Consider the following 57,671-nt stretch of genomic DNA (forward strand, 5'->3'; position numbering starts at 1 on the left):
GTCGCTCGGTATGAAAACCCCTGCTGAGGCATTCGCATTAGCAGCGTAAGTTGAGCAGGTTCTGCTGGGTCAATACAGATGAGCTATCCATCGAGAAGATCGATGAGTTGGCCAAGCGCCAAGAGTCGTTCACCGTGGTTGCTGTTTCGAACATCACGGCGGTCGTACAAAAAGTTGAAGGACGCCTGGAAAAGCTCGGCTACAAATGTCGAGTGGTCACCGAATATCGTGCCACCAGCATGGCCGCAGCCCTGATTCCGAGTCCGGCAATGATCTTGGGCGTGGGTGCGGCAGTCGGCATCGGCGTACACAACTTGGCTACCTTCAACCCTGACTATGAAATTGGCAAAAACAAATTTGCAGGGACTGTGACCGTCAAATACGTGAAATAGCCCCCGGTATCGGGCGTCGGTATTTTAAAGATATGCGTTTCCTCTCCCCCTGTCACTTAAAGAGTGACAGGGGGAGCTTTTGCTTTAGTTATTTTTTTAGGGTGAGAGCAAAGACGCTCGCTCAGCGCCCCCGACTTCATTGTCAAGTAGCCAAGCTTCAGGTAGCGACATCATTGCTCAACCGCTTCACTCAGCACTGACCTCCGTTATGCTCGGCAGAATCGCTAGGCGCTATGCTGAACTAGATGCCCGCTTCGAAGCATTCATTTCAACCGCTCCCGTACAATTTTGACTAGCCTGGTTTTCCTCATAGCCCAGGCAAAGGGTAGTTCTAAGCAGGCATGCTGACGGTAACTTTGACGGTAACAAATTTTTTGAAAAATTGAAGACCATTGCGGCACAACGATCTTAGACAACTGTTCGATGAACGTCCCGGCACCATCCAGCAAACCTGCCCCCCCCCCCCCCGCTCACGCCAGTGCCCCCCCTGCGCTTGCTCGTCATGCTCACGGCGAAGCAGACTGCCCCTGGATAACCTGTGGACGAAAAAAAAGGGACCCGTAGGTCCCTTGTAAAAGAGGGAGAGCCGGTCTAGCGGCATCTCACCCGCAGGGTTGGTTGTTCCAACTTAGAACAATTCTTCGCCGTCCAAACCGGCAATCGCGGCATCACCCGCCTTGACGGTTTCAGCAAAAGCAGCCGCTTGCGGCAGCATCTGGTCGGCATAGAAGCGTGCTGATGCAACCTTGGCGCGGTAGAAAGGCAGATCGCCCTCGCCCTTGTCGAGATAGGCGGCCGCTGCCAGCGCAGCCTTGCCCATCATCCAGCCGCCGCAGACGGTCACGGCCAGATGCAGATACGGGACGGCGGCGGTCAACACACCACCGAGGCCGGTTTTCACATTGCCAGCCAGCCATTCGGTTGCCTCGGTCCAGGCCTTCAGGGCAGCACCCAGCTTCTGGCCGATGGCCATCAGCTCCGGCTTGCCGGAAGCGCCCAGGGCCTTGGCCGTGGCATAGACTTCGCCGAACACGATCTTGGCCGTTTCGCCCTGGTCACGCATCAGCTTGCGGAACAGGAGGTCATTGGCTTGGATGCCGGTCGTGCCTTCGTAGATGGTGGCAATCCGGGAATCGCGCCAATGCTGGGCGGCGCCGGTTTCCTCGATGAAGCCCATGCCGCCGTGAATCTGCACGCCGAGCGACGCGACTTCGATGCCCATTTCCGTGCTCCCGCCCTTGACGATGGGGATCATCAATTCAGCGAGGTAAAGGCTGCGTTTGCGGACTTCCGGATCGGCATGATGGTGGGCGCGATCGAGCTGACCGGCCGTGTAGTAGATCATCGCGCGGCAGGCTTCGACCCGCGACTTCATCAGCATCAGCATGCGACGGACGTCCGGATGCTTCTCGATCGAGACCAGTGCTTCGCCGGTCAGCGCATCGCGCCCCTGCTTGCGCTCACGAGCATAGCCCAGGGCCTGCTGGTAGGCACGCTCACCGAGGGCAACGCCCTGCACGCCGCAACCCAGACGCGCTTCGTTCATCATCACGAACATGTATTCGAGACCGCGATTCGGCTCGCCGAGCAGATAGCCGACGGCCCCGCCATTGTCGCCGTAGGCCATGACACAGGTCGGGCTGCCATGAATGCCGAGCTTGTGTTCGATGGAGACGCAGTGTGCGTCATTGCGCTCACCCAGCGAACCATCGGCATTGACCAGGAACTTCGGCACCAGGAAGAGCGAGATGCCCTTCACCCCGGCCGGCGCATCCGGCAGGCGGGCGAGGACCAGATGGACGATGTTGTCGGCCATGTCGTGGTCGCCGTAGGAGATGAAGATCTTCTGGCCGAACACACGGTAGGAGCCATCGGCCTGCGGCTCGGCACGCGAGCGGATCAGGGCGAGGTCGGAGCCGGCTTGCGGCTCGGTCAGGTTCATCGTGCCGGTCCACTCGCCGGCGATCATCTTTTCCAGATAGATGGCCTTGAGTTCGTCGCTGGCACAGGTCAGCAGCGCTTCAACGGCGCCCGTGGTCAGCAAGGGGCCGATCGAGAAGGCCACGTTGGCCGAGGCAAACATTTCCTTTGCCGCCACGCCCAGGGTATTGGGCAGGCCCTGACCGCCGAACTCGGACGCCAGGGTGATGCCGTTCCAGCCGCCATCGCGATACTGGGCGTAGGCTTCCTTCCAGCCCTTCGGCGTAATGACACCGTTCGGGCCCAGCTTGCAACCTTCCTGATCGCCGACACGATTGAGCGGGGCCAGGACTTCACCGGACAGCTTGGCCGCTTCTTCGAGCACGGCATCGGCGAGGTCAGCGGTGGCCTCCTCAAAGCCGGCCAGCTGGCTCAGTTCGTTGAAACCGGCGAGTTCGTCCATGACGAAACGCATGTCTTTGATCGGTGCGCGGTAATCGCTCATTGGCTGTGTCTCCAGATTGAATTGAGTTGTGTAATCAGAACGAACTGCTGTTCAGCGCCGCCTTGGCGGCCTGGTATTCCTGCTTCATGCGGCCAATCACCTCGGCGGCGGGGCGCACGTCATCGATGCTGCCGACGCCCTGCCCGGCGCCCCAGATGTCGCGCCAGGCCTTGGCATCCCGGCTGCCGCCAAAATTCATCGAGGTTTTGTCCTTGACCGGCAGATCGTCCGGATCGAGGCCGGCAGCAACGATGCTCTTCTTCAGATAGTTGCCATGCACGCCGGTGAAATACGGGGTGTACACCACGTCCTTGGCGGCGGAATCGAGAATGGCCTGCTTGTAGGCGTCGACCGCATTCGCCTCGGTGGTGGCGATGAAACGCGTGCCGATGTAGGCAAAGTCCGCGCCCATGGCCTGCGCAGCGAGAATCGACTGGCCGTTGGCGATCGAACCGGAGAGCGCAATCGGGCCGTCATAGAACTTGCGGATTTCGCTGACCAAGGCAAACGGACTCAAGGTCCCGGCATGCCCACCGGCACCGGCACAGACCAGAATCAGGCCATCGACGCCGGCTTCCAGCGCCTTTTCCGCATGTCGGACGCTGATCACGTCATGAAAAACCTTGCCGCCATAGCCATGCACATGCGGCACGATCTGGGTCGGGGCTGACAGGCTGGTGATGATCAGCGGCACTTCGTGCTTCACGCACAGCGCCATGTCGTGTTCCAGACGATCATTCGACGGATGAATGATCTGATTGACGGCAAACGGCGCCGCGTTCGGGTCTGCCGCCAACTCGCGCTTGATGCGCAGCAGCCAGTCGTCAAGCAACTCCTTGGGACGGGCGTTGAGCGCCGGGAAGGAGCCGATGACGCCGCTCTTGCACTGTGCAATCACGAGGTCCGGATTGGAAACGATGAACATCGGCGCACAAATCACTGGCAGCGTCAGGTTTTTGTTCAGGGAAGCGGGAATTGCCATTTATGCACCTTCCTTCAGGGCGCGACGCAGAATCTTGCCGACGTTGGTACGCGGCAGGTCGTCACGGAATTCAACATGTTTCGGAACCTTGTAGCCGGTCAGCACGCTGCGGCAATGCTGGATCAGCATGCGTTCGTTCACCGCCGGGTCCTTGCGCACGACAAAGATCTTCACGGCCTCGCCGGAATGCTCGTCGGCCACGCCGATCGCCGCCACATCCAGCACACCCGGATGGCTGGCCACGGCCTCTTCGACTTCGTTCGGATAAACGTTGAAGCCGGAGACCAGGATCATGTCCTTCTTGCGGTCGACCAGGAAAACGAAGCCTTTTTTATCGACATAGCCCATGTCGCCGGTACGCAGGAAACCATCGGCATACAAGACATTGGCCGTCTCATCCGGACGCTGCCAGTAGCCCTTCATGACCTGCGGCCCGCGAATGCAGATTTCGCCCACCTGACCCTGCGGCACTTCGCAGCCGGCATCGTCGCGAATGGAAATTTCGGTGGAGGAAATCGGCAAGCCGATCGAGCCGTTGAACTCCTTCATGTCCAGCGGATTGATCGTCGCCGCCGGCGAGGTTTCGGTCAGACCGTAGGCTTGCAGGAGCGGCGTGCCTGTCACCTGACGCCACTTGTCGGCCACCGGCCCCTGCACTGCCATGCCTCCACCCAGCGTGACGTTCATGGTGGAGAAATCGAGTTTGGCGAATTCCGGGTTATTGAGGAGCGCGTTGAACAGCGTATTGACGCCGGTCATCACCGTCACCGGATATTTGCTCCATTCCTTGATGAAGTTCGGGATGTCGCGCGGGTTGGCGATGAGCAGGTTACGCGCGCCGATCATCAGGAAAACCAGGCAGTTCGCGGTCAGCGCAAACACGTGATACAGCGGCAGCGCCGTGATGATGAACTCCTGCCCTTCATGCACGACCGGCTTGATCCAGGCATAGGCCTGCGTCACGTTGGACGCGATGTTGGCATGGGTCAGCATGGCGCCCTTGGACACGCCGGTCGTCCCGCCCGTGTATTGCAGGAAGGCGATGTCGTCCTGATTCAGCGCCACCGGCTTGAAACCCTGCTTGCGGCCGGCCACCAGGGCAGCATTGAACTTGATGGCCCCCGGCAGATGCCAGGCCGGTACCATTTTCTTCACGTGGCGGATCACGAAATTGACGATCGTGCCCTTCAAGCCGCCCAGCATTTCGCCCAGCGGCGTTACCACCACATGCTTCACGGCGGTCCGGGCAATCACCTGCTCCAGCGTATGGGCAAAGTTTTCGACGATGACGATGGCCACCGAGCCGGAATCCTTGAGCTGATGCTCCAGTTCCCGCGGCGTATACAGCGGGTTGCAATTGACCACCACGCAACCGGCACGCAGGGTGCCGAACAGGGCCACCGGATATTGCAGCAGGTTGGGCATCATCAGGGCGACACGATCGCCCTTCTGCAAGCCGCGCGCCTGCAGCCAGCCGGCAAAGGCCTGCGTGGCGGCATCCAGCTCGCCATAGGTCATTTCCTTGCCCATGCTGATGTAGGCCACCTGATCGCGATACTTGCGGCAAGCGTCCTCAAACAGCGCGACCAGGGAAGGAATGTGATCGATATCGATGTCCGCCGGTACGCCCTGGGGATAACTTTGCAGCCAGATCTTGTCCATGTCTCTCTCCATCCACCGTGTGTTATTGACCGAGCAGTGCTTTTTTCAGCGCAGCATCCGCTGGTTTTTCGCCCAGCCAGACCTTGAGCAGGGCGCGCGCAAATGCGGCACCGGCCACCTTGCCCCGCGATTCCCCGTTGAGGCTGACGGCCACGCCATCTACCGAGAAATCCAGCGCTACGGTATCACCTTCCTTGACCTTGCCAATGCCCTTCATCAGGGCAGCGAACTGCTCGGAGGCGGCTTTCACAGCCTCCAGCTCGGCCGGACTGTTGTTGTTCTGGAGACCTTCTTCCAGCGCTCCATGCAGGGTGTCTGCGCCGATATCGCGCAACAGGCGCAGATTCATGCGGCGCGGACCCGTGCCGTCGATCAGCACCGCCGGGGTGGAGGATTTCTGCGTGGTATAGAGGGCGCCGAGATAGAGCTTGATGAACAGCTTGCTGCGCAAACCGGCGCCGTTCAGCACCAGTTCGCTGCTGCCCACGCGGATTTTTTCCTCGACATTCACGCCCGCCACTTCCGCAGCATGAATCCCCGGTGCAGCTGCCAACGCAGCAATCAAGGCTGCCTGGCGAATACGATGCGATGCAATCATGAGTCTCCTCCACCTGATTTTTGGCGGTAGTAATTTTTTTCAGCGATATAAACGGTGCGCTCGACCACGGTATGAACCACGTCGTGCTCATCCTTGAGTTCGACGAGAAAGGTCCATTCGAGTTCGGGCGCCTCGGCCAGGCGCTGGCGAATGTCGGCCAGAACTTCCTTGGGCACCACGAAATCGCCGTAGAGCGTCGTGTAGCCCGGTTTCTTGTAGCGGATGCTGGCGGCCTTGTCCCAGACGATGTACCCATCGCCCAGCGCGGCCATCAGCATCATCGGATGCGCCCCATCGGTGATCGCGAACAGCGATCCCCCATAGAGCGACCCAACGATATTGCGCGTCTTCCACGACAGCGGCAGGGCGATCCGGATATGGCGCAGATCGCGCGATACATGGACCACCCGACCGCCCGTGCCGCGGAAAGCCGGATGCAGGTTGAAGCCCAGGCGCACCATGCGCGCCCGCCAGGCGGGAGAAAGTTTTGCGAGCCAGGCGGGCTTCATGATTTTGGGCCTTTTCCTGCGGTCGACCGTCAGACGCGCTCGAAAATGCCGGCGGCACCCATGCCGGTCCCAATACACATGGTGACCATGCCGTACTTGCCGCCCGTGCGCTGCAGACCATGCACGACGGTGGCGGTACGGATGGCGCCGGTGGCACCGAGCGGATGGCCGAGGGCGATGGCGCCGCCCAGCGGGTTGATTTTCTCCGGGTTCAGGCCGAGTTCCTGAATCACGGCGAGCGACTGGGCCGCAAAGGCTTCGTTCAGCTCGATCCAGTCCAGGTCATCCTGCTTGATGCCCGCCAGCGCGAGCGCCTTCGGAATCGCGGCAATCGGGCCGATGCCCATGATTTCCGGGGCCACGCCACCGACGGCGTAGCCGGCAAAGCGGGCGAGCGGCGTCAGGTTGTGCTGCTTCAGGATCTTTTCCGAGACCAGCATCACGGCACCGGCACCATCCGACATCTGCGAAGAGTTACCGGCGGTGACCGAACCGCGCACGTTGAACACCGGCTTCAGCTTGCCCAGACGCTCCAGGGAGGCATCGGCACGCGGGCCTTCGTCGAACTCGACGGTGCGCTCGCGCAGCTTGATCTCGCCGCTCTTCAGGTCCGGCAGGCTCTCGCGGATGGTGTAAGGCGTCGTCTCGGCCTTGAAGTGACCGGCAGCAATGGCGGCGCAAGCGCGCTGGTTGGAGACCAGGGCGAACTGGTCCTGCGCTTCGCGGCTGATCTTCCACTGCTGCGCCACCTTTTCGGCGGTCAGGCCCATGCCGTAAGCGATGGCGACATGCTCGTCGTTGAAGATGGCGCTGTTCATCGCCATCTTGTTGCCCATCATCTGCGGCATCACGCTCATCGACTCGGTACCGGCGGCGATCATCACATCGGCCTGGCCCAGACGGATCAGGTTGGCGGCATCGGACACGGCCTGCACCCCGGAGGAGCAGAAACGGTTGATGGTCAGCCCCGGCACGGTGATCGGCAGACCGGCCAGCAGCGCACCGATACGGGCCACGTTCATGCCCTGCTCGGCTTCCGGCATGGCACAGCCAACGATCACATCGCCGATCAGCGCCGGATCGACATCCGGCACCTGGGCCACGACGGATTTGATGACGGCAGCCAGCATGTCGTCCGGACGGACGTTACGGAACATGCCGTTGCGCTTGGCGACCGGCAGACGGGTCGCAGCAACGATGTAGGCGTCTTGAATCTGTTTGCTCATGTTGATTTCTCCTGACCCGATTAGTTACGCAGCGGCTTGCCGGTTTCCAGCATGTGCTTGATCCGGGCCTGGGTCATCGGATCCTTCAGCAGCTCGACAAACAAACGACGCTCGACGGTGATCAGCCATTCCTCATCGACCAGGCTGCCGGTCTCGACTTCACCGCCGCACAGGGCGATGGCAGCCGACTTGGCGACCTTGTAATCGTGGGCGGAAATCATGCCGCCTTCCTTCATGTTGACCAGCATCATCTCGAAGGTCGCGATCCCGGTCTTGCCCGCCACTGGCACGGCACGGGCCAGCTGCGGCGGTGCGTAGCCGGCATCGGCCATGGCGCGCGCTTCCTTGATCGCGACGAACAGCAGTTCGTTGGCGTTGAACAGGATGGTGTCGGACGGCTTGCCGAAACCGAAGTCGATGACTTCCTGGGCGCTCTTGGCGACCTTGGCCATGGCAATGGTGGTGAACACCGGCTGCAGGAAGTTGAACACTTCCTTCGGCGTGGCCGACTGGGCCGCCCAATCAGCGGCACGCACGGCGAATTCCTTGCAGCCGCCGCCGGCCGGGATCAGACCGACACCGGCCTCGACCAGACCGACATAGCTTTCCAGCGCCATGACGCGCTTGCCGGCGTGCATGACGAACTCGCAACCACCGCCCAGCGCCATGCCCTGCACCGCAGCGACGGTCGGGACTTGTGCGTATTTCAGGGTTTGCGACGCACGCTGGAATTTCTCCACGGTTTGTTCGAGCAGACCGAATTCACCCGCGGCAATCGCTTCCGACACCTGCTGCAGATTGGCGCCCACGGCGAACGGGGCTTCGTGCCAGACGACCACGCCATCCAGCGTGCCTTCGGCCTGGCGCACGGCGGCGATCACGCCATCCAGCACCTCGTTGCCGATGGTGTGCATCTTCGACTTGATGGAAATGATGCCGATCCCGGCGTCGACCGCCGGCAAGCGCCACATGCGGACACCCTCGTTTTCATACAGGGTCTCGCCGGATTTTTCCGGGGTGGCGGCGTTCTCGCCCAGCACACGCTCCGGGAACAGCTGACGCTGATAGACCGGCAGGGCCGAACGGGCGACATAGGCGTTCTTGCGGGCGGAATAGGAACCCTCCGGCGCATGCACGCCGGTACGGCCGGCTTCCAGTGCCCAGGCCGGCAGCGGCACGCTGCTCATGGCCTTGCCTGCTGCGATATCGGCGGCCACGGCCTGGGCGGTATCGGCCCAACCGGCAGCCTGCCAGGTTTCGAACGGACCCTGCGCCCAACCGAAGCCCCAACGCATGGCCAGATCGAGGTCACGCGCATTGTCGGCAACGCTTTCCAGCTGCACGGCGGCGTAATGGAAGATGTCACGGAAGATGGCCCACAGGAACTGCGCCTGCGGATGCTGCGAGGCACGCAGCGCGGCAAACTTCTCGGCCGGATGCTTGATCTTCAGGATGGCGCCCACTTCCTCGGCGATCTCGCCGGCAGAGGTGCGGTAATCCTGCGCGGCCAGGTCGAGCACCTGGATTTCCTTGCCCTGCTTGCGGAAGATGCCGCAACGGGTCTTCTGGCCCAGGGCGCCCTTCTCGATCAGCAGCTTGAGCCAGGCCGGGACATTGAAGTGGCCGTGCCACGGATCGTTCGGCAGGGTGTCCTGCATGGTCTTGACGACGTGCGCCAGGGTATCCAGGCCGACCACGTCGGCGGTACGGTAGGTGGCGCTCTTCGGACGGCCGATTTTCGGGCCGGTCAGGGCGTCGACCGTGTCGAAGCCGAGGCCGAAAGCCTGGGTGTGATGCATCACGGCCAGGATGGAGAAAACACCGATCCGGTTGGCCACGAAGTTCGGGGTGTCGAGCGCACGGATCACGCCCTTGCCCAGACGGGAAGTCAGCCAGGTTTCCAGCGCATCCAGCGTCGCCGGATTGGTCTGCTCGGTCCCGATGATTTCAACCAGATGCATGTAACGCGGCGGGTTGAAGAAGTGAATGCCGCAGAAACGCGGACGGACATCCGCCGGCAACCCCTGAGCCAGCAGGTTCATCGACAGGCCGGAGGTGTTGGAAGCGACGATGGCGTTCGGCGCAATATGCGGCGCGATCTTGGCGTACAGATCGTTCTTCCAGTCCATGCGTTCGGCAATGGCTTCGATGATCAGGTCGCACTCGGCGAGCTGAGCCAGATTCTCATCGTAGTTCGCGGCATCGATGAACTTCAGCTTGCTCTTGCTGGAGAGCGGGGCCGGATCCAGTTTCTTCAGGCCATCCAGGGCCTTTTTGACGATACCGTTCTTGTCGCCCTCCTTGGCAGGAAGGTCGAACAACACGACCGGCACGTCGGCGTTGGCGAGGTGCGCGGCAATCTGCGCCCCCATCACGCCGGCGCCCAGCACGGCAGCCTTTTTCACGATCAGCTTGTTCAAGCGATTCTCCTTTGGTCTCGTTGTACGGCGTCATTAAAGTAAAACGAACGTTTGAATTATAGATAAGACCCGCCGACGGTCAACAACTTTTTTTGCAGCATTTTCAAAAAGCCCATTCCCGACATCGACAGGCAAGCGGAACAAAAGCCCTCCGGCAGCACAGGCAGGTGTTGACAGAACCTGCACCAGCGCTGATAATGCGCGCCCTTCCAGCGTCCTTAGCTCAGTTGGTAGAGCGTCGCCCTTACAAGGCGAATGTCGGCGGTTCGACCCCGTCAGGACGCACCAGGAATGCTCTGGTGGTGAAATTGGTAGACACGCTATCTTGAGGGGGTAGTGTCGCAAGACGTGCGAGTTCGAGTCTCGCCCAGAGCACCAAAGTTTCAGCAGGACGCAGACACAGACTGCGATTAGGTTTGACCCAATCAAAAACCTGTGTTTAAATGCGCGCCTCTCGATTGGGCGGTTAGCTCAGCGGTAGAGCACTGCCTTCACACGGCAGGGGTCACTGGTTCGATCCCAGTACCGCCCACCAATCGACACAGCAGAACCTCTGAGAAATTGTGCCGTAAAGCATAAAGTGGCCACCAGGCCGGTTAATGCTTTATTTCACGATAGGACACATTTTGGTTTATCGGGATTCCCGATGTAGAGTCGAAAGTTTTGCTTCGATTTCTGCAAAATCAAGATGCAAAAAAACGGAACCAATTTGGTTCCGTTTTGCTTTTGAACTGCCGAATTTGTTTAGTCGTTCGCCGCGATGGCTTTGGCTACTTGCCGGTAGGTATGGCGAATGCTCTTCAAGTCACCATCCAGCTGCTGCCAGACTTCACGAGCACTGATGCCTTCGTATCCTGCATCCAGTCGTTCCTGAATCAGCTCACCTACTTCGGCCTGAAGACGGGCTTCCTTAGCTTCCTTCAAGGCTGCTTGGTACCGACGATAACGGTCGGCAATAGCTCGAGCTTCGGTATTGGCACGCAGATAGAGCAGCTTGTGTTCAACACCAGTGCGCTGGCACGCTTCTGCCAAGGTAATCGGCGTCTCCTCTGCCAGTATCCCGTGCAACTGTTGGCGAATAGCCTCCCAGTCCAATTCGCGAGACTGAATCCCCTTGCGCGGCGACGTGGTAAGTTGCATTGCAAACTGTACCGGTTCGATTGGTAATTTCCAGTTAGCGAGTTCGCCGGCGAAGAGCTTTTCCAGGCTAATCCCACCATGAAGCGCAATGCTGAGCCAGGCCGGTAGCGTCGGCAGTCCGCCTTTCCGGAGCCAATGCCAAACACCGCTTTTGGAGAGGTTGAGCTCCTGAGCAAAGGCCGCCGCATTGCCGTCGGCCATTTTTTCGATGATGGTTTCAAGCAGTTTGGTAACGCCGTCGCTAGCAATTCGCGGTGGTTTGGCCAGCATCTGCCCTACTTGCCGGGCACTCCAGAGCGCTTGTGGCGTGGCAGCTTCTGTTTCGGCATCCCCCAAAAATCCGCCGCACGAAGTGCAATAGCCCACAACCACAGTGGTGGCGCGATTGCGCACATTCGATTTGCCACAATGCGGGCACTCAGAACGCAGCCCGACCTTGTGGCGAAGGCAGGCAGTTACCGGCGCAAAATCCCAGCAGAGGCGCAGATATGGCGATTGCTGTTGTGCCCGGTCTTCAGTCAGGCAGCAGGGACACCAGCGGTCAGAGGCCGGGGTCAAACCCGGATTGGAAATCAGATGGCGCCATGGCACCAAGGTGAGATGGTCCAGGTTGGCAATGCCGGTCAGCTCCGCCAGCCATACTGCCCACTGTTCTGTTTCAGTGGACATCCCGCCGAACGAGCGGCGGAACCACTTGAAATCGTCAGGAATCGGCTGTTCGTAATGCTCAAGCGTCCAGGCCGCCAGGTTGCGCGCAGTCATTCCGTGTGAGTGAGCCAGGCGGCAGAAGTAGCTGGTCAGGCTTTCGACTTCAGTCGTGCCTTGCCCCATCGGCATCAGGGCATGGAGAGTCGAGCGGGGATTGTTCATGGCGCTCATCAGGCAGCTTTCGGGGAACGGACGGTATCCATGGACAGAGAGTTACGGTGTAGGCCGGGAGCAATCCGCTCCTCACCCTCAAGGACTTCACGTGTAATCTGGGTAACTTGTGCATCGGTCAGCAATGCTGTGCACAAAGCGTCCTCGGACCAACCTTTGCTGGCTACGAGACGGTCTAGGCGCATCAAAACCGCACGCAGGGTGCCGATACAGCCCAGCGTGGTTTGATGAAATGCCTCGGCGTAGCGCACCAAGTCGAGGTTTTGCAGTGCCGACATGCCCTTGGCCAATTGCTTGAGGCAACCGTTGAAGCAGCGGACGTCGGCCTCCTGGTCGTGTCGATAGCGGCTGAAATGAACCACGTGAGCCCGACGTGCCAATTGACCGCTCAGGCTCATCAGGTCAAACAGGTCGTAGGAACCAAGCAGAACCCATTGCACGCCGTATTCGTTGGAGAGGGACTTCAGCGTATCCAGTTGCTGGGCCAGCCGCGCAGGCGGGCATTGATTGATGATGTGGGCCGCCTCGTCGACGACGATAAATCGGGTTCCACGATTGCGTAGCGAGCGCTCCACGGCCGTACGCAGGCCGGACAGGCGGTTGGTATTGTTGCCTCGCGGGCGCACAACCTTACCGGTTTCGGGGTCGACGCCATATGCAGTACGTGGCGCATCCAGTTCGCCCTCCAGTTCATGCAGGATGCGCTGGTAGAACAAACGCCAGGAGAACTCCTTTTCTCCTGATGCCGGTGCTTCGACGCGGATGGCCGGCATGAATCCCGGATTCTTTTCCATCTCACCCGTTTGTCGTTTCAGCTCTTCCTCGACCAGGAAGTGACCGAGGGTGCTTTTGCCGACGCCGGTTGGACCGCAGACAAGAATCAGGTCGGCACTGGAACCAGCGGTCAGCATCAGTTGGCATTCCTCGATGGTGCAGGCAATCCGAGGATGGCGGATGCGGGCGCCCAGCGTCGGGGTGTTGGCGGTCGAGGTCGGATGGGTTTTTTGAGTAATCGTGTTCATGATGTGATGCAAAATTAGAAGGTCTCGAATTCCAGGTCGTCCGGTTGCTCAGAGCTGCAAACAGATGACGGGAGCGGTGCATAGCTGCCCCGTGGTTCGATGTTGATGTCGGTAACGGTCGCAGAGGTCTGATGGCGGAGCTGCGGTTGATACGTCGGGGGCGTGATGGCGCCCAGGCCGATGTGCTCGTAGAGTTCGCGGTTCTCCTGTTGGCGCTCGAAGGCCAACTTGGCGGCCCCCGCCGGCGTGAAGATGCGCAGAAATTCCTTGAGCCTCTGGGGTGACGGTTCTTCGTCATACGCCAGGGGCAAACGGCCGCACAGTTCGTCCGCAATTAGCTCACGCTCCTTTTCTGTCATCTGGCCGTGACCGACCAGGGCCTTGCACTGGGCGGCAAACCAGCGCTTGTTAATCTGGACATAAACGGTCGACGCATCCCAGGGGTCATAGCGCACAGGGACGTATTTGCCGTGCAGCTTCGGGTCGCGCAGTTCCGGGCACCAATAGTGGAAATGGTTGTGAACCTTGATGCCTCGCTGCCGGTCGACTTTCCGCTCTCCGCGGCGACCTACCGTTGGGCAAGTCAGGATGAGGAAGTCACGGGTCAGCGTAACAATCCGGTGGGAGCGCTGACCGGCATTGAGCAAACTGCGCTCACAGGCCTCACGTGGTGTCATGCCCAAGGCTGAATGGATTTCCGTGTCGTAATACTCGAACGCCCAGTATTCCAAGCCGTAATACAGATACTCGAGACACCATTCGGCGAGTCGGGACGGCAGAAATTTGCCTGTGGTCTGGCGAACCTTCTTTGTAGCCTTGGTATTCCCGGCCAGGTTGTGCACATACTCGGTGTGCGCATGCCCGAAGATGCGCTCCATCACCGCACCATGGCGGGGACGGCCGGCAGGCCGATAGCGGACATGGATACGCATCAACTCGGCAAAGCGGGCGAAATCCTGGCTGCGGAAATCGGCGCCGTTGTCGACCACGATAAATTGTGGCAACCGGCGATTGCGTCGAACAATGTCGCGCAAAAGCATCATGTTCGAACGATACGATGGCGGGTCAAAGCTCAGGTACATGCCGACGATGCTGCGGGTATAGGCATCAATCGCTAGCGACAGCCAAGGACGGCCCAGGCATTTGCCGGTTTTGAGCGAAATCAGCTCAATGTCCAGTTCCGTATGGTCCATATGCACGTACTGCAAGAATCTGGAACCGTGCGGCGGCGTGTCGGCATACAGAACATGGACAAACTCCCCGTTTTGATAGGCGACGCGATTGCCATGACGAGCCTTGTCTGCGGTTTGCTGTGACAACCCCTTGATGCGGGCAATCAGCGTCGGATACGACGGCGCCTCAATTCCACGCTCTGCACACAAAACCTTGAGCTGAAGATGCGTGTGCTTAGCATTGCGGGCAGCGCTGGTGAGATAGTGTTCCCGGATGACGTCTTGCATTGCCACTTCTTGGGCTTCGTCGAGGCGTGGAATGCGGTTGCCTCGATGGCGCAACCGTGGAACCAATGCAACCAGTTCGTCGGTCCCAGTCAGTTTGGCTATGGCCAGGGCCTTCAAGTGACGGCGCTGTGAGCGGTTCGGATTGATGACGTTTTCCAAGCCATTCATCCGGCTCAGCGCAATTTTGAGTTCCTCCTCCGTGAAATCAGAGAGGCGGATGGGTTCAGACTGCTCTTTGCCGCTGGCTGCCAGGTCTAGGTTCAAGGCCAGGCGCTCGAGGGTATCCAATGCAATTTCGACGCTGTTGCCATCGTCGGATTGCAACACTGCTTTGCTTTCCCCAACCATCACGATGGTATAGGTCTGTTGGTCATAGACCACACGTGCGCCGATACGGATGTCAACCACGCCGGGAATGGCTTGGGGAACAGGGCGTAAACGTGCGTGCTCAAATTCCCGTACGGCCGTGTCACGGAAAACCCGACAACGGTGCGGGTCTTCAAGCGGAGCGACATCGATGTCGGAGACCAGGAGTCCGTCGGCAATCAGCTTGAAGACATCGTCCGAACGGCAATTGAGTTTCTCGTACAGTTCGGCCAGATAGAGGACTGCATCCTCGGCCAGTGCGGCATGGATGCTTTGTGCGACATCAACCGGACATGGCGGCGCTGCCGGGTCGAGGTAATCCTCAAGGTGCAGGATGTTTTCGATACGGCGTTGTGGAATATCGCGCTCGGTTCGGAGGCGATAACCAATTCCGCGCTCGGCGAGCCAACGCTCGATGAGTGGAGCCACCCAACGGCCATCGGGGTCGAGTTGGTAACGCCAGGGATAACGAGCCGCCAGTTTCTCCAGCTTGCTCCAGGGTTTGCGCTCCTCGAGAACGACCGAATGCTCGCCAATGACAAGGTAGTCAGGGATATGGTCGATTTTGTGGATTTCACCGTCCGCATCGATAACCTCGAATTTCAGCTGGCAAGGCTGAGGGTAGTATTCGAGTACGTCCAGGTCGTACTCAAAGCTGACAGCCGCCGGGAACTCGAAATGCCGGCTTTCGGTTTCGACCGTCCGCTGCATTTTGCGGCTCTGGTATGGCGTGATGACATTACCGCCGCCTTTCGAACTCACCTGGCGTACAGGTGCATATTTGGCTGCATCAAGGACCAAACGCCGTCCGGCAATAGGAAGCCCAAGGCGGTCGAGCAGTTGCTCCCGCTGGGAATTCTCAAGCATTTACTGTTACCTCAAAGTAGTTGGGTCTGAGGTATAGGTAGCCTGAGGCGAGATGTGACAAAATTGACTTTAATTGTTCATCCGCGTAACCCAGCAAGTCATGCCGTTGAAAATGAGTGTAGGTAAAGGACGCCCGCTGTCGCTCGATGCCAAGGCAGGCGACGTAAAACCCCAGTCCCAAGTGATGGACGAATGGGGCTTCAAGGCTGAGCTGCTGATTAAGCGGGGAATGAAGCAGCGTGCATGGGGCTACCGGGAATTGGCCGAAGCCCTGAATGCGGTGGGCATCAGAGGGAATGGGCCGACCATCAACCGGCGCATCAATCGCGGCAATTTCAATGCAGGATTTTTGCTGGCCTGCCTGTCGGTTTTGGGAAACGGTGCGGACGTTGTTGAGGCGACCAAGCTGGTTCCAACATCTGGAAGCAAGTCCACCGTTTAGCTGGCAAAAATGCCTAGTAAAATACCCGGAGAAGCTTGTACAGCAATGGTTTTGAAGCGTCTTTATGTGCTTCAGCGCTGATTTTTTACAGCTCCCCATCTCCAAGCCTCCATTTTGTGGTCCGTTCACAAAATGGCGCCCTGGAGACCATGCTCTCCATCAACAGGCTTAAAACGTATACTCGGTAGGCCTATGCCGTGGGTCCACGATATAACAAGAATTGCCTAAGTGGAATATTGAAAGCGCCTATTGCTCTGCAATCTCGAGCCATTACACCAGCTATCCGAGTTGTTGATTTAATGACATATAAGACTCTTCCGAATTAATATTCGGGCTTAGCCAAGGCGGGCTAAAAGACCGGTATTTCGCAATTTCGCGCCCCCTGTGTGTTCCCCCCCCTATTTGTGCTTGATTCATGCTTCCCTTCGCTCCAGGTTCACGCGTCGTTATTCGCGACGAAGAATGGCTTATCCGCCGCATCGACCCCGCCACAGATGGTGGCTGGCTCCTCACTTGTGATGGCATCTCCGAACTGGTCCGCAGCCAATCAGCCTTGTTCCTGACTTCGCTCGAAGATGAGATAGCGGTCCTTGACCCTGAGAAAACCGAGCTTGTTCCGGACACCACCCCTGCTTACAACGCGAGCATCCTTTACTTGGAAAGTCTGCGCAGACGTAATGTCGCCAATGACGACAAAGTCCACCTTGGCCATCGAGGGGTGATGAACCTGGTGCCCTACCAACTTGACCCGGCGCTGCAGGCCCTGCGTCAGCCACGGTCGCGAATCTTGATTGCGGATGCGGTTGGTTTGGGTAAGACACTTGAAGCGGGTGTTCTGGCTACGGAGCTGATTCAGCGTGGCAGGGGCAAGCGCATCCTGGTGGTGACACAGAAAGCCATGCTTACCCAGTTCCAGAAGGAGTGGTGGAGCCGTTTTTCTATCCCGCTGGTACGCCTGGATTCTGTGGGCCTCGCGCGGGTGCGCAACCGTATCCCGGCTAATCACAACCCGTTCAATTACTTCGACCGCAGCATCATTTCCATCGACACACTCAAGAGCAACCTCGAGTACCGCAACTATCTCGAGAACGCCTGGTGGGACATCATCGTTATTGATGAATGCCACAACGTTGCTGCACGTGCTGGTGAGTCGGGCCTCTCGCGCCGGGCACGGTTAGCCAAGTTGCTGGCCACCCGCTCTGATACCCTGATGTTGCTCTCGGCGACGCCCCATGATGGCTCTGCGCGAAGTTTTGCCTCGCTCATGAGCTTGCTCGACCCTACAGCCATTTCTGACCCGGACGATTACACGCCTGATGATTTCCGCAGCAAAGGCTTGGTTATCCGTCGATTCAAGAAAGACATCCGCGACCAGGTTAGTGCGGACTTTCAGGAGCGTGTGACCTCCTGCCTGCGCACGCCGGCAAGTGCGCAGGAGGAAGCCGCTTACCGTGCCCTACTGGATATCCCATTTACCCAGGGAGGACAGCACAAGGCCGGCAAGCAACAGGAACTGCAGCGTATCGCCATGCAGAAGGCACTGTTCTCCAGTCCGGCAGCCGCCTTGGAATCTACCCGTAAGCGCATCGGGCTATTGGAAGCCAAGAGCAGCCCAACGGTTGAAGAACTTAACGAGGTAGAGGCACTACGCTACTTCGAAAACAACCTGGTTCCGCTTGCCACTGACCCTGTAGCGAGCCAGTTCAGCAAATACCAGCGCCTCAAGCAACACCTGCAGTCCCCCGAGTTCGGCTGGGAGGTTAAAAATGCAGAAGACCGCTTGGTCATCTTTTCGGAGCGTATCGAGACATTGCGCTGGCTGCGCGAACAACTCACGACCGACCTAAAGCTCAAATCCAATCAGATTGAGCTGCTGCACGGCCAGATGGCTGATACAGAGCAGCAGGAATTGGTCGAGCGCTTTGGCCGTCTCGACGACCCGCTACGCATCCTGCTTTGCTCCGACGTTGCCAGCGAAGGCCTCAACCTGCACTACTTCTGTCACCGGCTGGTGCATTTCGACCTGCCTTGGTCGCTGATGGTATTCCAGCAGCGTAATGGCCGCGTCGACCGCTATGGTCAGAAACATCAGCCACACATCGTCTATCTCTTCACTGAAGCTGAGAACGAGAAAATCAAGGGCGACCTGCGAATACTGGAAATCCTCGAACGGAAGGATGAGCAGGCCAACTTCAACCTCGGCGACCCTTCGGCCTTTCTCAACGTCTTCGACCCGGACAAGGAAGCCGAAAAAGTTGCTGACTTCATGGCCGAAGGCCTCAGCGCAGAAGAAGTCGAAGCAACTTTGGATGAGACCGCTGAATCGGATACTGACAACGACGGCGATTGGTTGATGAGTCTCTTCGGTGGAGAAGAAGCATCTGCGGACGATGCCAACCCTGCATTGCCTGCCGGCATTAGCCTTGACCATATCGCCGAGCCTGCCTCGCTTTTCGACAGTGATTTCCACTATGCCAAGACTGCACTGACCCTGCTCAATCAAGGGCAAACTTTGTGTCAGTGGTCTGTTGAAGAAGCTGAGAAACTCATCGCGCTTACGGCTCCGCTTGACCTTCAGGACCGACTCCGCCAGTTGCCACGCGAAGCTCAGGCCGACAGCGACCACTATGCGCTGTGCGCCGACCCCAAGCGGATGATGGAGGCCATTGAAACTGCCCGCCAGGCGCGAGCCGAGGAAGATACCTGGCCAAAGCTCCACTACCTCTGGCCCCAGCATCCCATCATCGAATGGCTGGGTGACCGAGTGCTCACCCACTTTGGCCGCCATCGTGCGCCGCTTCTGCAAAGCCCGAAGCTTGCGGCCGGCGAACAGGCCTTCATTCTCATGAGCCTCGTTCCCAATCGCAAGGGGCAGCCCATGCTCGTCGATTGGCAAGTAGCTACTCGGGTAGCACAAGGAAACTTCGCCCTTGAGCCTTTTGACGCTTTTATTGCTCGAGCAGGCCTCAAGGCAGCTGGTTTGCCAAACCGTGGGCAAACGCCAGAACTGGCTGCAATGATTCAGAGCATGCAAAGCGCCTTGCCTGCTGCGGTACGAGCCATGCACGAGCACATGGTCAAGCAGCAGGCAGATTTCTCGGCACAACTTGCCCTGCGTCTTGAAGGAACGCTGGCCGACCTCCAGCGCTTGCAAGGTCGTCAATTGGAGCAGCTGAGTCTTGACCTGGAAAAACAGCTTGAAACCGTCAGGCGTGGCCGTTTCGAACAACGTAGCCGTGACATCCATCGCGTGTTCGACGACTACCGGCGTTGGGTGGAAGACACCCTGACCACTGAGCCCCAACCGTGGATTCAGGTGCTCGCCGCTGTCTGCAATCCCTGCTCATCCTCTGCTGTTGTTGGAGCCTGACCATGCCCGTACTCGATGCTGTTCAAACCTTCGCTGGAATCACCAACGAGAACGAGTTCTATAGCCATCACTACCTTGCCGAAGTCTTTAGAGGCGACATCAAGGCCCGGCTCGATGCCTGGGAGGCCGTGGAGGTTGGCCAATCTACGGAGTCTGAGGATGAGCGGTATCGTGCCCCGCACAAGCGCCTTCAGTCGTGGGCACAAAAATGGTTCTCTTTGCGTAGTCAGTTGCAGCGTGCCGGAGATGCTGCGGAACGCTGGAGGCTATTCACCCAGCTTCAGTCTGGCCTACTACAAGCGCTTGGCCACATGGCTCCAGGCAAACAGCCAACTTTGCATGAACTCGCCGTAGGCCAACCGCTGCCCTTCTGGCAGCTGCAACTACCGCAGCTCGCCATTCTCCCGGCCTACCAACCTGGCGCTGAAAACGAAGACCTGCTAGACCACAAGCTGTTGAGTCTGCACTACGGTGGCGAACAGGTGCCGCAAGCCCTCCATGGTGAAACCTGGGCTGACCTGCTCTCGGACGCCGTCTTCGGCGCTGATACCCCGCCGCGCTATGTGCTGCTCTGCGGGCTGGATGAATGGCTGCTTCTCGACCGCTACAAGTGGCCGAACAACCGGGCACTGCGTTTCAACTGGGCGGACATCCTCGACAGAAAGGATGCCGACACCCTCAAGGCCTGCGCCGCATTGCTGCACAAGGACTGCCTCGCTCCCGGCGAAGGCAACAGCCTTCTGGAGAGCCTGGATGAGAATGCTCACAAGCATGCCTTTGGTGTCAGCGAAGACCTCAAGTACGCCCTGCGTGAAGCCATCGAGCTACTCGGCAACGAGGCTGCTCGTCAATTGCGCGAGCAGGCAGCCGAGGCCAAGAAGGGATTTTTCAGCGGCAAGGACCAGCTCGATGCCGGCGACCTCAGCCTGGAATGCCTGCGCCTGGTCTATCGCCTGCTCTTCATGTTCTACATCGAAGCCCGACCAGAACTCGGCTATGTGCCCATAGGCAAGAGCGAGATTTACCTTAAGGGCTACAGCCTGGAGAGCCTGCGCGACCTCGAGATGCAGCCGCTTACCACGCCTCACGCCCGAGAGGGTTTCTACTTCGACGCTACCCTGCGTAGGCTCTTCAAGCTGGTGGCCGAAGGCACTGGCCTGGGCGGCCCCACACAGCATGCGCTGAGTTCTGGTAGCAGCAATACGGTCGCTGGCGCCCGCGAAACCTTCGCGCTCGCGCCACTGGATAGCCGCCTTTTCGACGACAACACCCTGCCGCTGCTGGGCAAAGTCCGCTTCCACAACCATATTTGGCAGACCGTCATCCGCCTAATGTCGCTAACCCGTGGCCAAGGCCGAGGGCGTCGCAGTGGCCGTGTCAGCTACCAGCTGCTCTCCATCAACCAGCTGGGCGCGGTCTATGAGGCGCTGCTAAGCTACCGTGGCTTCTTCGCGTCCGATGACCTCTACGAGGTCAAGCCCGCGCCCAAGAAGAGCAACGCCGCTGCAGGCGAGGATGAGGGCACTGACAGCGACGACGAAGGGAACGACGAGAGCAGCGACAACGAGTCCGACGATGGTGGCGGTCGCGGTCGCCGCAAGGGTGCCAGCTCAGCCTCGGATGCCGACAAGCTCGACACCGCCTGGTTCGTGCCCGCCAGCCGCCTCTCTGAATACACTGAAGACGAGCGGGTGTATGACACCACCGAATCCGGTCACCGAAAGCTGCGTATGTACCCCAAAGGCAGTTTCATCTATCGGCTGGCTGGCCGCGACCGCCAGAAGAGCGCCAGCTACTACACCCCGCAGGTGCTCACTCAGTGCCTGGTCAAATACGCGCTGAAGGAACTGCTGTCCCCGGAAAACGGCCGGGTGAAACAGGCCGATGACATCCTTAACCTCACCGTGTGCGAGCCCGCCATGGGCAGCGCGGCGTTCTTGAACGAGGCGGTCAACCAGCTTGCCGAAGCCTATCTTGAGAAAAAGCAACAGGAACTCGGCCGTCGCATCCCTCACGACCGCTATCCGCAGGAACTGCAAAAGGTGCGCATGTACCTCGCCGACCGCAACGTCTTTGGCGTGGACTTGAACCCGGTAGCGGTGGAGCTGGCCGAAGTCTCCCTATGGCTCAACGCCATATATGGCGAGCTGGACGAACAGGGTAACCCAGTCACCGACGCCCAGGGGCTGCCGCTGCCAGCCCGTGTGCCCTGGTTCGGCTATCAACTCTTTGCCGGCAACAGCCTCATCGGCGCCCGCCATCAGGTCTTCAACGCTGCAACTCTCAAAAAGGGCGCCAAGCCGGCTTGGCATGAGGAGCCGCCGCGCCGCGTCACCCTGCAAGCCCCCCGGAAGCCGGATGAAATTTGGCACTTCCTACTTCCCGACCCGGGCATGGCCAACTACATCGACAAGGCAGCCAAAGCACTCTATCCGGAAGACTTCGAGCGTCTCAAGAAGTGGCGCAAGGAGTTTGCGCGCCCGCTGGAGCATCACGAGGTCGCCCGCTTGCAGCAGCTGAGTGCGCAAGTACAGGTGCTGTGGCAGGAACATATAGGAGCGCTTGCTCGTGACCGCGAGCGCACCGAAGACGCACTCAACCTCTGGCCTCATGAGTTGAATGCTAGGGGAAATATCCCAGCTGATGCCATTACCCGCGCCCAGAAGGAAGCCATTCGACGTGCTGGGCTGTTTAACGAAGACGGCGACTATGCCACTCCATTTCGCCGCTTGAAGCTGGTGATGGATTACTGGTGTGCCCTTTGGTTCTGGCCCATCACTGGTAGCGCCGAGCTGCCCTGCCGCGAGGAATGGTGGCTGGAAGTTGGGGCCATCCTAGAAGGCAACGTAGTCGACCTCGCCCCCCAGCGGGGGCTAGATTTCATGGAGCCAGCCGCGTCCCAGCAACTCCTACCAGAGGTGCAGGGCAACCTATTCAGCGCCCAACAGCCCAGCCTTGCCAACCAGCCTGCCGGCGCCAGCCTACATGACAAGTTTGGCCAGCTGCGTATCAGTAAGCTTCGTCAGCACTTCCCACGCATTGAGCAGGTCGAAGCGGTGGCCGCCAGCCAGCGTTTCCTGCACTGGGAGCTGTGTTTTGCAGACGTATTGCTGCAACGCGGCGGTTTCGACCTGATTTTGGGGAATCCACCCTGGCTCAAGGTGGAATGGAACGAGGCTGGCATTCTGGGCGAGAAGAACCCAGTGTTCGCGGTACGGAAAATCAGCGCAAGCGACCTAGCCAAACTGCGCGCACAGGCTTTCGAGGACTTTTTTGGCCTACAGGCGGCGTGGACCGCAGAATTGCAGGAGGCGGAAGGTACACAGAATTTTCTCAATGCGGTGCAGAATTATCCGCTTTTAAAGGGCGTTCAGACCAATCTCTACAAGTGCTTCATGCCTTTGGCGTGGAGTTTAAATAGCTGCCACGGTGTTACAGGGCTACTACATCCGGAGGGACCATATGATGACCCGAAGGGCGGTACGCTGCGTGAAGCGCTGTACGCACGGTTAAGGAGGCATTTTCAGTTCATTAATGAATTGTCGTTGTTTGCCGAAGTTCATCACTTAACTAAGTACAGTGTGAACATCTATGGCCCTGAGAGAAATAAGCCGAATTTTGACCAGCTCGCCAATCTATTTTCACCGCCCACTGTAGATGCTTGTTACCAGCATGAAGGAGGTGGCTTGGTAGGTGGTATCAAAAGCGATTTAGGACAATGGAACACGGGCGGACATCGTGACCGTATCGTTCATGTTGATGAGGCGGCACTTGCAGTTTTTGCAGAGCTTTATGACGAACCCGGAACACCACCACGTCGAGCCCGTCTACCGGCGCTGCATGCCCGCGCAATAGCAAGTGTCCTAAAGAAACTTGCAACCTTTCCTTCAAGGCTGAGGTGTCTTAAGGGAAAGCATTGTCAAACACCATCCACAAGCTGGCACGAACACTCTTCACAGAGAGATGGATATATTCGCAGACGCGGTGTTGGCGAGAACGTATTTCCTGACAATCCAATGCAATCAGTAATTTCCGGGCCTAATATTTATCTCGGAAATCCATTTTATAAATGCCCTAGAGTTGTCTGCACCGCAAATGGCCACTTCGATGCCATTGACCTAGAGTTAATACCTGATAATTACATTCCACGTGGAAATTATCTTCCAGCTCTTAATGAGAGCGATTTTCTTGCTGGGAGTGCAGATGCGACATGGCTTGAAAGTGGAGAATTGCAGCCAGTAAAGCTTGCAAGCCTGTATAGGTTAACTTGCCGAAAAATGATTCCACCTTCAGGCGAAAGAACTCTAGCCCCGTCAATCATTCCACCCTATGTTACACATGTGGACGGAGCTGTTTCATTTGGATTTGCTGAGGTTCGCGAGCTTTTGGCGGCGACCGCATCCTGGTTGTCTCTTCCTGCTGACTTCCTTGTAAAAACAACAGGCAAACAAAATTTTGGCAGCGATACTGCTGAGTCGATGTTTGTCCTAAAACCAGAGTCGCTGCCAGTATCACTGAGTTCGAGGGTCATGGCTCTCAATTCTCTTACTAGAGCATACGAGGGGCTTTGGGAGGTAGTCTATGAGGTAAGTTTCGCCGACCAGCGTTGGAGTCAGCCCACAAACCTGCGGCTACAGCAGGACTTCTGGCAAAACTTGACCAGCATTTGGACTCGTGACTGCGCCCTACGCAGCGACTACGCCCGCCGGATGGCCTTGGTCGAAATCGACGCCCTAGTTGCCCAAGCCCTCGGCCTCACGCTGGACGAACTGCTCCTCATCTATCGCGTGCAGTTCCCGGTGATGCAGGGCTATGAGCGCGACACCTGGTACGACATTAAGGGCCGAATCGTCTTCACCAACAGCAAGGGCTTGGTTGGCGTCGGCCTAGCACGCAAGGGTAGCCGTGGCACCCCAAAAACCCGCATCACCACCCCTGACGGCGAGGTCCGCGAAGGCAACTTCGGCTGGGAAGACCTGTGGACCTACCCCACCGAAGGCGCGGATGAGGCCACGGTGAAGCAGGGCGGCACCCCAAAAGTGCCCGACGGCACTGTTATTACCCAATGGGTCACCGACGACACCCTCCCCGGAGGCCCCCGCACCGTCGAGCGAACCTACACCGCCCCCTTCGCCCGTGCCAACCGGGAAGAGGATTACCGCATCGCCTGGTCATTTTTCGAGAAGAATTGATGAAAGCGATAAGCCGAAAGAAACGCACACTCGCCGACCTCAGCCAATCGGTAGCTGCAGGCGTCCTTAAAGCCATACAGTTGCTAGAGGAACGCTACGGCGCAACCGAATTTCACGAATCCGGCCACAACCCAGACCGTAGGGCGCCGGTTTTGGTTGTCAAACTTCCTCGCTACGACAATGCAGAGGTCGGAGTTCCGTTGAATAAACGCGACATTACGCTCTACATGCGCGACAGAACGTGTGACGGCAAGCGATTAAGAGACCTTATTTCTGCCGATAAGGTCACCAAGGTCTATCCTCGCGATGGCAATCCTTCGGCGAGTATTGAGGATTCGCCTTATCTCCGTCCTTCATCAACGAACGAGGTGCTGAAGCTGAAGCTTGTGCCTGAAGATGTTGATTCGGTGCTGGCTGCTTTTTTTGGTGATAGCGGCGAAGGATTGACCGAAGCTCATGCCCTATCGGTCAGTGGGTTAGCGCCCATTGAGCCGCGCAAGGGAATCCGCTCTGGGCTGACGGAGGAGGACTTCGCTGCGATTTTAGAACGCCAGAGCGAAGTGGGCCGTGCCGGAGAAATGCTGGTTATCAAAGATGAATTAGCACGCCTGAAAAACCGTGGCTGCCCGGACCCTGAGCGCTACGTACATCGCGTTGCAACGAGCGATGTCGGGCGAGGCTACGACATCGAGTCGACCTGGCCTGGTGAAGAGCGTTGCATCGAGGTGAAGAGCACCACCCGCTCTGGTAACGACTTCTTCCTCACAGCCAATGAGCGCTCTGTTCTGGCGGAACTTGGCGAACGGGGTTGGTTATATCGCGTAGTTCTTGACAGCCAAGGGGGCGGGAGAATTGAAAAGCGAATGTGTAACCCCACGAAACGAATTGCTGAGGAGCAAATGACGCCAGTCATTTGGCGTGTTGCAGACTCAGTGCTGCATTCAGACGAGTAAGCCAATGCTGCCTTCACTTCTCGCCAAGGATATTCAGACCAGCCTCAAACAGTTCCTCGTGGCTGCATATGAGCCGGCAGACCCATTCATGCATGGGCTGATGAGCCGCTTCGTCCAAGAAGAGGAAGCTTGGCTCAAAGGTCCCTATGTGCAGGTCGGTTTGCCCTTCGTGCCCGGTACCGCTGGCAAAAAATTCTTTTCCGCATTCGAAACGGAGTATCCAGGCTACAGCCACCAGGAGCATGCCTGGCAGCGCTTATCCAGCCAACATCTTGCTGCAAATACCTTGGTGGCTACCGGTACCGGTAGCGGCAAGACCGAATGCTTCCTCTATCCCGTTTTGGACCACTGTGCGAGGGCGCGAAAGACAGGTGAAGCCGGTATCAAGGCATTGGTCATCTACCCGATGAATGCCTTGGCCACCGACCAGGCTCGACGTATTGCCCACTTGGTATCCAGCGTTCCGGCGTTTGCTGGGTTGCGGGTAGGTTTGTATGTCGGCGGTAATGGCAATGCTCCGGGCGAAGGGATGGTGATGACGCCGACCAGTGTCATTACCGACCGCGACACATTGAGGAAGCATCCGCCCGACATTCTGCTGACCAACTACAAAATGCTGGATTACCTCATGCTGCGTCCAAAGGACCGCCAGCTGTGGGCCTCCAACATGCCAACAACCCTGCGTTACGTGGTGGTCGATGAACTGCACACTTTCGATGGAGCTCAAGGTACCGACCTTGCGCTGCTTCTCCGTCGTCTTCGTGCCCGTCTGAAGATTGACCCGAACCATCTGATTTGTGCCGGGACCTCGGCAACGCTGGGCGGTAGCTCAGACACGAGCCCCTTGCGGGAGTATGCCCGCCAGGTTTTCGGTGTGCCGTTCGAGCCGGAATCTGTGGTCACAGAAAACCGCCAGTCTGTGGGCGTGTTTCTGGAAGACTCCACCGTGGATTTTATGTTCGCTTTTCACCCGGAATGGGCGGACAAGCTGGAACCCACGCAATACGCCTCACCTGCGGCCGCAGTAGCGGCTTGGTTTGGATTGTTTTTCCCCGAAGAAGCACAACCGGATGATGTGAATGACCCGGTATGGCGTCTGGAGCTAGGACAGCTACTCAAGCGCCACCAGTTATTCGTCAATTTGCTGAAGTTCCTCAAAGGCGGCGTGGCTCACTATCAGGGTCTGGTCGACGCCTTTGGCCGGAACATGCCAGCGGCCAGTGCAGCGCAAATTCGCCAGGTCGTTGATGCCTTGCTGGTCTTGGTCGCCTGGGCGCAACGAGAAGGCGGTCAGCCACTGGTCACCCTGCGGCTTCAGCTTTGGGTGCGAGAACTTCGTCGTATGGTGGGTAAGCTCGCGATTGACCCCAGCGAGGTAAAACTGCGTAGCGAAAGAGACCTACCAGGGGAGCGTGATGGCGTGTATTTGCCAATGGTGCAATGCAGCCAATGTCGCACAACTGGTTGGCTTTCCCGGCTCGTGCAGGGGAGTAACAAGCTTTCGACCAACCTCGAAGAAATCTACAACACCTGGTTCTCTCGGCGCCCCGAGGCTGCTCGTTTCTATGCGGCTAATAGCATTGGGCGCTCCCAAGTCGATGGCATCGAACAGCATGTCTGCGTCGCTTGCGGCAATGTGCAACAGGCGAAAGATACCTGCCTCGCCTGCGGGCACCAGGAAATGCTGGCGATTTATCGCGTAACAGCGCAACAAACGCAGGTTGTCGGACAGGCTCAATACACGCGTCACGACCAAACATGCCCTGCCTGTGGCGAGCGGGGTGAGTTGCTGCTTCTGGGCGCACGTAATGCCACGTTGGGCTCGCAGGTGGTGGAAAGCAGTTGGGCGAGCATTTTCAACGACGATAAGAAGCTGATTGCCTTCTCGGACTCGGTACAGGACGCGGCACATCGGGCAGGCTTCTTTGGTGCCCGCACCTACCAGAACAATGTCCGTACGGCCTGGGCTCATGTGATTGATGAGCTGAGGGAAGAGCTCAGCCAGGATACTTTGGCCTGGTCTCATTTCCTGCAACAAGCCGAAGCGCGTTTTGATAATGCGAAGTCTGTGCTCCACATGCCGCCGGAGAAACTGGTCTCCGAGTTTTTGGGCCCCAACATGGCTTGGTTGCATGATTGGTCCGTTGAACTACAGCAACATCAGCATTTGCCGAGCGCCAGCCACTTGCCCAAAAAGGTCAAGAAGCGTCTGTTGTGGCAACTCTTTAGCGACCTGACCTACCTGAGCCAACGCGGTCGTACTCTCGAGCGTATCGGTAAGGCAGTGCTCTCGGTCCCCTGGAGTCGGGTTGATGAACTGGCGAGCCTCTTGCTGCCTGTGTTCCGGGAAAAATTCGGTGCCCGAGGCCTTGAGCAAACCACGTTGGCCCAATGGTTGTGGGGCATGCTGACCCGAATGCGCCAACGGGGGGGCGTGATGCACCCCGAGTTGACCGGCTATGTCGCTGACGGAAATGTCTATGCGCTGGCGAATACTGGTGGGCGTCGCGAATGGTTGCCCAAAATGGGCGAAAACACGCCACGACCCATTTTCCTCACCTTGGGAAAACACCGCGATTTCGACAAGCTCATCGGCACGAGCCGCCCAACTTGGTATGAGCGCTGGGCCAGCGCCGCGTTAGGGCGACAGATGTTGCTGGCCAAGGGAATGACTGCCGACCTCTACGCGGAAGTGATTGGCTTGCTGGTTGCCGAGGGTGTTTTCATCAGAACAACGAATCATCAAGGTGACACTCTTGCGCTGAACCCTGATGCGCTGACCTTGTTCGGGGAAGTGGCTTTCGTCGCGACCAATGGCTACAAACGGCGCCTGGCAGTGCCGAAGGTTGATGCGGCTTTTCTACTCGGCATGCCCTGCCTGGATGCTGTCGAGTCATCTTATGAGGCACTCATTCCGGAGGCTGCCGATTGGTGGGCACAACGCTTCAGCCGTGGCGACCTCCGCCGGGTGATTGCTGCTGAGCATACTGGCCTATTGGAGCGCCCAGTGCGCGAGGCATTGGAAAATCGCTTTAAGCACAAGCAACCCAAACCCTGGTACGAGAACTTGCTTTCAGCCACGCCAACGCTGGAAATGGGTGTGGACATCGGTGACCTCTCTTCCGTGCTGCTCTGTTCGGTTCCCCCGAATCAGGCGAGTTTCCTGCAGCGTGTGGGGCGAGCTGGACGCCGTGACGGCAATGCGATGACCACGACCTTGGCCGATGGCAATAGCCCGCACGACCTGTATTTCTTCGCCGAAACGGAAGAGATGATTGCGGGTGAGGTTTCTCCTCCCGGAGTGTTCCTTCAGGCGGCGGAGGTGCTCCGCCGGCAATTGTTCGCTTTCTGCATGGACGACTGGGTGGCCAGTCTCAGTAATCCTAATGCGCTTCCTGACAGAACATCGCAAGCCTTGGACGCCCTTGAGGCGACCAAGATGGACCGTTTCCCATACGTCTTCCGGGATTACGTTCTGACCCATGAAATTCGGCTCTTCGATGCTTTCATGCAGTTGCTCGATGGTGACGTCGATGAAATCGTTCGTGGCCGGCTGCTGGACTACATGCAAGGCCAGGGAGAGGCCGATGGCTTACGCACTCGGCTGATGAAGGCACTCGAGGAACTGCTGGAGGAACGACGCGCCTACAAGAAGCGTAAGGACGAGCTGGACAAAGCCGTCAAACAACTCAAGCAAAAGCCCCAAGATGAGGCAACCAAGGCCGACATCGATAACTTGCTCCGTGAGCGAGACAAGCTACTCGAGCTCATCAAGGAAATCGATTCGCGGGACCTGCTCGGTACGCTAACCGATGCGGGGTTGATACCGAATTACGCTTTCCCCGAGGCGGGCGTCCAACTGAAATCTGTTCTGTGGCGGAAACGCGGTGCCGATGAGCCTGGCCAAGGGGCCTATGTCACGCTCAAGACGCTGAAGTACGAGCGGCCGGCGCAGTCGGCACTCTCAGAGTTTGCGCCTGAGAACCGCTTCTACGCCAACCAGCGCCGCGTAGAGGTAGACCAAATCAACATGAATTTGGCGAAGACAGAAGACTGGCGTTTCTGTCCGAGTTGCCATCACATGCAAAACCTCGCCATTGAGCAGGACACTCATGCCGTATGTCCGCGCTGTGGGGATGCCATGTGGGGGGATGCAGCACAGCGCCGTACTTTGCTGCGCTTCCGTCAGGCGATTGCCAACAGCAACGACTCTGAGGTTCGCATCGACGATAGCGCCGATGACCGAGAGCCGAAATACTACGTTCGGCAGCTGATGGCAGACTTTCTCCCGAGCAATGTGCGCGAGGCCTGGAAGATTTCATCGGGTGCTCTACCTTTTGGCTTCGAATTCATTTCCCGGGTCACTTTCCGGGATGTGAACTTTGGAGAGATGGCCAAACCGGGCGAAGCTTTCAAAGTTGCGGACAAGGACTCGACGCGCCCAGGTTTCAGGCTGTGTCGTCATTGCGGCAAGGTTCAAAAGGCGGCCAAGAGAAACGGGAGCTCGGCAGAGCAAATCCACGCTTTTGACTGCCCCAAGCACGGGAATGAAGACCCGGCTAACCTGCTCGAGTGCTTGTATCTGTATCGCGAGTTCGAATCCGAGGCCTTGCGTATCCTGGTGCCCTACACCAAGAACGGGGTCGACGAACGGGTGGTCCAGTCCTTCATGGCCGCCCTACAGTTAGGGTTGAAGCGTCGCTTCGGTGGCAAGGTGGACCATCTGCGGATGGTGCTGCAGGATGAACCCGGAAAGGATGGCGGTCCCCGTAAGCATTACGTGATGCTCTACGACTCGGTACCGGGTGGAACCGGCTATCTGCATCAGTTGCTTGCACACGATGCAAAAACACTTGCCGATGTGCTGACGATGGCGCTCGAAGCTGTTACATCGTGCTCTTGTAACGCTGACCCTGAAAAAGATGGTTGTTACCGCTGTCTTTACCAGTATCGCCTTGGCCGAAGCATGGAATTGGTGTCGCGTGATAATGCGAAGGCCGTTCTATCCGAACTGGTTGGTTCCCTAAACCAATTGGAACGGGTCGAGACCATCTCCGACATCTACATCAATCCGAACTTTGATTCGGTTTTGGAGGCTCGTTTCATCGAGAGCCTGACCAAGCTGAGTGGTATCGGTGGCCTGCCACTGGTCAAATTGGTCCAGGACGTGGTGAACGGGAAGTCTGGTTGGGTGCTCGAGGTGGGTACCCAACGATATCGCGTCGAACCGCAGGGCGAAATTGGACCTGCATTCAACCTGAGCGTCTGGAGTAAACCTGACTTCGTCATTTGGCCATGGTCGGTTACCTCTAAACGCAAGCCTGTGGCTGTCTTCTGTGATGGCTGGACTGACCATCAGCACTGCATGCAACAGGATGCGTTGAAGCGCAGCGCGATTGTCAGTAGCGGTCATTTATGGGTCTGGTCAGTGACTCATGAAGATGTCAAAGCAGCGCTGAATGGCAGCCTGGAATGTGACCTGGAATCGCCACTGGTCGCTTTATCCCGCCATGATGGTAGTAAGGCACCTGCTCATATACCTCGTGCCCAGGAAAAGGCCTTTACCCAAAACGCCATTGCACGTCTGCTCAACTGGCTCGCCGTCGGTAACGATGCTTCAGGGTCGGATATTTCCGTTGCTCAGTTGCAGCGAAATGCCCTGTGGCTGAGCTTTTTGATGATTCCCTCCACCGAGGCAGACAAAGCCGCCTGTATGAGCGACATGGCTTTGTGGCAATCTCGATTGCCCGAGGCGCTAAGAGAACCGGGGAATGGTTTTGCTCCAAGCTTTTCGAAAGCTAATAGCGCCTGCAAGTTCATTGGATGGTGGCCCATGGCTTGGGCCAAGCCTCAGCCGCCCGAGTCAGGGTGGACTGCACCAGGGGCGGTTGTACTGGATGAAACCAGTGCGACAGAGGGTGAAGCACTACACCTTGCTTGGCGGCGTTGGTTGCAGCTATTTAATGCCAGCCAGTTTCTGCCCGGTACGTTGATGGTTACCGGGGCAGGTCTGGATGCCCATGATTACGACGCTCTAACCTTCACCAGTTTGTCGGGGGCAAAGGGCGGAAGCGCACTAGGCCAAGAAGCCAACCTGGCTGCATGGCAATTTGTGCTTGAGCAGGCCTGTAGCAGCATGCGTGATGGTTTGAAGGCATTGGCCAGTGCAGGAGCGGTCCAACCGGAAGTGGGGCTTGAACTCGCGGACGAAAAAGGAAGGGTTCTCGCTGATGCGGAACTTGCCTGGTCTACTCAGCAAATCGCAGTATTGCGCCCCGACCAGATGGACTTGGCCGAAGCCTGGCTTGCCGCAGACTGGCAAGTATTGGAACTCGATGACAGCCTGACCATGATTGCTGAAAAACCGTGGGAATCGGCTGTGGCCGCCAAACTCGGATTGACGCTCGAAATTAAGGAAGAAGCATGCAGTTAAAACCAAAGGTTGCGTTAGCCCAAGACTTTCTTCTGCAGCTGGCCAAGCTGCCAGTGTCGGTGCACTCTAAGGTCATGAAATGGGCAATCCAGTTCCAGGCAGACCCAAGAAGTACGGGCATCAACTATGAGAACATCCAAGGTGCCAAGGACCCGAATCTGAAATCAGTTCGCCTCGATAGGGATTGGCGGGGCATTGTTTTCAAGCCCGATACTGGCGATGTCTATGTGCTGCTATTCGTGGCTCACCACGACGATGCTTATCGTTGGGCAGAAAATCGTAAGCTGACCATCAATCCGGTTACCGGGGCAATGCAACTCATCACCCTGGAACAAGTGGTTGAGCAAACCTCGGCTCCTCAGTCGCCATCTGCGGAGGCAACTCAGCCTACCGATTTGCCGCCACTGTTCGGAGCGCTTTCTGACACCGACCTGATGAGCCTGGGGGTGCCAGAGGAGTTACTGACTACTGTCCGCTCGTTGCGTTCTGAAGAAGCCTTGGATGCTGTACAAGCTCAGCTTCCTGCCGAAGCCTACGAGGGCCTCTTCCTGGTTGCCGCCGGCGATACGGTCGACCAAGTGCTCCAGGCACGTGAAACTCGTGTGGACGTCACAGTCGACACCAATGACTATGCGTCCGCACTGTCGACGGCAGAGTCTCAATCGCGGTTCGTCATCGTCGATAACGATGAAGCCATGCTGGCCATCATGAATGCACCGTTGCAGCAATGGCGAGTATTCCTGCATCCGACGCAGAAGAAGTTGTCTACCAGTGACCGTAGTGGCCCGGTTAGAGTGCTGGGTGGCGCCGGAACAGGCAAGACGGTACTCGCAATGCACCGAGCCAAGTGGCTCGCCGAGAACCGAGTCTTGTCTGGGAAGAAGGTGCTCTTGACGACATTCACCCGGAACTTGGCAACGGATATTGAAGACAATTTGCGAACCCTGTGTAGTCCGGAAACGCTCGCGAAAATCGAGGTCAAGAATCTGGATGCTTGGGTAAATGGTTTTATGCGTGCCCAGAAGTTCGAGCACCGTATCGTTTATGACCGCAAGCAGGATGCCGCGCTCCAAGCATGGCGTTCAGCGTTGGCGGTCAAGGAAGCCACGCTCGACTTCTCCGACCAGTTCTACGAGCAAGAGCTTGAGCAAGTTGTCCTGGCTCAGGGCATTACGACACTTGAGCAGTATCGAATTGCACGACGGACGGGTCGAGGTGTCTTGCTGAGCCGTTCCAAACGAGACGCGGTATGGGCAGTTTTTGAAGAGTACCGTGGCCAGCTTGCGTCTCGAAAACTCAAGGAAGTCGACGATGCCTACCGAGAGGTGGCAGAGATGATTGCCGCGAGAGGTGGGGACTGCTCGGAATACGCGGCCATCGTGGTGGATGAAACTCAGGACTTTGGCCCCCAAGCGCTCAAACTACTACGGGCAATGATTCCCGGTGGTCCGAATGACCTATTCTTTGTCGGTGATGGGCATCAGCGTATCTACAGCAGGAACCGTGCTGCCATGAGTCGCTGTGGCATCGACATTCGTGGCCGCTCCAGAAAGCTCTACCTGAATTACCGGACCACGGATGAGATTCGGCGTCAGGCAGTTGCACTGCTGGAAGGATGCGAAATCGACGACCTGGATGATGGGCATGATGAATCTCGCCGATACAAGTCCATTTCACACGGCCCAGCGCCACAAATCCTCAGCGTCGATGGTCTTGAGGGCGCAGCTGCCGCGGCAATTTCCTTCGTCAAACAGTGGCGAACAGAGAATGGCGAGCGCCTCTCGTTCTGCGTAGTCGGCCATAGCGAGCGAGTTCGTGATGGCCTAGCTCAGCAGCTACAGGCAGCTGGTCTGGCTTGTACCACCATTACCGCACAGAGTAACCACGCTGGAGCCCAAGATGTTGTTCACCTGGCAACGATGCACCGAGCAAAGGGTCTTGAGTTTGACTGTGTGGTGGTCGTGACCCCAGCTAGCTATCTGGGCGCACCGGAGGATACGGAAGGCTTCAGGAAACTACTGTATGTGGCTTTGACACGAGCCAAGCGTGGAGCACTGATGGTGCGAATGCCGTAATAACATGGGGGTAGTCGAGGCAGGTGGAAGCCACCAGCCTTTAGAAAAAGCGTAAATGGAGACGCGCTTCAATGGGCTTGTATTTCAATCTGTCAGCTTCTCTGTCCAGATGGCCTCAGCCATTGAGGGGCCAGTATCACCACGGTATGAGTGAGGTGGATTGATGCGAACGAGGGCCTTTTCGTAAACTACGAATACTAAATCTATTTAGCAAATTTATTTTATAAAACAAAATGTTAACAAGAATAAAAAGCAAATGTCATTACGACTCTTTCTAGAAATAATTAGGTAGTCGTTCAAAATGTGCTCACTGATTCCTGGAGCACTCAAATGCCCGTCGAAAAACTCATTGATGCACTCGTCTTCCTCATGGCTCATCCGGAGCTTATTAATTCAATCATCGCGTTTGCTGCACTCGTTGTCGTCGGTTTGGCAATCATGCTCGCTTTTCGCCTCGTGAGCTTGCTGGCGGAGCGCCGCTAGTATGAGCTGGGCACGATTCCCCAGCACATGGATTCAGGATGGTGGCTTGCAACGGCTAGGATGGCGGGAGTATCGCGGTGGAGCCATCGGCGCTTTGCTCACCTATCTATTGATGTTGATAGCGCAGAATCGGGCGCCTCTGGATAAGCTTTCCACTACCCAGGATGGGGTTTTGCTGACCTATGACTTTATCGAGCAACAAACCAACCTATCGAGAGCATTGGTTGCTAGGTCTCTGAAAATCTTGGTAGATGAGCTTGGGGTCATTAAGGTTACCCATTCCCAGCAGGGCAATCGCTACCGTATTGTAGGCATCGAAGAAGCCCGGCATGCAAGACTTCCCCAAGATTTGCTCTACTCTCCGGCTAGAGGTCTATTCGCATTTCGGGCTTTAACTTTCCGTTCCAAGCACGAATTGAACGCGCTTAAACTCTACTTGCTGTTGCTTACGTTCCGAGTTAACAAAACCACATCATCTAGAATTGGGTACGACAAAATATCGGGATACCTAGGTGTACAACGCGACGCGATTCGGCCCGCAATATCTCACCTCATAAATCTTGGTTTGATTGCCGTAGAGAGTGATGAATCGTCGTCATTGGTCAAATCCGGACATCCTTTCAATCAATATCTTCTCAAAGGAGATTTTTCGTAGGGAGAACACCGCGTTGAACTGCCCTGTGCAAGATGCGATGCTCACCGATTGTGGCCAATCTGAGCGGTAAGAAAGTCAGACTCGACCAGCATGATTTATCGACAGCGCCGCTTCGCCGCCAAGCGTTTGTCTCGGGTCGCAAATGGCAGACGCCTCCGGCTGGGACGTTTTCCATCTCAAAAGCTCGACCGTGAGATGCGTATCGGTGAGCTCAAATGCCGCCACTCTCTCGCTGTCTGACACGTCAGCCCGCTGAAGCCGCCCCAGAGCTCGCTTCAGCCGCCGGCGAAACTCCCGGAGTTCACAGACCACCCCGCTCCACTTGAAAAGGTCTTCAACTTTCACCGGGTACGGCTTCGCATGCGTGCTGTAGTAGCTGGCCAGCCACGCCGGCAGGCCTGAGTATTCGTGCAGCGCTGTGTAGCTGACCGCACTCCAGTTTTCCGGCCCAAAAAGCCTGGCCATCGAGTCCAGCACGCGAAAGGAAATGAGGTCACTGCCCTTCAGCAAACGCTCAGGCGTATCTCTGCCTTGGTAGCCGTCATCGAATAAGACATCCAATAAGCGCGGCATCGGGATGTCCACGCGCTTCACCCGGATACGCAGGTGGGCGGCATTGAGCCGAATCAGGCTGTCTCGGATGGCCCGGTGGGTATTGGCGCAGTAGGACACATTCAGGTCACGGGCCAGTTGCCAAAAAGTCACGCTCACCCAGCGCAATTCTCCCCCTGGACAGAGGGGGCGCTCGTCACGGTAGTAGTTCAGACAGGCAGCAAAAACACGTCGGTCGTAATCACCCAGGGGGTGCCCCGTCAGCGTCAACGAGGTATCGCCCTGTACGCTTATCTCGACGTTCATCAGCGGCTTGTCGGTCACCTCGGAAGCACCGAACAAGGAGGAGCGCAGAAGGGTGTTCGGGATACCTACTGTCGCTTCCCGCCAGGTAGGCAGGTAAACATCGTCGCCGCGCCGAACTGCCCGACGCTGCCTGGCCTGCCGCACCTCAGTGACTGAAGCGTTGTCGGGTAGTACCAGGACGGGCTCTTCCTCGGCAGCCATCTGCCGTAGCTGACTGCGTGCAACAGACTCGAGCGTTGCGGCTGCTGCATAGCTAAGGTCCTGGGTAAATATGTCCGTTGCGGTTTCAGCAGCGCGTCGCGCTGCCGCGGCTTGTGCCTGAAGCTCAGCAATCTGCTCAGCGCTGCGCCGCTTGGCCATCTCGGGCTCCTGACACGCGTTGGACATAGGCGGCAAGTAGACCGCGAAGAACGACCGATGCAGAGAGGCCTTGCACCGCGCACAGCGAAGCAAATTCGTTCTTCAGGTCATCCGGAACCCAGACTTTCATCTGCACCGAACCGGCACGATGCCGGTCGCCAGGTTTTTCGATTTTGGTTTTCATGTGTCTTCTCCACTGGGGCCCAATGGGGCCCCACATGAATCGGTATAGCGCGCTGGAGAAGCATGACGAACGACAGACCGTACCCAGAATGGGTTACGCTGCCTGAAAACACGTTTTACTTGGCGTCGAAACACACGCTGCTTGTCGTGGCCCCACATTTCGCTTGGCCTCAAAACACGTCATGGCGCCCCTGCAGAAAAAATCTCCCCACCCGGCAAGGCGTTTTCATGGGTATCCACCCCCGTAATCCTTAATCCTTTAATCACCCACCCCCGCCTTCATCTCTCTGGGTGTGCGCCTCACAACGTCGCAACGCAGCGTGAACGTCAGGAGCCTGAACATGGGTTCAACGTCTTTCCGGTGAGCAGCCCGCTTCTGGCAACCAGGTGGCTGGTCAGGTCGCTCGTCAGTGGGCAGCGCTTACTCTACTTGCAAGGTGAATTGGTATGCCGTCAGACAACAGCCCTGGCAGCCCTCATGCAGCCTGTGGAATGCGATGCCAGTTCCCTCGACTGAGGCCATCAGCCAAGTAGAAGGTAGCCAACCCCGATGACGATAAGGTTCAGACCGCCAAGGAGGGCACGCCCCCCCCCATGCCCTGCGCAGCCCAACAGGAGCGAGCCGAGATGAGTATCGCTGCGCGTCGCTTGACTGGAGCGTAGCTGGCTTAACCGATGGGTTCGCAGTGGCAACATCTCATTGCCGTGGTTAAGCCATACCCATCGAGGATGTTTGCTCGTTTCAATAGCCGGGTTGTCGGTATCCAACGTCAGCGGAGAGAGGTATCAATAAGGACGGCTGCAATGTCCTGCACCTCCCGCCCCGACCATAGCTCTGAATTGTTAATTAGCGAGTAAAAATGCCTACTGTTATGGAAATGGAGAGCTTCAGTTGGTCCTGCAGTTCTGGATGACAAGCAGGCCTAGCGCTCCGCTTTAACGCTGTTTCGTGTGTTCTGGAGCATCAAGTACCAGGCAAGCTATGCGGTTGGCCGGTGTAGTACGTACTCATGTGCGAAGGTCTGCAACTGGCAAGGATGAAGAGATGAAGGACCTTAGACAGTGATGAAGCATCATCATGCCAAGTAGTCGTGTAGCATATTCATCTCTGTAAAAACTTTGCATAAACACAGATTTGAAATGGCCGGAAAAAACGGAATTCTCACCTGGCGAGCTCCATCGGAGCAGGCTGACCAGCCCCTTAAAGCCCCCGCAAAAGAGAGTGTTCCCCGTCCTCAAAACTCAAAGACACAGGGTGGCTGCTCAGAGAAAATTGTTCTTCACAGTTTGCTTAAACCGAAGGAGAGCCAGCGTACCGTGCTGGATGCGCTGTTTGCAGGCCCCATCCTCCTCAGAAAGTTATTGTCTGCTGCAGCGGTAAAACCCCGGTCTGTAGAAGAGGCTGCCATGTTCCTACTGATGCACCACAAGGAACTTCAGCCATGTTTGTATGCAACAGAAAATCGGGAGCGGTCAGTCGACCTGCTTAAGCGCCTGATTGTCGATTGGGCATCGAATATCCCGGAACTCATTGAGCTTGAGTTTCCGGGGGACTGCTCAATTTCAGCGACGCACCAGGTTTTTCTCCCGATTCCGCGTCTTGGAACCTTGCCCGTCAAGGACGAGGCCGAGTTGGTAGAGCATTTGAGGGGGCGACGCTATTCCCGTTCATTCGTACTTATCCACTCTCCGTGGGGCTACATCTCGGAGATAAGCTTCACGGGCAGACCAGCGAATCACACGACCAAGGCACCACGAACGCTACGCGTCGGCCACTCCAAACCTGGAGCAGTAAGGCAAGTCGGGCGCATCAAGTTTGACCATTACTTGATGATGTTTGATTCGGAGATAAATGCTAGGTTGATGAGTGAACTGCGTGTCTCAAAACGGTTCGCTACGCCCGACTTCTCTGCCCTGGAGGGCCGTGAGGTGCTGGGTGGCCTCCCTTCGCTAGGGAAACGTAGATAGATTGCACACGAATGTGGGGTTCTGGCCATGACTAGACGAAAGTCGCAAAAATCTAGCTTTCAGACAATTACCGGCATTGCCGAATCTAAGGCGCAAATTGACCGAATTCGCCGGCTCGACGAAGAACGTCGTGCAGAATTCATTGCAGCTCTTGTGGAAGAGAAGAAGGCTGCACATGCCAACACTAGCAAGGACCAGCGGGGGAAACCTGGCGGAGAAATTAATTCTGATAATCCCACTCAGTCCATAGCTTCAGACAATGACGACGCCAAAGCTACCTATGCTCTGTTGATGAAATTTTGGCAGAGCCCTCTCGGTGGCTCGTTAGACCACCACAAACTAGCTCACTCCCCGCATTTCAGTAAATTGACGAAGTACGTCGCCAATCAGGCCCGTGTTTACAACAACACAGAACCAGCCCAAAACCTCGTGCGCCTGTTTGAGCGCACCCAGCTCTTTGAGCCAGTTTTTCGATGGCTTTGCGATAGTGCGGGCTTAGGGGCTACGCTTACACATGAAGCTCACGTCAAATTCTGTGTGCAGGAACCAAAGGGTGACATCTGCCAGGTGTTCCCGGATTATCTAGCGAGATACGCGGGTGACATCCGGGACGTATTCCGCCCTCGTGAAACAGGAAGCACCGACCTACTAGACTCCCCGCTACTCGTCAGCGGGTCATATGGCAGTGGAAAACGTCGTTAGACAATCCAGCTAAGCAACATAAGGCGAGCCCTAAATTTTGTATTGCTTCCCAGCCCTCCTTTCAATTGTGTGACAGATTACCCACAGGCTTGAAAACAGGAGGGGAAATGGCCGAAGTAAATCGCGCCCTTTGCGGAGAGAGACGTTGCCCTTCGGAGCCGCATCAACGGTCCAAGTCCCTCTCCGCATCAATAGTTCCGAATTGTTAATGAGCGAGCAAATCGACTACTGGTCGAGCGACGATACCGAAACGATGTGCTTGAGTTGCTCCAGCAGTTCCGGATGCCGCTGCTGGATAAATCTTTCAACGGCTTCGTTCTCAAGCAGCTTGGCGACGTACCCACGTGCCAACACCAGATTCAGCACATCATCGGCGTAATTCCGTTCAATCAGTTCGTACTGTCCTTGCAGCTTGGTCATTTCTCGCTCCATTCGCAGCATTTGCTCAGCTGACACGCCGGCCAGTTTCTTGGCTTTCTGTCCATCGTAGAGTTGTTCGGCCGGCGTCGCCGCCAACAGCGCCTCTGCATAGGGAATGGTCAGGTTATTGGCCAGCAGCATGAGGTCAACGCATTCGACTTGCCGTGTTGGTTTCATCTTTCGCAGTAGCCGGGAAATTTCCGCAGAAAACTGTCTATCCTTCAACAGCTCGACCGCCTCGGGGCAAATGCCATCAAGCAATTTGACCTTCTTGAGGATTTGCGAGACATCGACATTGAGGGCACGGGCCAGTCGCGCCGCCGGAACCCCGCGCTGAACGGCCTTGCGCAACATGCGATGCTCGCCAATGGTCGCCAGGCGGTTGATTTTGGTGTTGTAGGTGTAGGTCTCGTCGTCAGTGGCCACCAGGCAAAGTGCTTCTGCGTATCCGAGTTCTCGTAAGGCCAGCAGTCGCGCATGGCCATCGAGCACCAAGTAATTGCCGTCAGCCCGCATCGGGGAAATCGACAGCGGTTCGATAAGCCCCACCTCCTCGAGGGAACTGACGATTTGTTTGTACTTGACTGAGGCAACCAGGCCGACCGGGATTTTCTTGGAAGGCAGCAGCTTGTCGAGTGGCACCAGGCAGGTTTCGGGGATAAATCCCAACAGGGGGCCATTCACGCAGGACCTCCGTTCGGCCAGACACGGTTCGCCAGGTAATTGGGCATGGTGTCCAGGTGCTCCGCACGCAACAGGGTGACGAAGTTCTCGTCGGCGAGGAGTTGGCGCAGTGCGCTGACCACAAACAGAAGCCGTTGCTGGGTTAGCTCAGCCTTCTTCACGACGAGTTTTTGTCGTTCGACCTCACGCTGATAGGTGCGTACCAGGCTCGAGGCAGTGACATCTGCTTTTCCGCTGGGAGCTCGTTTGGCGCCACTACGACCCAAGGTTTGGCGGCGTTCGATGACCTTGCGCGTTTCCAGTAGTTGCTTGCCCCGCAAGCGCCCGGATTCGTAGGCTTCCTGCATGGCGGCCTGTAATGCCTTGTCGTCGTCCCCTGCGCCGACGATGTCCAGCGCCGTATTCAGCGGCACCTTGCCGGTTTCCACGGCGACCAGAAGTCGTTCCTCGCCGTGGTCGAGCAGCTTCAGAACGCCGGATACATAGGTCTGCGTCAGTCCGGTCTTGGTCGCAATGTCCTTGGCCGCATACCCAAGGTCACCCAGGCGCTTGATGCTCGACAGGATTTCGAGCGGTCGGTACTGTCGTCGGGCCATGTTTTCCGCCAGGCTGATGATGTACGCCGCTTCGTCATCGACCTCCACGACCAAGGCAGGAATTTCCGTATGGCCCAGCGCACGGAAGGCGTTCAGTCGCCCTTCACCACAAACTAGCAGGTATCGCTCGGTACCGTCTTCGCCGGTTCGGGGCGTAACCGTCACAGGCTTTTTGAGGCCGACCTTCTGGATGTTGCCGACGATGTCCTCATAGACCCGTTTATTCCGTTCACGAGGATTGATAACCTCGATGCGGTCTATGGCAATGGTTTTGAGGGGGCGTTTTTTCAGGGGCGAGGTCATGCTGCCCTCCGAATCCGCCGGCGCTCGGCCATCCCATACAAGTAATCCAGGGTGTCGAAACGATAGCAATCGAACTCCACCGCATTGACCTCGGCCAGACGAAGATTCGATTCGCCGAAGTCGAGCCGTGGCAACAGGTAGTAGTCGTAGGCGGCATCATTGTCCGGCGTCAGGCGAACGGCGACGGTGACATCGGGGCAGAGGCTGGTATCCAGCCGAATTTTCCAGCGGCGACTGCCGGTGCCGGTTGTTAGGCAACGGGCCAGTACCAGCGACACCGTGAATTCGTGATTGACGGTCAGCAGGTCCGTGGCCGGGTCTCGATGCACCTCGCCACCAATGGCCTGGATAGCCGCTTCAGTGTCACCCACAATGGTCGGATGCAACTGGCGCAGGAAGCGGTTGGTTTCCAGGAAGCGATAGTCGCGGTCAGGCATGAAGCCTACCTTCTCGTAGGCACGTATCAAGCTGCCAAACCGATGGGCATAGGCTGCCGCCGATGGCATGCCCTCGGTCTCGTTGATGATGAGTCCGGAAAGCAGGCCACGCGATTCATAGAGCTGACGCAGGCGCTCAAGCAATTCCTCGTCGCTATAGCGTCGTGCTCGCGCCCGCAGGATGCCCTGGGCCGTGAAAAACAATTCCGGGGAGACGATGGCTTCGAATGCGCCTTCCTTGCGAACCCACATCTCGCCCGGGTTGGTCACCCGGGTTTTCTTGAGCTTGAAGGAGATGCGGTTGTAGACGTTGTTGCCGATGTATTTTTCGTTGCTCAGCACCTCGTTCACCGTTCCTCGTGTCCAGGCACGGTCCAGGTCGGTAAGGATGCCTTCGGCGTTAAGGCGTCCCGCAATCTGCGACTCCGACAGATTGTCATCGATGAACCATCGGTAGATGCGGTTGACCACCGCCACTTCCTCTGGAGGACCGGGGACTAAGATGACACGGTCGGTTTGCAGGCTTTTGTGCTCGCCGCGGGTCAGCATGCTCTTCACCAAGCCATGCTGGTCGATGAGTACCCGGCGCAGGCCATACCCCGCCGGACCGCCTTGCCGATAGCCGAGTTCGATGAGTCGGCACTGGCCGGCAAATACCTTGGCCGAAAGCTCCCGACTGTATTCGCCGGCCATGGCGCGTTTGACCCCTTTGACGATGGTCGACACCGGCGAACCATCGTTGTCGAATTGTTCAGCAACGTAGGTGACGGTGATGCCTTTACGCTTGCAGATGTACTCGTAGTAGGCGCTCTCATCTGCATCCTGAAAACGCCCCCAGCGGCTCACGTCGTACACCAGGATGACCTGAAAATCCGCCTGACCGGTTTCCACATCGCGAATCAGCCGTTGCAGTGCTTCCCGGCCATCGATGCGCAAGCCGCTCTTGCCCGCGTCGGCGTAGGTGCGAACTATCTGGATGCCGTGACGGGCGGCGTACTCCCGGATGCGGTCAGACTGGTTCTCAGTGGAGTATTGCTGATGCTCAGTCGACATGCGGACATACTCCGCCGCCCGAAACAGGGAAAACTGACTGGCGCCATGGGGCTGGTCTTCTGGGGATGGCATATGACATTGCTCCCTTCCTCGTGGCAAGTGCGCAATTGCCGTTCCATGCAGAAGGCCCCGCCACTGGTTGTTGGTGACGGGGACCCTATCAAGGAATATTCCGCTCGAACATCACAGACTCATTTGCAATACAGCGCCTCAATCTCTGAAGGTCCTTGCAGCACGGTGATTTCGACGAGCCACACCGTATCCTTTGCAATCATTTCGGCCGTCGCTGGAATCAGCTGGTAAAGCCCAGAGGGCAAGGCATTGGGCGAGAGCGGCGCATCTTTTGCAATTCGCGCCTGATTTCGCGTTTGTTGCTGTGTCCGATTGCGTTCGGCGTAGGTGGCATGCTCAGCGCGGTATTTTTGCCAGTAGCCGGGATTCTTGGCCGCCCAGTCCTTCAGGTACTGGGCATCGCTCTCCCGCATAGCCAGACTTTCCTGGCGTCGCTTGGCCTGCTTGCGCCGGCGCCGCTCGTTTTGGCAGGCCGGGTTTGAACAGAATTGCTGGTTTTTTGCCTGAGGCCACGGCGTGAATGAATTGCCGCATGCCTTGCATCGTCTGATTGTCATTGCATTCTCCTAAGGATGAGGAGGCTGCAATGCACTACTAGCCTTGGTTTCAAGCAAATGCTTGCTTAGCTCGCTTGTCGTTAACGACATAGCGGATGCAAAATCCATTCTTCATCAAAAAATGACAAATAGCATGGCTCGAAAAAAATCATCCGTTCTCGATGACCTGGTCGATATTGCTTCCCAGCTTCCTTGGAAGGTCGGGGTCGGATTAGCGGTTATCGCCTATTTCATCCTGCACTACTATGCGACTCGGGCTCCGCTGACGACGAACCCGGTGGAATTGAAAGCGCTGGGTAAAACGATGGGGGATTCGGTGACACATGGTGTAGGGGCCATGTTGGCCACCGTATTCCAGTACATCGTTCCGTTTGCCTTTTTGGTGGGGGCATTCATTTCTTTCTCGCGCCGGCGCCGTCAGTCCGAGCTACATACTCAAGTAGCCAATGACCCTGCCGCGGATGCTCTGGAAAAAATGAGCTGGCGAGACTTTGAAGGGTTGGTGGCCGAAGCGTTTCGCCAGCAGGGCTATCGCGTGGTAGAGCGTGGCGGAGACGGCCCGGATGGCGGTGTCGACCTCGAACTCCATATGGGCAGCGACAAGTATCTGGTGCAATGTAAGCAATGGAAGTCGCAGAAGGTCGGTGTGGCCATCGTCAGGGAGCTGTATGGTGTGATGGCCGCGGAACGAGCGGTTGGCGCCTTCGTCGTGGCATCGGGAGCTTTTACCGAAGAGGCGAAGAACTTTGCCGATGGTCGGGCTATTCAGCTATTCGATGCCAAAAAGCTGCGTTCCATGATTGGCCGTGTTCCCAGCGCTGTTCCTGTGGCAGAGCAGACGACGCCGACCTGCCCAAAGTGTGGAAGTGAGATGATGCGGCGGACTGCGAAGAAGGGCAGCAACGCCGGCAATCAGTTCTGGGGATGTACACGCTTTCCCGCTTGTACTGGGGTTCGAAATTAGATGATTCGGAGATTTGACGGTCTTAAAACTACGATTTGCTCTCTGAAATCTGGAGGGTTTTCTTCTGCCCAAAATTCCACACTCTGAATCGCTGCATAAAACGATATGGAAAAAAACGTAACCCGGCGCGAAATAAGGAAGCATACCTGTAAGCGGTGTGGCGGTATTGGCTCCATGCAAGAGGAGATAAGAACCAGGTGTGCTACTTGTCTCGGCAAGGGATGGGTTGAGAATACTGCGGGGGATGAATCGTTATGCCCAGAATGTGATGGGCATGGATATGTGCATAAGCAAATTCTCGTTCCATGTAACGATTGCGCTGGAAAAGGCTACTCAATTGCAATTGTAGAACTGACCCCGAGAGCGCAAACCTGTAGTCAATGTGAGGGGATTGGTTTCAATATCGAATATATTCTTTGCGCACGATGCGATGGTATCGGCGTTGAAGACAATGAACTGCAGGAAGAGAGGGCTTGCAGTAAGTGCCGAGGTATGGGGTCAGTTGAGAAGAAGTTTCGTTGTGACGCTTGCCAGGGCAGTGGAAAAATCATCTCGTTTGATGAGAAGGATGTCACCCCAAATCTTGAGGAAGGGCCAGTTTAGAAACCCAAACGTCCAGGCCATTGGTAGGAATTGATTCCCTATAAATTAAGAAGCCCATGTCGCTGAACATGAGCTTCGTAAATCCTAGACCTTGGCAGTCGCGGCCAAGGCTAGCGGCTAATTGCCGTTGGGGTACTACTCGGTCATCTTGTCGAACTGCGGCGGATTTTCAGTCATGCTGCCTCCAATCGCGTTGTTCCTGAAGGGCCTGACCAACTGCCTGTCAGGCTTCGATTTCAGATTACTCCTCCGAATTAAAAAGTCTACTGCCGGGAAAGAAAACGGCCCGCCACTTGGCGAGCCGTTCTGACACCTACCGTCGGCGAGCTAGGTTAGTCGTTGCTGGAGAAGCCGAGCAGTTGCAGCACGGACAGGAACAGGTTCAGCACATTCAGGTACATGCTGACCGCGGCCATCACGTAATTGGTTTCTTCGCCGCGCACCAGACGACTGGTATCGAAGAGAATGAAACCCGAGAACAGGAGCGCCGCGACCGCGGATACGCCAGCCTGCATGGCCGGGACGAACATTGCCGCGATGCTGGCCAGGATGACAACAATCAGGCCAGCGAACAGGAAGCCACCCATGCGGGAGAAATCCTTGCCTGTCTTATGAACATATGCCGTCAGCGCCAAGGTGACCGCCGTCGTGATGACGGCAGCGGTCAATACCGTGCTGCTGCCACCCGGTAGATTGATGTAGTGGGATAGCGTCGGACCGAGGCCTAGGCCGCTGAGGGCCGTAAAGGTCAGCATGGTCGGCACGGCCGCTACGGTATTTCGATTCTTGTTCAGGTAGAGCAACGGCACCAGGCCGAGCAGCGTGAACACAATGCCGGCCAGCGGGCCAAAGCCGGCCAGCATGCTGATACCTGCGCCTACGCCAGCGACAGCGGTAGACAGGGCGAGTAGTTGGTAGGTATTGCGAATGACACGGTTGGTGTCGGGCGCTGCATACGTGCCATATTCGGTTTTGCTCAGGTCGATAACACGTGCTTCAGTGCGCATGGTGGTTTATTCCTCCAGTAGTAGGTGATGCCACTCTATGTCGGGACTGGTCATCAGGAAATCAATCCACTGCTGAGTGATGGTTCGAAAAAACCGAACCGATGATGGTTATTGGTGAGGATTTATTGTTTTTTAGACCGTCAATGGCACCGTTCGGGTGCTTGATGACCAAAAACTCATTCGATTTTCAGGGGGATTTTTTGGACAAGAATTGCTTTATTTCTTCACGATTGGCCAAGATATGCTTTTCAGTGCTCTGTGGAGCGTCGTTTTCAGCGCGTTTTGGAGCGTTTTTGTGGGGCAAGAGGTATGCTTCAGGGGCCCTCTTGGCCAGTTAATGCTTTATTTCGGGGCAGGAAATGCTTAAAGGCACAAAATCAGAGGTTTTTTGCTTTTCGGGGTGTACATCGAATTCCCCGTTGATCATCCTGCTTGGGTTTCAGGGTGACTCTCGGGTGACAGCAGGGTGACAAGATCACCACCCCACTGCCTAAATCCAGACTACCACGCTCGGCACTCTGTCCACAAGACTCCCACTGATTAGACCAGTGATGGAGAGGCTGCCAGAAGCTTGTGCTGCAAGACCATACCGCACTCACCAGCCACTCCACAGGCAGACCCTCACCCGCTCCTGCAACACCAGCCTGAAGCGTTATAGATGCCTTGGCGGCCATCCTGATTAGCCATGGGTTGAGGCCGGGGTACAGGGGGGATTCCTTGCCGCCTCCGTAGTCAGGAGAGCTCTCAGAATTTTGTGTCGGTAGATGTTTCGGGTGACCTCAGGGTGACAAGCCCCCTCCCTGCTCGCAGCACCCAGGCCGCTTTTCCCTTGCTGATCACAGCCAGTGTGATCAAAGCGTGATCACGCACAGGTCACCGATGAGCTGAACATTGAATGTTTCAATGCCAATGTTGCCTCACGATTGACCTAGCCCCCCCCTGAAAACAGCCCAATGGTTCCAACTCATTGAAAGTGCGACGGCGAGATCCTGCGACACGCCAGCACACAGGGCATCAAGACTGAGCATCGTTGGGCAGAGCCCCCCCGCCCCCAGGGCGCACCCATCGTGAGTCAGGAAGGATAGAACCCCCAAAAAGCATGAAGCCCATGTCGCTGAACATGGGCTTCTCAAATCCAGAACCCCGGCACTCAAGGCCAAGGTAAGCGGCTTGTCGCCGTTTGGGTACTACTCGGTCATCTCGTCGAACTGCGGCGGACTTTCAGTCATGCTGCCTCCCATCGCGTTGTTCCTGAAGGGCCTGACCCACTGCGCGTCAGGCTTCAATGCCAGATTACGCCTCCGGATAAAAAAGTCCACAGGCAGAATAAAAAAACGGCCCGCCGATGGCGAGCCGTAGTGGCCGCAGCCTCTATCGAGCGGCTTAGTCGTTACTGGAGAAACCCAGCAATTGCAGCACCGACAGGAAGAGGTTCAGTACATTCAGGTACATGCTGACTGCAGCCATCACATAGTTGGTTTCTTCGCCACGCACCAGACGACTGGTGTCGTAGAGAATGAAACCCGAGAACAAGAGCGCAGCGACTGCCGAAACGCCAGCCTGCATGGCCGGAACAAACATCGCAGCAATGCTGGCCAGGATGACGACAATTAAGCCCGCGAACAGGAAGCCACCCATACGGGAGAAATCCTTGCCGGTTTTATGGACGTACGCCGTCAGGGCCAGAGTGACGGCAGTGGTGATCACGGCTGCGCTCAGTACCGTGCTGCTGCCACCCGGCATGTTGATATAGTGGGCCAGCGTCGGCCCGATCCCCATACCGCCGAGGGCGGTAAAGGTGAGCATGGCCGGCACGGCTGCCGCCGTATTCCGTTTCTTGTGCAGATAGAACAGCGGTACCAGGCCGAGCAGGGTAAAGACGATCCCGGCCAGCGGGCCAAAACCGGCCAGCATGCTGATGCCTGCGCCGACGCCGGCCACCGCCGTGGACAGCGCGAGCAACTGGTAGGTATTACGAATGACACGGTTGGTGTCGGGCGCCGCAAACGTACCGTATTCGGTTCTGTTCAGGTCGATAACACGTGCTTCAGTACGCATGGTGGATCACTCCTCCGGTGGTTGGTGACAACACTGTAAGTCGTAGCGCATTACCAAAAAATCAAGCCATCCCTGAGCTTTAATTCGAGAAAACCGAATTAAACGTGACTATTCACGCGGATTACCAGCATGGCATCGGACCGCCTCGCCCGGCATCACCACTGATCGCACCGAAACGCATCCAGCGTGACGTTCCAGCCCCCCCCCTCCTCGATTCGCGTGTGATGACCTAACAACCTAGGCCAATCCCTAGCCCGCAAAAAATCCCAATTTGATTTGCTTCAGCGCAAGCCCAAATACACAAAATATGCTTGAATAAGCAGATAACAATTCAGTAATAGAGGGGAAAAAAATGACTATCGCCAAGCGTCTCATCATCCTCATGTGCGTGGCCATTCTGGGCCTTGCTGCCGTTGGGGGCTATTGCCTGTTGCAGATAGAGGAAATCAAAACCAATGTGCGCGAGGTGGCCAGCAATGTCCTGCCCAGCCTCAAGCTGATTGAACGCGCCGAGGTCGCCTACTTCCGTGCCCGCGCGCCCATGATCCGCCACATATCCCAGCCCAGCCAGGAAGAGAAACTGCTCGACGAAAAGCTTTTCGAAGCTCGCATGAGCGAAGCACGACAGGCGTTGCAGGATTACGAAAAACACATTTCCAGCGACAAGGACCGGGCTTATCTTGAAACCAGCAAGAAGCTACTTGAAGAATTTGCGCGTGGCGCCACCAAGGTTTTTGAGCTCTCGCGCAACCAACATACCGATGAGGCGCGCAAGTTAAATAGCCAGCTTCGTACCACCATCGATGCACTGGCCAAGAATTTCATGGAGCACGCCGGTTACAACCACGAACTTGCTGCCGAAGAAATCACCCGGATTGAAGCCGCCGGACAACGCGCCATCAATGTCAGTCTGGGGCTGCTGGCGGTGTGTGCTGCCAGCGTCCTGGGACTGGCCATCACCACCTATCGCCATGTAACGCATTCGCTGAGCGCCATGTCGGCCACATTTTCCCAGATCGAAACCCAACTCGATTTCACGCAGCGCCTGCCGATTTCCGGCTCGGATGAAATCGCCACCACCTCCGGTGCATTCAACCGGCTGCTGGACCGACTGCAACAGAGTTTCCGCGATCTCGCCTCGCGCAGCCAGGATGTGAATCAGGCCGCGGACCGGGTGGCCACCGCCGCCACGGAAATGTCCTCGGCCTCGACCTACCAGAGCGAATCGGCCTCCAGCATGGCCGCCACCATCGAGGAACTGACGGTCAGCATCAACCACGTAGCCGACCGCGCCCGCGAAGCCAATCAACTGGCCGAATCCTCCGGCGATCGCGCCAATCGTGGCGGCGAGATCATTGGCACGACCGCCCAGCGCATCAATTCGATTGCCGATACGGTCAACAGCGCCGCAACACAGATTTCCGAACTGGAAGCACAGAGCGAAAAGATCAGCAACGTGGTCGCGGTGATCAAGGACATTGCCGACCAGACCAACCTGCTCGCGCTCAACGCCGCCATTGAAGCCGCACGCGCTGGCGAACAGGGGCGTGGTTTTGCCGTCGTGGCCGACGAAGTCCGCAAACTTGCCGAGCGCACCACCAGTTCGACCCAGGAGATCGCTTCCACCATCCTCACCATGCAGAGCGGCGCCCAGGCTGCCGTACATGGCATTCAGGCGATCACCGCACAAGTCGAGGACGGGGTCAGCAGCGCCCGGGAAGCCAATGAGTCCATCCAGGACATCGAGGCCAGCGCACGCCAGACCGTCGATATGGTCGGCGACATTTCCGAGGCCATCCGGGAGCAAAGCATGGCTAGCACCGCCATTGCCCAGCAGGTGGAAAAAATCGCCCAGATGTCGGAAGAAAACAGCGCCACGGCAAAGTCGACCGCCGACACTGCCTCCGAACTCGCCAACCTGTCGGACAAGATGCAAGCCATCGTCGCCCAATACCGCCTCTGAATCGAGGCCTGAGCACGCCCAAGGGCAGGCAGCAGCCTGCCCTTTTTCATGCCCGCACCTTGCGCCGGGCACGCTCCAAAGCTTACTAGACGACTGGTCTAATAGATGCCATACTACCTGCCATGAATGCTCGTCACGACAACACGCGTCAGCACATTCTCGAAACCGGCCAGCGCATCATCGCGGGCAAAGGCTTCGCGAGTGTCGGCCTGAACGAAATCCTGACCACTGCCGGCGTCCCGAAAGGCTCCTTCTATCATTACTTCGCCTCCAAGGAGCAATACGGCCAAGCGCTGCTGGAGGAGTATTTCGCCCGCTACCTGGACGAAATCGACCACTTTTTCGCAACCTGGCAAGGCACGGCCGGCGAGAGCCTGATGCGCTACTGGCAACGCTGGCAGGATACGCAGCATGTCGCCTGCAACGAGCAGAAATGCCTGGTCGTTAAACTTGGGGGCGAGGTAGCCGACCTCTCGGATGCGATGCGCCTGACCCTGCGCGACGGCACGGCCCGGATTGTCGAACGCATTGCCCGGCGCATCGAGGCCGGCCAGGCCGATGGTTCGATCCCGCCCCTGCCCGCCGCCGAAACCGCCCAGACCCTGTACCAGATGTGGCTGGGCGCCAGCCTCTTGAGCAAGCTGCACCGGACGCCGGATGCCCTGAACAACGCGCTGGCGTTCACGCGCCAGCTTTTGAACCAGCCCTGATCTCACACCGGCTGTCCATGGACAGCCATTTTTAACGCCTTTTGCATAGACGACCGGTCTAATATCACCATCCTCACCCCAAGGAGTCCCGCATGACCACTTTGTTCGATCCGATCCAGATTGGCGACCTCGCGCTCAAGAACCGCATCGTGATGGCCCCGCTGACCCGTAACCGCGCCATCGAAGGCAACCGCCCCGGCCCGTTGACCGTCGAGTACTACCGCCAACGTGCCAGCGCCGGCCTGATCATTGCCGAAGCCAGCCCGATCAGCCCGACGGCCCAAGGCTACCTCGACACCCCGGGCATCTGGTCGGAGGCCCAGGTCGAGGCCTGGAAAGCCGTGACGGCCGCCGTCCATGCCGAAGGCGGCAAGATCGTGCTGCAACTCTGGCACGTGGGCCGCGTTTCGCACGTCTCGCTGCTTCCGGACGGCGAAGTCCCGGTCTCGTCGACCGATCAGGCTGCCGAAGCCGCCACCTTCACCCGCGAAGGCTTCATCCCGACCTCCAAGCCACGCGCCCTGCGCGACGATGAAATCCCCGGCCTGATCGAGGACTACCGCAAGGCAGCCCGCAACGCGATCCATGCCGGCTTCGACGGAGTGGAAATCCACGCTGCCAATACCTACCTGATCGAACAGTTCCTGCGCGACAGCGTGAATGACCGCAGCGGCCCCTACGGCGGCAGCATCGAAAACCGCGCCCGCCTGCTGCTGGAGGTCGTGCGTGCCATCACCGGGGAGATCGGCGCCGGTCGTACCGGTATCCGCCTGAGCCCGCTGACCACTTTCACCGCCGCGCTCGACAGCAACCCGCAAGCGCTCTACGGCTACGTGGTCGACCAGCTGGCGCCGTTCAGCCTGGCTTACCTGCACATGATCGAAGGCGACACCGGACGCACCCGCACCCCCGACGGCGTATCGGTCGATTACGCCGCCTTGCGTAAGGCGTTCAACGGCCCGTGGATGATCAACAACTGCTATGACCGCGACCTCGCCGTGCAGGCCATGGCAGACGGCAAGGCAGATCTGCTCGCCTTTGGCCGCAGCTTCATCAGCAACCCGGACCTCGTCCGCCGCCTGAAAGAAAACGCGCCCTTGAACGCATTGCGTGCCGACACACTCTATGGGGGGGGCGCGGAAGGCTACACCGACTACCCTTTCCTGACCGCCTGATGTTCGCCCGGAGGCCGCACCCGCGGCCTCCATGACCGAAAGTCTGCATGACACCTGATCGCCGCTGGCGCCCCGCCCTCGCCCTTGCCATCCTCTCCCTCACCTGGGGTTACACCTGGGTGCTGGCCAAGCAGGGCCTGCAATACGCGCCCCCCTTCGCCTTTGCAGCCGAACGTTGCGTCGGCGGCGCCCTCTCGCTCGTACTGGCCCTCAAGCTGATGGGCAAGCCGCTCAAGCTGGTCGCCCCCTGGCCCACGGTCGGGATTGCCCTGACCCAGATCACCGGCTTCATGGTCTTCCAGACCTGGGCCCTGGTCGAGGGCGGCCCCGGCAAAACCGCCGTGCTCATCTTCACCATGCCGATCTGGACCCTGCTCCTCGCCTGGCCGCTGCTCGGCGAACGGGTGCGCGGGAAGCAGTGGCTGGCGGCCGCCAGCACCCTCACCGGCCTGCTGCTGATCATTGAGCCCTGGGACATGCAGAGCAGCCTGTTCAGCAAATTTCTCGGCTTGATGGCGGCGCTCTGCTGGGCCTGCGGCACCATCCAGATCAAGCGCCTGCGGTCGACGACAAAAATCGACCTGATTACGCTGACCACCTGGCAAATGCTGCTCGGCGCCATCCCGCTGATCGGCCTCAGCCTGATCGTGCCGGAACCGGCCACGCAATGGACAGCGCACTACATCGGCCTGCTTGCCTTCATGTCGATCGGCAGCACGGCGCTGTGCTGGTGGCTCTGGGCCTATATTCTGGACCGCGTACCGGCCTGGGAAGCGAGCCTCTCCGTCCTGGGCACGCCCGTGATCGCCATCCTCGCCTCCAGGCTGACCTTTGGCGAAGCCTTCAAAACCAGTGAAATTGCCGGCATCCTGCTGATTGGCGGCGGGCTCACCCTGCTCTCCCTGCTCAGTTGGGCGGCCAGTCGGCGCAGCGCCAGCCTCAAACCAGACTGAGTCTCCGTTTGTCCCCATCGCCTGCCCATCGATTCCCCTCTGACCGTCCTGACTCACCGAGAACAACCATGACCCACCGTTTTGAATTCAGCTATCACAACCCGACCCAGATCGTTTTCGGCACGAACGCCTTTGCCGCGCTCGACAGCCTGATTCCGCAGGACGCGAAAGTACTGCTGCTGTATGGCGGCGGCTCGATCAAGCACAACGGCGTGCATGCCCAGGTCACGGCGGCACTCGGACAACGGGAGATTGTCGAGTTTGGCGGCGTTGAGCCGAACCCGACCCTGGAAACCCTGACGGCGGCGGTCGACCGCGCCAAAGCGGCCAAAATCGATTTTGTGCTGGGCGTGGGCGGCGGCTCGGTGTCCGATGGGGCAAAATTCGTCGCCAGTGCGGCGTGCTATGACGGCGACGGCTGGGACATCGTCAAGGGACTGCATGTCCCGAGCAGCGCCCTGCCGGTCGGCATCGTGCTGACCCTGCCGGCGACCGGCTCGGAATCGAACGCAGCGGCCGTCGTCACGCGCAAGGCCAGCCTGGAGAAGCGCGTGTTCTACGTGCCGCCCGCCCGACCCCGCTTTGCCCTGCTCAATCCGGACGTGATGCACAGCCTGCCGGACCGCCAGCTGGAAAACGGAATCGTCGATGCCTTCGTGCATGTCTGCGAGCAATACCTCACCCATCCGGTCGGCGCACTGGTTCAGGACGGCTATGCCGAAGCCGTCATGAAGGCCCTGAAAACGCTGGCCGATACCTTCGAGCAACGGCGCACCACCGGCTGGCAGCAAAACCTGATGTGGGCGGCCAATCAGGCGCTGTGCGGCATCATCGGCGTCGGCGTGCCGACCGACTGGATCACGCACCGCATCGCCGTCGAACTGACCGCGCTCTGGGATATCGACCATGGCCGCACGCTCGCCATCATCCAGCCCGCCCTGCTCAAGGAGCTGATTGAGGCCAAGCGCGCCAAGCTGGTACAGATGGGGCAAGCCGTTTTCGGCCTGCCCCAGCCCAGCGCAGAAGACACCATCGCCGCCATCGAGGCGCTCTACCGCAGTTTGAGCATGCCGCTCCACCTGCGCGAGGCGGGCATTGACGAGGCCGATGCCGCCGAACGCGTGTTCGCCGCCGTGAAGGCGCATGGTAATGCCGCGCTCGGCACGCATGCCGGCGTGACCGAGGCGATCACGGCACGCATCATCCAGCGCGCCTGCGCCTGAGTCCCCGCACGCGCCACAGGACAAAAGACCCGGCCCTGCGGCCGGGCTCGGGTATCCTTGGCATCCCGCACGCGCCCCCTGAACAGGGACCCCGCTGCGGCATGCCAATTACCCCCCTGTCCGCCGAGAATCATGGGCCTGATCGACCCCAAAACCTTCCTCTTCGTTGCCAACCTGCTGGGCATCCTGTTCGCCTTCGTCCTTGCCGTCCAGGCACGCAGCTTTCCCGATGACATCGATGGCCTGCGCGACTGGGCGCGGGCCGTCACCCTGATCAGCGTCGCCTCCGGCCTGGCTGCCATGCGCGGCCTGTGGCCCGATCTGGTCAGTATCGTGCTGAGCAGCGCCTGCCTGTTGCTTGGCCAGCTCCTGCTCATTTTCGGCCTACTCCGCTACAACGGCCGCCACCCGGCCTGGCGGCCGGCGCTCGATGGCATCGGCGCCGTGCTGCTGCTCATCCTCTGGCTGACCTATGGCGCCCAACACTATCAGGGCCGGATTTTCCTGATGGCCCTTGCCCAGATCGCCTTCTGCGCGGCCGGCGCTTATCTCGCCTGGCGTGCTGCACCGGCCGGCTTCGGCAGTCGCTTTCTGACCGGGGTTTTCGTCGTCAGCGCCGCCGTCGCCCTCTGGCGCATCGGTACCTTGCCGAGCAGCGCCAGCGAAACCGACGATCTGTTCGACCACAACCTGATCCAGCAGATCTACCTCGGCATGTTCTCGCTCGGCGTCATCGCGCTGGCCATCGGTTTCATCCTGATCACCAATGAGCGGCTGCGTGTCGAACTCGAATTCATGGCCACGCGCGACCCGATGACGGGCTCACTCAACCGCCGTGCCTTCTTTGCCCGCGCCGACATCGAATGGGCCCGCGCCTGCCGCACCCATCGTCCCCTGACTGTGATCACCTCGGACATCGATTTCTTCAAGAAGGTGAATGACACCTATGGGCATCACATCGGCGACCTCGTGATCAAGGACTTCGCCCAGCGCGCCACCGCCCAGTTGCGCCTGCCGGATATCCTGGCCCGCTTTGGCGGCGAGGAATTCGTCATCCTGCTGCCCGAAACCGGGCTGGCCGAAGGCAAGAAGGTCGCCGAACGCATCCGCCGTGAAATCGAGCAGCGACGCGACCCGAAGCTGCCGCCCTACACGGTCAGCCTGGGCCTGGCCGCCTCGGGCAATACGAGCACCGATCTCAGTGCGCTCCTGGCAGAAGCGGATGCTGCGCTCTATCGCGCCAAACAGAACGGACGCAACCGTGTCGAAACCTGACGCCCGGAGTGCAGGCAGCCCTGCCCCTGCCCAGCGCATCATCAAGGTGCGCCGCGACTACAACACCTGGGTTGCCAACGAGACCCTGGAAGACTATGCGCTGCGCTTCACACCGCGCAGCTTCCGCAAATGGTCGGAACTGCGCGTTGCCAACACGGCCTTTGGGGCGGCCTCCTTCCTCGTGCTGGAAGCCGTCGGCGCCACCATGCTGGTCCAGGCCGGCTTCCTGAACGCTTTCTGGGCCATTCTGGCGACCGGCCTGATCATCTTTTTGCTCGGCCTGCCGATCAGCATCACGGCGGCGCGGCATGGTCTGGATATGGACTTGCTGACCCGCGGCGCCGGCTTCGGCTACATCGGCTCGACCATCACCTCGCTGATTTACGCCTCCTTCACCTTCATTTTCTTCGCGCTCGAGGCAGCGATCATGGCCTATGCGCTGGAACTGGCCTTCGGTCTGCCGCCTGCCTGGGGCTACCTGATCTGTGCGCTGGTCGTGATCCCGCTCGTTACCCACGGGGTCACGGCGATCAGCCGTCTGCAGGCCTGGACCCAGCCCTTGTGGATATTCCTGCTCGTCCTGCCCTATGTCTTCGTCTTCATGGAGGACCCCGCCGCCCTGCAAGGACTCTGGCAGTACGGCGGCGAACGCGGTGGCGCCGGGCAATTCGACCCTGCCCTCTTCGGGGCGGCGCTGACCGTGGGGATTGCCCTGGTCACCCAGATGGCCGAGCAGGTCGACTACCTGCGCTTCATGCCGGAAATCCGCCCCCATCGCCGTCGCCAGTGGTGGGCCGCGGTCATTCTCGGCGGCCCCGGCTGGGTGCTGCCCGGCATCCTGAAAATGCTGGGCGGCGCCTTGCTCGCCTGGCTGGTCCTGCGTAACGGGATTCCGGCTGAAAAGGCGGTCGACCCCAACCAGATGTATCTGGTCGGCTTTTCCCATGTTTTCGATCAGACCTCGCTGGCCGTGGCCGCCACGGCGGTTTTCGTGATCATTTCCCAGCTCAAGATCAACGTCACAAACGCCTATGCCGGCTCGCTCGCCTGGTCGAATTTCTTCGCCCGGCTCACGCACAGTCACCCCGGCCGCGTGGTCTGGGTGGTCTTCAACACCCTGATCGCCCTCCTGCTCATGGAGCTGAATGTCTTTCAGGCCCTCTCGCAGGTCCTCGGACTATATTCGAATATCGCGATTTCCTGGATAGCCGCCGTGGTCGCCGATCTCGTCATCAACAAGCCGCTTGGCCTCTCCCCCCGGGGCATCGAGTTCAAGCGCAGCCATCTGTACGATATCAATCCGGTCGGCGTGGGGGCGATGGCGGCTGCCTCCGGTCTCGCCATCGCCACCTTTGCTGGTGTCTTCGGCCACGCCCTGCAGGCCTATGCACCCTTTGTCGCCCTGCTCACCGCCTTCCTGATTTCGCCCCTCCTGGCGTGGTTGACCGGCGGACGCTATTACCTGGTCGGCCAGCCCCCCTCTCCGACGGTCAACGCCCAGCGATGCGCCATTTGCGAGCGCAGCTACGAGCCGGAAGACATTACGCACTGCCCGGCCTATCAGGCCCCCATCTGCTCACTCTGCTGCTCGCTCGATGCCCGCTGCCACGACCAGTGCAAGCCAAGCGCCCACCTCGCCGCGCAATGGCAGGCCTGCCTGCGCCGCATCACACCGCGCCAGCTCCATCCCTATCTGGAGAGCGGCCTTGGCCACTATCTGCTGCTCATGCTGGCCGTGGCGCCGGTCCTCGCCCTGATTTTCGCCTTGCTCTACCTGCACGAGGTGCTGCATCTGGGCAACGATGGCGCGCTCATCCGCGCCCTGCAGGAGAGCTTTCTCAAAGCCTATGCGGCACTCATGTTGCTCACCGGCGTGGGTGCGTGGTGGATGGTGCTGACCCAGCAAAGCCGGCGGGTGGCGCAGGAAGAGTCCAATCGACAGACTGAACTGCTCATGCAGGAAATCGATTCCCACCAGCGTACCGATGCCGCCCTG

At 58.1% G+C, this 57,671-nt stretch carries 37 protein-coding genes and 3 tRNA genes (1 of these 40 running past the window's edge); 22 read left to right on the forward strand and 18 right to left on the reverse strand.

The window, feature by feature from the left end; translation table 11 throughout:
• Positions 1 to 50 precede the first annotated feature (50 nt).
• A complete protein-coding gene (locus AACO21_RS13690; protein ID WP_346193089.1) occupies positions 51 to 392 on the forward strand; it encodes a hypothetical protein in 342 nt (113 codons plus the stop codon).
• Positions 393 to 1,020: 628 nt separating this feature from the next.
• On the opposite strand, the gene AACO21_RS13695 is transcribed toward AACO21_RS13690, so the two are convergent.
• From AACO21_RS13695 to AACO21_RS13725, 7 genes are read right to left on the reverse strand one after another with little or no spacing between them, the layout of a single operon-like run.
• Complete coding sequence (locus tag AACO21_RS13695; protein ID WP_346193090.1) at positions 1,021 to 2,817, reverse strand: acyl-CoA dehydrogenase C-terminal domain-containing protein; 1,797 nt, start codon at positions 2,815 to 2,817, stop codon at positions 1,021 to 1,023.
• Between the two features lie 34 nt (positions 2,818 to 2,851).
• Positions 2,852 to 3,799: a nitronate monooxygenase family protein gene (locus tag AACO21_RS13700; RefSeq protein WP_346193091.1), complete on the reverse strand. Its 948-nt coding sequence runs from the start codon at positions 3,797 to 3,799 to the stop codon at positions 2,852 to 2,854.
• Positions 3,800 to 5,461 (reverse strand): long-chain-fatty-acid--CoA ligase, encoded by a 1,662-nt coding sequence (locus AACO21_RS13705; protein ID WP_346193092.1) that lies wholly within the window; start codon positions 5,459 to 5,461, stop codon positions 3,800 to 3,802.
• 22 nt (positions 5,462 to 5,483) lie between these two features.
• A complete protein-coding gene (locus AACO21_RS13710; protein ID WP_346193093.1) occupies positions 5,484 to 6,059 on the reverse strand; it encodes a chalcone isomerase family protein in 576 nt (191 codons plus the stop codon).
• Entirely contained in the window at positions 6,056 to 6,568 is a 513-nt protein-coding gene (locus tag AACO21_RS13715) for a DUF4442 domain-containing protein (protein ID WP_346193094.1), read from the reverse strand. The genes AACO21_RS13710 and AACO21_RS13715 overlap by 4 nt, the downstream gene beginning before the upstream one ends.
• Positions 6,569 to 6,597: 29 nt before the next feature.
• Positions 6,598 to 7,794, reverse strand: a complete 1,197-nt coding sequence (locus AACO21_RS13720) for an acetyl-CoA C-acyltransferase (RefSeq protein WP_346193095.1) — start codon at positions 7,792 to 7,794, stop codon at positions 6,598 to 6,600.
• A 20-nt stretch (positions 7,795 to 7,814) separates the two neighbouring features.
• A complete protein-coding gene (locus AACO21_RS13725; RefSeq protein ID WP_346193096.1) occupies positions 7,815 to 10,214 on the reverse strand; it encodes a 3-hydroxyacyl-CoA dehydrogenase/enoyl-CoA hydratase family protein in 2,400 nt (799 codons plus the stop codon).
• A 212-nt stretch (positions 10,215 to 10,426) separates the two neighbouring features.
• Between AACO21_RS13725 and AACO21_RS13730 the strand changes: the two genes are divergently transcribed.
• The 3 genes from AACO21_RS13730 to AACO21_RS13740 all read left to right on the forward strand — a co-directional run bounded on the left by AACO21_RS13730 (position 10,427) and on the right by AACO21_RS13740 (position 10,749).
• Positions 10,427 to 10,502, forward strand: a tRNA-Val gene (locus AACO21_RS13730).
• 5 nt (positions 10,503 to 10,507) lie between these two features.
• Positions 10,508 to 10,592 (forward strand) — tRNA-Leu (locus AACO21_RS13735).
• A gap of 82 nt (positions 10,593 to 10,674) precedes the next feature.
• Positions 10,675 to 10,749 (forward strand) — tRNA-Val (locus AACO21_RS13740).
• Between the two features lie 209 nt (positions 10,750 to 10,958).
• On the opposite strand, the gene AACO21_RS13745 is transcribed toward AACO21_RS13740, so the two are convergent.
• The 3 genes from AACO21_RS13745 to AACO21_RS13755 are packed head-to-tail and all read right to left on the reverse strand — an operon-like array spanning position 10,959 to position 15,948.
• Positions 10,959 to 12,233, reverse strand: coding sequence for a TniQ family protein (locus AACO21_RS13745; RefSeq protein ID WP_346193097.1), 1,275 nt, complete (start codon positions 12,231 to 12,233; stop codon positions 10,959 to 10,961).
• The gene (locus AACO21_RS13750) at positions 12,233 to 13,255 is read right to left on the reverse strand and encodes an ATP-binding protein (RefSeq protein WP_346193098.1); all 1,023 of its coding nucleotides are present in this window, start codon (positions 13,253 to 13,255) and stop codon (positions 12,233 to 12,235) included. Before AACO21_RS13750 ends, AACO21_RS13745 begins: the two co-directional genes overlap by 1 nt.
• Before the next feature lie 14 nt (positions 13,256 to 13,269).
• Positions 13,270 to 15,948: a Mu transposase C-terminal domain-containing protein gene (locus AACO21_RS13755; RefSeq protein ID WP_346193099.1), complete on the reverse strand. Its 2,679-nt coding sequence runs from the start codon at positions 15,946 to 15,948 to the stop codon at positions 13,270 to 13,272.
• Between the two features lie 73 nt (positions 15,949 to 16,021).
• Here AACO21_RS13755 and AACO21_RS13760 point away from each other — a divergent pair, with 73 nt between their 5' ends.
• The 8 genes from AACO21_RS13760 to AACO21_RS13795 all read left to right on the forward strand — a co-directional run bounded on the left by AACO21_RS13760 (position 16,022) and on the right by AACO21_RS13795 (position 35,551).
• Entirely contained in the window at positions 16,022 to 16,390 is a 369-nt protein-coding gene (locus AACO21_RS13760) for a DUF6471 domain-containing protein (protein WP_346193100.1), read from the forward strand.
• Positions 16,391 to 16,805: 415 nt separating this feature from the next.
• Positions 16,806 to 19,760 (forward strand): DEAD/DEAH box helicase, encoded by a 2,955-nt coding sequence (locus AACO21_RS13765; RefSeq protein ID WP_346193101.1) that lies wholly within the window; start codon positions 16,806 to 16,808, stop codon positions 19,758 to 19,760.
• A gap of 2 nt (positions 19,761 to 19,762) precedes the next feature.
• The gene (locus tag AACO21_RS13770) at positions 19,763 to 24,952 is read left to right on the forward strand and encodes a class I SAM-dependent DNA methyltransferase (RefSeq protein ID WP_346193102.1); all 5,190 of its coding nucleotides are present in this window, start codon (positions 19,763 to 19,765) and stop codon (positions 24,950 to 24,952) included.
• On the forward strand, positions 24,952 to 25,905 hold the full coding sequence (locus AACO21_RS13775; protein ID WP_346193103.1) for a DUF3883 domain-containing protein: 954 nt from the start codon (positions 24,952 to 24,954) through the stop codon (positions 25,903 to 25,905). Before AACO21_RS13770 ends, AACO21_RS13775 begins: the two co-directional genes overlap by 1 nt.
• A complete protein-coding gene (locus AACO21_RS13780; protein WP_346193104.1) occupies positions 25,871 to 32,338 on the forward strand; it encodes a DEAD/DEAH box helicase in 6,468 nt (2,155 codons plus the stop codon). The genes AACO21_RS13775 and AACO21_RS13780 overlap by 35 nt, the downstream gene beginning before the upstream one ends.
• Positions 32,329 to 34,413, forward strand: a complete 2,085-nt coding sequence (locus AACO21_RS13785) for a UvrD-helicase domain-containing protein (RefSeq protein WP_346193105.1) — start codon at positions 32,329 to 32,331, stop codon at positions 34,411 to 34,413. Before AACO21_RS13780 ends, AACO21_RS13785 begins: the two co-directional genes overlap by 10 nt.
• Before the next feature lie 330 nt (positions 34,414 to 34,743).
• The gene (locus AACO21_RS13790; RefSeq protein ID WP_346193106.1) at positions 34,744 to 34,896 is read left to right on the forward strand and encodes a hypothetical protein; all 153 of its coding nucleotides are present in this window, start codon (positions 34,744 to 34,746) and stop codon (positions 34,894 to 34,896) included.
• A 1-nt stretch (position 34,897) separates the two neighbouring features.
• Positions 34,898 to 35,551 carry a hypothetical protein gene (locus tag AACO21_RS13795; protein WP_346193107.1) on the forward strand — a complete coding sequence of 218 codons (654 nt, stop codon included), beginning with the start codon at positions 34,898 to 34,900 and terminating at the stop codon, positions 35,549 to 35,551.
• A 75-nt stretch (positions 35,552 to 35,626) separates the two neighbouring features.
• Here the strand turns inward: AACO21_RS13795 and trfA are convergent, their stop codons facing one another.
• Complete coding sequence (gene trfA, locus AACO21_RS13800) at positions 35,627 to 36,769, reverse strand: plasmid replication initiator TrfA (RefSeq protein ID WP_346193108.1); 1,143 nt, start codon at positions 36,767 to 36,769, stop codon at positions 35,627 to 35,629.
• Complete coding sequence (locus AACO21_RS13805) at positions 36,747 to 36,953, reverse strand: hypothetical protein (RefSeq protein WP_346193109.1); 207 nt, start codon at positions 36,951 to 36,953, stop codon at positions 36,747 to 36,749. Before AACO21_RS13805 ends, trfA begins: the two co-directional genes overlap by 23 nt.
• Before the next feature lie 1,139 nt (positions 36,954 to 38,092).
• Here AACO21_RS13805 and AACO21_RS13810 point away from each other — a divergent pair.
• Positions 38,093 to 38,920, forward strand: a complete 828-nt coding sequence (locus AACO21_RS13810) for a hypothetical protein (RefSeq protein WP_346193110.1) — start codon at positions 38,093 to 38,095, stop codon at positions 38,918 to 38,920.
• A 27-nt stretch (positions 38,921 to 38,947) separates the two neighbouring features.
• Positions 38,948 to 39,622, forward strand: a complete 675-nt coding sequence (locus AACO21_RS13815) for a hypothetical protein (RefSeq protein ID WP_346193111.1) — start codon at positions 38,948 to 38,950, stop codon at positions 39,620 to 39,622.
• A 225-nt stretch (positions 39,623 to 39,847) separates the two neighbouring features.
• Here the strand turns inward: AACO21_RS13815 and AACO21_RS13820 are convergent, their stop codons facing one another.
• The 4 genes from AACO21_RS13820 to AACO21_RS13835 form a co-directional block, all read right to left on the reverse strand.
• Positions 39,848 to 40,726: a plasmid partitioning protein RepB C-terminal domain-containing protein gene (locus tag AACO21_RS13820; RefSeq protein WP_346193112.1), complete on the reverse strand. Its 879-nt coding sequence runs from the start codon at positions 40,724 to 40,726 to the stop codon at positions 39,848 to 39,850.
• Positions 40,723 to 41,625, reverse strand: a complete 903-nt coding sequence (locus tag AACO21_RS13825) for a plasmid partitioning protein RepB C-terminal domain-containing protein (RefSeq protein WP_301277006.1) — start codon at positions 41,623 to 41,625, stop codon at positions 40,723 to 40,725. Before AACO21_RS13825 ends, AACO21_RS13820 begins: the two co-directional genes overlap by 4 nt.
• The gene (locus AACO21_RS13830; RefSeq protein ID WP_346193113.1) at positions 41,622 to 43,187 is read right to left on the reverse strand and encodes a recombinase family protein; all 1,566 of its coding nucleotides are present in this window, start codon (positions 43,185 to 43,187) and stop codon (positions 41,622 to 41,624) included. The genes AACO21_RS13825 and AACO21_RS13830 overlap by 4 nt, the downstream gene beginning before the upstream one ends.
• Before the next feature lie 119 nt (positions 43,188 to 43,306).
• Positions 43,307 to 43,600, reverse strand: coding sequence for a hypothetical protein (locus AACO21_RS13835; protein WP_346193114.1), 294 nt, complete (start codon positions 43,598 to 43,600; stop codon positions 43,307 to 43,309).
• 277 nt (positions 43,601 to 43,877) lie between these two features.
• Here AACO21_RS13835 and AACO21_RS13840 point away from each other — a divergent pair, with 277 nt between their 5' ends.
• Complete coding sequence (locus tag AACO21_RS13840; RefSeq protein ID WP_346193115.1) at positions 43,878 to 44,708, forward strand: restriction endonuclease; 831 nt, start codon at positions 43,878 to 43,880, stop codon at positions 44,706 to 44,708.
• 935 nt (positions 44,709 to 45,643) lie between these two features.
• Here AACO21_RS13840 and AACO21_RS13845 read toward each other — a convergent pair.
• Both AACO21_RS13845 and AACO21_RS13850 read right to left on the reverse strand, forming a co-directional pair.
• Positions 45,644 to 46,318, reverse strand: a complete 675-nt coding sequence (locus tag AACO21_RS13845; RefSeq protein ID WP_346193116.1) for a Bax inhibitor-1 family protein — start codon at positions 46,316 to 46,318, stop codon at positions 45,644 to 45,646.
• 1,383 nt (positions 46,319 to 47,701) lie between these two features.
• Entirely contained in the window at positions 47,702 to 48,376 is a 675-nt protein-coding gene (locus AACO21_RS13850) for a Bax inhibitor-1 family protein (protein WP_346193117.1), read from the reverse strand.
• A 352-nt stretch (positions 48,377 to 48,728) separates the two neighbouring features.
• Between AACO21_RS13850 and AACO21_RS13855 the strand changes: the two genes are divergently transcribed.
• The 7 genes from AACO21_RS13855 to AACO21_RS13885 all read left to right on the forward strand — a co-directional run.
• Positions 48,729 to 50,339 carry a HAMP domain-containing methyl-accepting chemotaxis protein gene (locus tag AACO21_RS13855; protein ID WP_346193118.1) on the forward strand — a complete coding sequence of 537 codons (1,611 nt, stop codon included), beginning with the start codon at positions 48,729 to 48,731 and terminating at the stop codon, positions 50,337 to 50,339.
• 122 nt (positions 50,340 to 50,461) lie between these two features.
• On the forward strand, positions 50,462 to 51,049 hold the full coding sequence (locus AACO21_RS13860; protein WP_346193119.1) for a TetR/AcrR family transcriptional regulator: 588 nt from the start codon (positions 50,462 to 50,464) through the stop codon (positions 51,047 to 51,049).
• A 92-nt stretch (positions 51,050 to 51,141) separates the two neighbouring features.
• Positions 51,142 to 52,224 carry an alkene reductase gene (locus tag AACO21_RS13865; protein WP_346193120.1) on the forward strand — a complete coding sequence of 361 codons (1,083 nt, stop codon included), beginning with the start codon at positions 51,142 to 51,144 and terminating at the stop codon, positions 52,222 to 52,224.
• A gap of 47 nt (positions 52,225 to 52,271) precedes the next feature.
• On the forward strand, positions 52,272 to 53,177 hold the full coding sequence (locus AACO21_RS13870) for an EamA family transporter (RefSeq protein ID WP_346193121.1): 906 nt from the start codon (positions 52,272 to 52,274) through the stop codon (positions 53,175 to 53,177).
• A gap of 68 nt (positions 53,178 to 53,245) precedes the next feature.
• Entirely contained in the window at positions 53,246 to 54,400 is a 1,155-nt protein-coding gene (locus tag AACO21_RS13875; protein WP_346193122.1) for an iron-containing alcohol dehydrogenase, read from the forward strand.
• Between the two features lie 132 nt (positions 54,401 to 54,532).
• Positions 54,533 to 55,675, forward strand: coding sequence for a GGDEF domain-containing protein (locus AACO21_RS13880; RefSeq protein ID WP_346193123.1), 1,143 nt, complete (start codon positions 54,533 to 54,535; stop codon positions 55,673 to 55,675).
• Positions 55,662 to 57,671 carry the 5' portion of an ATP-binding protein gene (locus tag AACO21_RS13885; RefSeq protein WP_346193124.1) on the forward strand. Its footprint extends 1,401 nt past the window's final position, so 2,010 of the gene's 3,411 nt are visible here — the first part of the coding sequence; its start codon is at positions 55,662 to 55,664; the stop codon falls past the right edge of the window. Before AACO21_RS13880 ends, AACO21_RS13885 begins: the two co-directional genes overlap by 14 nt.

The sequence above is a fragment of the Dechloromonas sp. ZS-1 genome (assembly GCF_039649255.1).
Taxonomy (GTDB): Bacteria; Pseudomonadota; Gammaproteobacteria; order Burkholderiales; family Rhodocyclaceae; genus Azonexus.

Bases quoted from the DNA above. Each gene is read 5' to 3' on its own strand.
- AACO21_RS13855 (WP_346193118.1), top strand. From the start codon at position 48,729: ATGACTATCGCCAAGCGTCTCATCATCCTCATGTGCGTGGCCATTCTG.
- AACO21_RS13765 (WP_346193101.1), top strand. From the start codon at position 16,806: ATGCTTCCCTTCGCTCCAGGTTCACGCGTCGTTATTCGCGACGAAGAA.
- AACO21_RS13860 (WP_346193119.1), top strand. From the start codon at position 50,462: ATGAATGCTCGTCACGACAACACGCGTCAGCACATTCTCGAAACCGGC.
- AACO21_RS13790 (WP_346193106.1), top strand. From the start codon at position 34,744: ATGCCCGTCGAAAAACTCATTGATGCACTCGTCTTCCTCATGGCTCAT.
- AACO21_RS13745 (WP_346193097.1), bottom strand. From the start codon at position 12,233: ATGAGCGCCATGAACAATCCCCGCTCGACTCTCCATGCCCTGATGCCG.
- AACO21_RS13810 (WP_346193110.1), top strand. From the start codon at position 38,093: ATGGCCGGAAAAAACGGAATTCTCACCTGGCGAGCTCCATCGGAGCAG.
- AACO21_RS13750 (WP_346193098.1), bottom strand. From the start codon at position 13,255: ATGAACACGATTACTCAAAAAACCCATCCGACCTCGACCGCCAACACC.
- AACO21_RS13850 (WP_346193117.1), bottom strand. From the start codon at position 48,376: ATGCGTACTGAAGCACGTGTTATCGACCTGAACAGAACCGAATACGGT.
- AACO21_RS13770 (WP_346193102.1), top strand. From the start codon at position 19,763: ATGCCCGTACTCGATGCTGTTCAAACCTTCGCTGGAATCACCAACGAG.
- AACO21_RS13775 (WP_346193103.1), top strand. From the start codon at position 24,952: ATGAAAGCGATAAGCCGAAAGAAACGCACACTCGCCGACCTCAGCCAA.
- AACO21_RS13870 (WP_346193121.1), top strand. From the start codon at position 52,272: ATGACACCTGATCGCCGCTGGCGCCCCGCCCTCGCCCTTGCCATCCTC.
- AACO21_RS13840 (WP_346193115.1), top strand. From the start codon at position 43,878: ATGGCTCGAAAAAAATCATCCGTTCTCGATGACCTGGTCGATATTGCT.
- AACO21_RS13795 (WP_346193107.1), top strand. From the start codon at position 34,898: ATGAGCTGGGCACGATTCCCCAGCACATGGATTCAGGATGGTGGCTTG.
- trfA (WP_346193108.1), bottom strand. From the start codon at position 36,769: ATGGCCAAGCGGCGCAGCGCTGAGCAGATTGCTGAGCTTCAGGCACAA.
- AACO21_RS13805 (WP_346193109.1), bottom strand. From the start codon at position 36,953: ATGAAAACCAAAATCGAAAAACCTGGCGACCGGCATCGTGCCGGTTCG.
- AACO21_RS13875 (WP_346193122.1), top strand. From the start codon at position 53,246: ATGACCCACCGTTTTGAATTCAGCTATCACAACCCGACCCAGATCGTT.
- AACO21_RS13700 (WP_346193091.1), bottom strand. From the start codon at position 3,799: ATGGCAATTCCCGCTTCCCTGAACAAAAACCTGACGCTGCCAGTGATT.
- AACO21_RS13845 (WP_346193116.1), bottom strand. From the start codon at position 46,318: ATGCGCACTGAAGCACGTGTTATCGACCTGAGCAAAACCGAATATGGC.
- AACO21_RS13825 (WP_301277006.1), bottom strand. From the start codon at position 41,625: ATGACCTCGCCCCTGAAAAAACGCCCCCTCAAAACCATTGCCATAGAC.
- AACO21_RS13835 (WP_346193114.1), bottom strand. From the start codon at position 43,600: ATGCGGGAGAGCGATGCCCAGTACCTGAAGGACTGGGCGGCCAAGAAT.
- AACO21_RS13755 (WP_346193099.1), bottom strand. From the start codon at position 15,948: ATGCTTGAGAATTCCCAGCGGGAGCAACTGCTCGACCGCCTTGGGCTT.
- AACO21_RS13880 (WP_346193123.1), top strand. From the start codon at position 54,533: ATGGGCCTGATCGACCCCAAAACCTTCCTCTTCGTTGCCAACCTGCTG.
- AACO21_RS13720 (WP_346193095.1), bottom strand. From the start codon at position 7,794: ATGAGCAAACAGATTCAAGACGCCTACATCGTTGCTGCGACCCGTCTG.
- AACO21_RS13715 (WP_346193094.1), bottom strand. From the start codon at position 6,568: ATGAAGCCCGCCTGGCTCGCAAAACTTTCTCCCGCCTGGCGGGCGCGC.
- AACO21_RS13705 (WP_346193092.1), bottom strand. From the start codon at position 5,461: ATGGACAAGATCTGGCTGCAAAGTTATCCCCAGGGCGTACCGGCGGAC.
- AACO21_RS13710 (WP_346193093.1), bottom strand. From the start codon at position 6,059: ATGATTGCATCGCATCGTATTCGCCAGGCAGCCTTGATTGCTGCGTTG.
- AACO21_RS13865 (WP_346193120.1), top strand. From the start codon at position 51,142: ATGACCACTTTGTTCGATCCGATCCAGATTGGCGACCTCGCGCTCAAG.
- AACO21_RS13785 (WP_346193105.1), top strand. From the start codon at position 32,329: ATGCAGTTAAAACCAAAGGTTGCGTTAGCCCAAGACTTTCTTCTGCAG.
- AACO21_RS13815 (WP_346193111.1), top strand. From the start codon at position 38,948: ATGACTAGACGAAAGTCGCAAAAATCTAGCTTTCAGACAATTACCGGC.
- AACO21_RS13695 (WP_346193090.1), bottom strand. From the start codon at position 2,817: ATGAGCGATTACCGCGCACCGATCAAAGACATGCGTTTCGTCATGGAC.
- AACO21_RS13830 (WP_346193113.1), bottom strand. From the start codon at position 43,187: ATGCCATCCCCAGAAGACCAGCCCCATGGCGCCAGTCAGTTTTCCCTG.